The sequence below is a fragment of the Gammaproteobacteria bacterium genome (genome assembly GCA_013003425.1).
In the GTDB taxonomy this organism is placed as follows: Bacteria; Pseudomonadota; Gammaproteobacteria; order Steroidobacterales; family JABDKV01; genus JABDJB01.
This window is the reverse complement of record JABDJB010000045.1, coordinates 1-57,671: the sequence shown is the minus strand read 5'-3', so window position 1 is coordinate 57,671 and position 57,671 is coordinate 1. Positions and strand designations below refer to the sequence as shown.

Genomic DNA, 57,671 nt, shown 5'->3' with positions numbered 1-57,671 from the left:
CTGGTTGCTGCCAGAACGGTTCCGACGTGACTGATTTCCACCGACTCTTCGGCGAAGTCAGAGAGAATCTCGCCGTAGAAAACCGGTATGCCGGCAAGGCGGGCATTGCGCAGCTTGTGCCAGGAGCTGTCGGCAACAAGCACCTGCACGCCGATCTCGTTGAGCTTGGTCGCGAGCGCGATAGACCACGGCGAGGCGCCGACAATCAGCATGGTGGCCTCGTCACCGGTGGCCAGCTCGAGCCGCCGTGCCAGCCAGCGGATGCTGATGCCGTGAAAAAAGACCGTGGCAAAGATAACCGCAAACACCAGCGGCAGCAGTGACTGGGCATCGGCAGCGAGCAAAGCGCCTTCGGGGCCAAGCTCCGCGGCACGCTTGGCCAGCGCGGTTCCCATCACACCAGCGGTTGCCGCGGCCACGATACCGCGCGGCGCTATCCACGACAGCAGCAGACGGTCGCGCATATCCATTCCCGCGCCCACCGTTGCAAGCATGATTGTTGCCGGCCGTGTCAGCAGCAGCACCGAGGCAACCAGCGCAGCACCACGCCAGTCAATACGCCCCAGCACTTCGCGATCGAGGTCCGCCGTCAGGATCACAAAAACCACCGCAACCAGCATCACGGTGATGTACTCCTTGAAACGCTTCATGTCCTGGATTCCCGCCAGGCGCATGTTGCCGACCGTGATGCCCATAATCGTTACTGCCAGCAGCCCGGCCTCGCTCTGCAGCTGGTTCGACAACACATAAACGACCAGCACCAGACCCAGCATCACCGGCGACTTCAGGTATTCAGGCACCATGCCTTTTTTGAAGGCGATACCGGTCAGCCACCCGCCTACACCACCAAGCAGGCCACCCGACAGCAGGGCCCAGCCCAGGCCCTGTACAACACCGGCTATACCCAGATCCTGGAATGAGATGAACTGGAACACGAGCACCGCCAGCAACGCGCCAATCGGGTCGTTGACGATGCCTTCCCACTTAAAATATGAGGCGGTGCGCCGGTTCAGCCTGGCCTGACGCAGCATCGGCATGATGACTGTCGGCCCGGTCACGACCATGATGGCGCCAAACACCGATGCCACCGGCCAGCCGATGCCGCCGATATAGTGCGCAGCCGCGGTAGAAAATCCCCACGCCAGCGGCGCTCCGGCATAAACCAGTCGTCGCACGCCAGCAGCGGCAACTTTCAGTTCGTGCAGCTGCAGGTTGAGTCCGCCCTCGAACAGGATAATGGCGACACACAGGCTGATAACTGAGGGAAGTTTTGAGCCGAACTCTGCTGATGGATCGATTACGCCGAAAACCGGACCAGCCAGCAGCCCGGCGACAGCCAGCAGGATGATTGCAGGCAGATGGGTGCGCCAGGCAATCCACTGGGCGCCAACGCCCAGGGCCACAATGGCGACGATAATTACGGTTAAATGGTGTTCCAAGTCGTGCTCCGACCCGTGTCGAACGCTAACGGTAGCAGCAAGCGTGCCGCAGCAACAACATTGCGGGCGGTTTGCGCGAGGCCGGGCCGCCGTTAGAATGGCGAATCCTCCGCAGCAGCCGGCCCCCGAGTGACTACAGACGCTCTCTCTCGACTAACGATTATTGGCGCCGGCACCCTGGCGGTAGTCGTATTTGGTGGCTTGTGCATTCGTCACAATGTGCCTGCCATCGAGGCAGACCTTGCGATGCGTGCCGAAGCCGAGCTGCGTGACCAGCGGATGGGCTGGGCCAAAGTGGAGGTGGATGGCCGTGACATATTGCTTGCCGGGGTCGCTCCGGACGAACAGGCTCGCGCGGCGGCGCAGCAGGTTGCTGCAGTGTGGGGCGCAAGAAAGGTCAGCAGTTCGCTCGACACCGTCGAGGCTTTTGTCACGGAAGGTTCGTCACAAGCCGCAACGACCGCGTCGGTGCCAACCCGGTCCCGCCCGCCGCCGCCCGGTGAAACTTTCCGTACCCGCATGACGGTTGTCGACCAGCGACTGGTGCTCGACGGCGCGGTACCGGGTGTGCGCCAGCACAGCGAGCTGGTTGAGTTGGCACAGGCCCGGTTTGGTATCGCTGCCGTTGAAGCACAACTTACTGAAGCGGCCAACGCACCGGACGGCTGGCTGCAGGCTGCCGCCGTGGCGCTGGAGATCGCCGACGAACTCGTGTTCGGCGAAATCAATCTTGTCGAACAGGCGTTACACGTGACCGGAATAACAGCAACGCGCGAAGGCGACCAGATAGTGCGCGAACTGGTTGCCAACGAATTGCCGGACGGCTACTCCGGGACCGTGCAAACGGGGCCACGTAAGGAACTCGAATCAGTGCTGCGTACATCTCCCGAACTGGCTCGGCGCGTCAATCTCAATCGCACGACCGCCACACCCGATGAACTGACCGCACCGCGAACGCTTTCGGCGGGCGGTTGCCAGACAGCCTTCAGCGCGGCTCTTGGCGCGCGGAAAATACTGTTTGATACCGCATCTGCAACGCTCACCGGGGCGAGCCGGCAATTGCTGGACGAGCTCGCGGCCGTGCTGAAGCGCTGCTCCGGCGCCCGTGTCGTCATCGAAGGACATACCGACGACCAGGGGCTGGAAGAAAACAACCTCGCGCTGAGCCAGCGTCGCGCCGAGGCAGTAATGGAGCACCTGGTGACGCGCGGGATCAGCCTGGGCAGGCTGTCAGCGCGGGGTTATGGTGAGGAACGACCGCTGGTGGCGAACGAGACCGCTGCAGACCGGGCCATCAACAGGCGAATTGAATTCGTCTTCGAGAGCAACTAGATGCTGTACCTGATCGGACAAATAATACTCTGCCTGCTGTTCACATTCGTTGTCGGCGCCAGTGTCGGCTGGCTGCTGCGCGGGTTGGGAACCTCGGCACAAACCGAAACCGTAGAAGCGCGCTGGCGCGCAAGGCTGGCGCAGCTGCAACAGGCGCAACCTCTGGCGGTAGCCACAGCCGACAGTGGCAACGAAGCCGCCGCCCGAAACGAAATTGCCACACTGAGGCAGCAGGTGCAGCAGCGCGATGCCGCAATCAGGGAATTGCGCCAGCAATCAAAGACGCCAGCTTCGCGCCAGACTGACGCTCAGTCCAGCCGGACAGAACACACCGCGCAACTGAATACCCGCCTGCAGGGCCATCTTGCCGAGCAGAAGGCAACAGCAAAGCAGCTGCAGGCCCAGCTCGATCGCCTGGCCAACGAAAAAGAAATGCTGATCCAGCGACTGCGTGACCGCGAAAGCGAAATCGGCCGGATGGGGCAGGAACGCCAGCACGCTATTAACACCATTGCATCACTGCAAAAGGAAATGCGCGGGCTGCGCGGCCAGGCACTGCGTGAGGCAGAAGCCGGCGCTGTTGCCGCTGCAGACAGGTCTGGCGACAAGACTGCGCGCGCATACCAGGCCCGTCCTGCAGACCAGCCGGCAGCCACAACAGCGGCCGGATCCGGTGACAAAGCAGCCCCCACAGCCACTCGTCCTGCGGACCCGGCAGCTACCGTCACTCCGGTCACGCCTGAAAAACAGCGCCAGCAGGACCTGCCGATCAGCGACGCCGGCCGGCCACAACCCGAGACTTATGAGCCCGACTGGACCCTGACAGCCCCGCAGGGGCAGAAAGACAACCTGCAGGCGATCTACGGCATCGGCCCGAAACTGGAGATGCAGCTGAACAAGATCGGCGTTTTCCACTTTCGGCAAATTGCCGGCTTTTCGGACAAGGACATCCTGTGGGTCGCACGCCACCTGAAAAGCTTTCCGGGGCGCATCGTGCGTGACCAGTGGATTCAGCAGGCGCGCACCCTGGCAGAACGCCAGTCGGGTTAGCGCTCCGGCGGCGGCTCTGCCCGCTCAGGCAACGGGGCTGCGGCCGGTGGCTGTGGCAGCCTGCGACGATGCTCGATACCGAGCAGTCGGGCGGCCTCTTCCGGAGTGAGCAACTCCACTTCGAAGGCATCGATCGCAGGTGCTGCCACCGCATTCCCGCGATAGAAAAACTTCAGCCCGACCAGCAACAGCGCCAGCACAACTACTGTGCCGCCAATAAATGAGACTGTCAGGCGCGTCCAGCTCAACTCAGCGATTCACGTAGACTTTGCCGTCCTTCATCACGAAGCGTACGTCACGCAACACGCTGACGTCCGCCAGAGGATCTCCGACTACAGCAATAAGGTCAGCGAGCTTGCCGGCTTCGACGCTGCCGAGTTCGTCGTCGACGTCCAACAGCTGTGCTGCCGTCAGCGTCGCCGAGCGAACAGCCTCTGCCGGGCTCATGCCGCCGGCCACCATATAACCGAACTCCAGCGCATTGTCGCCGTGCGCCGAGACGCCGCTGTCAGTGCCGAATGCGATCTTGACGCCGGCTTCGAAAGCCGCGCTGAAGGTATCCTGAATTTGTGGACCGATAGCGGCCGCCTTTGGGCGGACGAGCTCCGGAAAGAAGCCGTCGAGTTTCGCCTTTTCGCCAACCCATTTCCCGGCCGCAATGGTAGGCACATAGAAAGTGCCATTGCGTTTCATCAGGCGTATCACTTCGGCATCCATATAGGTGCCGTGCTCAATAGAGCGGACACCTGCACGGATCGCGCGCTTCATCCCTTCGGCTCCATGTGCATGCGCGGCAACGTGGAAGCCGTAATCAGCTGCGGTTGCCACCACGGCTTCGATCTCAGCCGTGGTGAACTGCGGGTTCTGTCCACTCTTGGCTACGCTCAGCACGCCACCTGTTGCGGTGATCTTGATCAGGTCGGCACCGTCCTTGTAACGCTGCCGCACCGCCTTGCGCACATCGTCGACACCGTTTACCACTCCCTGCTTCGGTCCGGGGTCGCCACGCAAATCCATACGCCAGCCGTTGGTCGGGTCGGCATGGCCGCCGGTGGTCCCGAGTGACTTGGCTGCGGTATAAATGCGCGGGCCGTCGACATAGCCCTTCCCGATAGCGTCACGCAACGCTACGGTAACGTTGAAGCTGTCACCAAGATCACGCACGGTAGTGAAGCCAGCGCGTAGCGTCTTGCCGGCCGCTGCCGCGGCGCGTAACGCCAGATCAGCAGCATCGAGCTGGAATTTCTCAAGGTAAGAATTACGGCTGTACACCGAGCTGAGGTGCACGTGCATATCCATCAGGCCGGGCATAACGGTCAGATTGCTCAGATCGATTAATACATCGCCGTCCCGTGCCGGCACAAACCCCGGCTCGACTGCAGCAATGCGCTGCCCGGCGACTACCACAGTCACCTGCTGCTGTGACCGGCCCTCCGGATGCAGCAGCGTGCCGGCATGAATCAGCGTACGGGCGGGCGCGGGCGCGGCCAGCAGCGCGCCCAGCAGTGTCACTGCAAAGCGGTTCAAGACTGTTCTCCGGTATCGGGATCGAAGTTCAGTGCGGCAGAGTTGATGCAGAACCGCTTGCCGTCCTCTCCCGGCCCGTCATCGAAAACGTGGCCCAGGTGTGCAGAACAGTTGGCGCAACTGACCTCCAGCCGGCGCATGCCGTGGCTGGTGTCGAGCCGAGTGCTGACAGCCTGATTCCCCTCGGGAGCGGTGAAACTGGGCCAACCGCTACCCGAGTCATATTTTGTGGCAGAGTTGAACAACACGCTGTCGCAACAGACGCAGCGATAGGTGCCGTCATCCTTGTTGTACACGTGATCGCCACTGAAGGCCGGCTCGGTCGCCGCCTCCCGGGTAACGGCATACTGCAGCGGCGTCAGGCGGCTGCGCTCATCATCGTCTTTTTCAGTGCCCATCGGCACAGAATAAATCCTGGAACGCGGTGTGCCAAGCGGATGCAGATCAACGCGTCGCCAGCGCCTCCAGACCCATAAAACTGGCAAACGGTATTGGCACGCCACCGAATTTCCACTGCGGCAGCGCGCATTGTTGTGACACCTGGCCGAACCGCCGGATCAGGTCGTCTTTGTCTTTCACCTGTAACAAGGTCTGGATGCCGGGAAACTCGCGTTTTGACTGGGCCGAAATAAACAGATCAAACCCGGTGCCCTCGTAGCGCTCTGCATACACCAGCGTACGCGGAAACCAGCGGGTCAGCGCCTGCGGATGATGCAACAGGCCGCGGATACAAAGGACAAAGTCTGCCTGCATCATCTCGTCAAATGTCAGGAAATTCAGGTCGGCACGTTCTTTTAACAGATCGGCTCCGACCGACAGCCGGTTCAGTCGCAATCGGCGGTTACGAAATTCGTCCAGTGATTTGATATACGAGTCGAACAGCAGAAAATTTGCCCGCTGCGGACCGCGATCAGTCTCGAAGCGATATTCTGCGTTCAGGTACTGATTTGCCTGATCGAAATCGCGGTTCGCCAGCAGCAGGGCGATCACCGAAATGAACACCTCGCGAATTGCAAACCGGTAGTGATCGCACCACAGGTGATTGAAATGAATCACGTCGCGCGGTGCATGCTTGTAACTGAGCAGACGGCCCAGAAATGCCCGGTTGGCCTCGTGAATTGCCGCGCTGCGTTCACTGGTGATTGCCAGCTCGACGAACCGGAGATAGTGATCCCGCCACGGCTTGATCAGCGCCAGTTGTTGCAGCACGCGCTCGTCCAGCGGCTGATCATCCGGCCCTTCAACCTGCGCCGCATCCAGCATGTGCAACAGGGCCTGGAAGAACTGTCCGATTGCCTCGTCGCAATGCGGTTTTTCATTGATGATGGCATCGCGTGCCATCGAAGACCGCGTGTCCACCCGCGCCAGCATTTCGGCCGTCGGGTCGACTGCAACCGTTTCCTCGTTTTCGACGAGCATGGACATAGGCAAACCTGGCACCGCGCGCAACTGCGGCGGTTTCGAGCTTACGAGATTAGCAACGCGCAGGAGGCGGTAGTGTGTGCCAGATCACATACCGACGCGTTTTTATTCGCCGCAGGCGGCAGCTGCCGCCTTGTCGAGACTGCCGCGGCCACGCAGCGTGCCGCTGCCCGCCGGGCCCTCGAAAGAAAAGCGCCCATCGGAGTGCTCGGTGATCTTGATCAGCTGGCCGCTGTCACAGGCGCCGTAGTACTCGATAGATTTGTTCTCGCCTGAATAGCTGTGCTTGATGCTGTAGGCCTGAGCCCCGGCGGCTACAGCCATCAGGGCGGCGATCACGACCAGTCTTTTCATTCCCGCTCTCCGGTAGATAACAGAACCGGAATTCTAGCGAGGCGCCAAAGTGCGGATCAAGTTGAAATTTACATTCCTTATAATTTCAAAAAACAGCGTTGCTATTTGGTTGCCGTTGCGGTTGCCGCACGCGCCCACAGACGCTTGCCATACTTCCAGTAGCCGCGCACGTTATTCAGCCGCGTATCAGTCCCCGGCTCGACCGGAATTATCTCGCCCTTGAGATGCTTGGCCAGGAAGGGTGCCAGAACAGCTCCACCGCCACCGGTGATCATGACCCGGTCGATATCCCAGTCATTTGCCCACAGTCGGTTGGCATCTGTGGCAATCGCCGATGCCAGCTGCGAAAACGCATGCTCTTTGACCAGCTTGAGGTCATAGCGCTTGCCATGAATCTTTATCGAGCCGCGATCGACCGCATCGTACAGGCGGTAAAGCTCGACGCTGATACCGCTCGATTCCTGCAGTTTGGCGGCAACTGTCGCGTAAGCCCGTGAAATGCCGGTGTCGGTAGTTTTACTGCCACGTTCGGAATAGCGCGTACGGTCGGCAATAGTGTAATCGGTGGTGCGAAAACCCACATCGATGACACCGATTTTCTCACTCAGGAATCGACGGTCACGCACCTCGCCCAGGTCGCTCAGCATCAGGTTCATGACAGTACCAAAAGGCTGCGGCACGACGCGTACCTCGGAAATACGCACCACGGTATCTTCGCGGTCACCGTTCTTGTCAGTGACTACGACCGGGTGCTGGCCTTTCAGAATGTTAATCAGCTCGGAACGATGGCGACGGTAATGGCTGATCGGCAGACCTGCCACCAGCTTGATTGGCTCCTGCCTCTCCACCATCTGCGAGAGCGGTGTTAATGCCAGCACCTTGGTAAATTCAGCGACAAACTGGCTCTGGTCCAGGGTGAAATAACGCTCGACGCTCTGCCGTTCAGCCAGCTCACCGACGAAATAATTGTGATCGTCGAGCTCTATGTGCAGATACTCTTCTTCGTCCGGATCGCTTAGCAGCTGCTCACGGAACTGCAGCTCCGAGGCTTCACCGTATACCGATTTAAAGACGATGAATCGTTGACCGTTTGTGGCCTTGGTGTAACCAAAACCGATATCCAGCCCGATCACTTCCATCTTTTTCCCCCGGACGTTTATAGCGAGCGACGCTGTATAACATGCCCCTGAATGGGGGTCAAAGACAGGCTTTTCCCTGCCTCTTGGCCGGGCAAATCAGCCGCTGGCAACACCCTCGTCTGTTCGTCTGGGTCGCAGCACCAGTTCGCCGCCGCAGTTCGGGCACTCGTGCCCCATATGATCGCCGCAGCTACAGCAGAATGTACACTCGTGACTGCAGATCAGCGCCTTGCCAGCAGGCTCCAGAGTGCAGCCACAGCGCTCACAGCTGCCTTTCATCAGCAAAGCCACAAACAGCACCTCTCAGTGATGGAGCGTCGCAGCCCCAATGGCGGCGCCGCTCACCGCCAGGGAAACTAACAGCCCGGTCGGACCCAGCACAAGCGTCGCCAGGACTACGAGAACCACGCTTAGAACTATTATCAACAGGTAGGCGTGTGACGAAGCCGCGCCAGCGATTGCGAGTACGTCATCGAGATCATCCATCATGCGCGCCAGTCGTTGCAAAGCCGTTCTCCGAGGTGGAGCACGGAGCATAGAAATGCAAGGCGAACAGTTCCGTGAACGCCATCACACTGGCATGACTTCAGTCGTCGTCGGGAGCGGTCTTGCCAGTTGGCGGGCTTGTTTTCTTGTCGCGCATCGCAGCGGCGGCCACCGCCCGCACAATCCACTCGTTGCGGTCGATTCCCTGGCCGGGAGAAGCACCACGGGCAGCTGGTGTCGCTTGGTCTTTTTGTTTTTTCACAGAATATGCCTGGGTACGTATCAATTGAAGCGTGACTATAGACGTTCCCGGCTGCGAATGCAGCGGCACCGGTCACAACCGCAGCCGGTTTACATAGTTACAGGTCCTGCTGGAAAGATGCTATCGCTGCAGCAACGCCTGCGACAGTTGCCGCTTCAAGGTGCAGATGGTGCTCGCCTTCAACCTCCACAATCTGCAGGCTGCGACATGCCCGGGCCCGGCGCTGGTAGACCTGTTGCGGAAAATCCAGGCCCCCGGCCGCGCGGACCAGCAGGACCGGCGTCTCGATTCGCGCGATAAAAGCGCAGACCTGCTCCTCGGTAAGACGTAGCGGCGAGTCGTAGCGCAGACGCGGATCAGCGCTCCAGACGATGTCGCCATCCAGGTCCCGCGTGCCGCGTTGCGCCAGCAGTCGGGCAGCATCGCTTCCCAGACCCGTTGCATCGGTCCGCGCCTGCGCTGCTGCCTCCACCGACGCATAGCGCGATGGCGGCGACGTCGGCTGCAGGTAGCGCTGCAGGGATCTTTCCAGCTGCCCCGGCGCCTGTTCCGCCGGCGTCGTCAATGCGCCAAACCCCTCCAGGCATATGACGCTGGAAATCCGCTGCGGGACCGTCCCGGCCACCAGGGTTGCCACGGAAGCACCGAGCGAATGGCCCAGCAGGCCGAACTTCTCCAGCCCCAGCGCATCAGCGACAGCGATGACATCTGCCACGTTGTCGATAAAATGATAGGGCACCGAGGCAGGCCGATGATCGGAACGACCATGCCCGGCCAGGTCGAGGGCATACACGTCCATCTCATCGAGCAGCGGCAGCAATTTCGACCAGGTCGCCGCATTGTCCAGCCAACCGTGTAACGCGATGACAGGAAAACCGCCGGCGCACGGCCAGTGCACACCGGCGATCACGCGACCGGCGATTTCCAGACGTATTTCCTGCTGGTTCTTCAGCCCGCGGCTACCTCGACAGCCGCCTCCTGCTGCGCCGATTCCCACGCCAGTATGGCGCGCTTGCGAGTTTCGCCCCAGCGATACTGACCGCTGGCGCCATTACTGCGAATAACCCGGTGACACGGTATGTACCAGGCAATGTGATTGGCGCCAACCGCCGATCCGGTCGCGCGGGCGCTGCCCGGGTGACCGGCCAGTTCTGCCAGCCTGCCGTAGGTGCAAACGACTCCCTGCGGGATCGCCAGCAATGCCTGCCAGACCTTGAGCTGGAAATTGGTACCGGTCACCAGCAATGAAACCGGGTGCTGCGCATCCGGCGGGGTTGCCAGACGACCTGCAAGCGACTCCGTATCGGCCTGCGAGCGGCGCAGCTGCGCCCCCGGCCACAGCTGCTGCAGCCGCTCGATTTCGGCAGTGACGCCGTCCTTTTCACAAAACGCGAGTCCGCAGATGCCACGATCGGTCAGTGCAAGCAGCACATCACCGAAAGCACTGTCATGATGGCCGTAGCGAATTACAAGGTCTTTGCCGCGTTGCTGGTATTCGCCGGGGCTGACTGCCTCTACCGAAACAAACTGGTCATGCAGACGCGACGGCCCGGACAGACCGATCTGGACAGATGCATCCAGGACACTCGCTGATTGATCCAGCAGGACCTTGGCATGCTGGACCGTGAGATATTCCAGGAACCGCTTCGGGCTCACGCCAGCCCAGCGACGAAACAACCGCTGGCAGTGTGATTTGCTGACACCGGCGGCCCGGGCAATATCCTCTGCCGACGGCTGCCCGGTCACTGATTCCTGTATGTAACGAATGGCGCTGGCAACGCGCTGGTAATCATCCATCTCGGCGTTTCCTCAGGCTTGTTGCAGGCAGCCTAGCGTGTCGCCAAGGGTGGCGGCCACCCGTTTTCGACCATGTCATAACACGCCAGCCTCATGTCGGCATTTCTTACAGCGCACAAGCTTCGCCCGCAGCATTTTTTTTTAACTTTTACATAACCTTAGCAACAATCGGTGTAGGCACATGATTCTATTGCTACAGCGCCCGTCTGGCACAGAACGTGCTTGCTGACAGTGTACGCACGCGCAAGCCGACGCAAGAACGGCGCGCTGGCGACATAAGCAAAAGGTGGACTGATATCGAGAACATTCATGCCGGTCATCGCTGACTCCAACGCCTGGCATGCTCGCTTCGAAGACGGAAAGTAAACAATCCCAGATAACGAAACGCTTTGAAACCGCGAGAGATAACTACAACAAGAAAATAATAACAACAACACCACCGCCGGACCTGTAGCCCCGCCTCGCGCGGGGTTTTTTTTGACGCGCTCGGTCACACTTTTGAAGAGCATGAGGCGCGCCTGCGGCGAGCAACCTTAGATTATGCTGAGTGTATTCGCTTTAGCCGCAGGTTCTCGTGGGAGCGGCATCCTGCCGCCACTACCTGCGAAGATGGTGCTGGAAAAGGTGCCGGGCGTAATCGCCTCCGCAATGAAGAACCTGGAGGGTCAGAACGACCACTTCCCGTCGTCATTACGCCGCATGCCAAATGACTCGCGTGACACACCAGGCAGCGTGTCATACGGGTCGTAACCGCGGTTTTCGCGCGAAATACTCAGCTCACCAGTCTGCTGGCGTGAACTGTCCTTGTTGGTAACCGTCTTGCGGTTGCGGCGTGACTTGCGAAAGAAAAAACGCACGGCTCTTCCTGTGAACTTCGACGCCCTTATTATCGGCGCAACGATCCGGCAACTCGATAGCTTGTTGCAGTGTTTAAAACAATTCCCCAAAAAGTAACGGGTGCCACAGAATGTAAAAAGCCGGGGCAAGCCCCGGCTTTTTACGCGTAATAACCGCTAACTCAGTAACTTACTGCGCGCTTGAGCTTCTTGGCCTGAGCCACCCACTCGGTTACCTGGTTTTCGGTTGGCAGCTTGCGAACGAGTTTCTTCTTCTCGTTAACCTCGGCCATCTTGGCGTGAAGGTTTTTTGCACTGCGGCCCTTCAGCTCGGGAACGGTGTCGACACCAGCACATTCGAGCAGGTCGGCATATTCGCTGCCGACACCCTTGATGCGAGTCAGGTCGGCCCGGTTTACCCAGCCGAGGATCAGCTTTTCGGTCACCCCGGACTTGGTGGCGATTTCCTTGCGTCCCTTCGGGGTACCACCCATCTCCAGCAGCTTATCTGTAGTCTTGATGCCGGCACCAGCCAGCTTCTCGGCGTATGAGGGTCCGATTCCCTCGATGTCTGCAATTCTTGCCATTGTTGTTCCTCCAGAAATTTAATCGCCCGACAAAGATGAGGGGATTGTAATTGCTACTCCGTCAGATCGACAGCTGCAGAGGCTGCCGACGCAACAATTTACAATCGCTTCAGGGGTTGCCGAGCTCCTGCCGCAATGCGGCAACATCGTGTACACCGGTCACTTTATGGTGATAGCTCCATTCGCGCCCGGCGATGTACTCACGCATGGTTTCCGACTCTGATTCCAGGTCATAGATGCGCGCCTTGACCACGTCGCCAATGCTGATGATGCCCACCAGTTCGCCGCCTTCCAGGACCGGCAGGTGGCGCACACGGCGGTCAGTCATGCAGGCCATGACAAAGCCCATATCATGGTGTGGCTCGCACACCACCAGCTTGCGCGCCATGACATCGCCTATAGGGTGCTGCAGCGCCTCGGGACCGTGATCGCCCAGGGCCGACGTGATATCGCGCTCAGAGGCCAGGCCGGCAAGCTGGCCCGACTCATCCCGGATCAGCACCGCACCGATGCGATTTTGCCGCAGGATTCTCGCCACCTCGATAATGCTGTCACTGACGTTGGCCGTAACCACATCGTGACCTTTGCTCTGCAGGATCGTTGCTACCGTTACCGTGTAGGCCCACTCGCGGTCGCGAATTTTGGCGACCCAGTTATTCATTAACTCGCGGTACAGGTTGCGGCGCTTGCGGTGCAGGAACAAGGCGTCCATCAGGCGACCGGCAAGGCCATATTTGGGCTGGTACTTGTAATGCATCCTGAGCACGACACCATCGTCCTGCTCTTCAACTTCGAATCGCCGCGTCATGCTGCGAAACGGATACACGCCGTCGCTGGAGTCGACCTCCATCGTGTAAGAGCGGCCCTCGTCCCATTGGGTGCAGTGCTCGGTCCAGGTATAGCCGCGGATACTGTATAGACGCCTGCGGGCGGTGCCGTTCGCACCATCCAGCATCTCTACCTTGCTGATATGCGGCGACGCGTCCGCAAAACTCTGCAGATCGCTGATGACACGCCACACCACGTCAGCATGGGCTTTTATCTTGCGTTGTAAATGGATAACCGGCATACCCGCTCGTCGCGGCCCGAACTCAGTGACTGCTGTGCCAGCTTGCCCGCTTTTCCGGCGCTATACGCTCGACTTCCCAGCGCGACAGCATGGGAAAAGCGTCGAATGCCAGCAGCAGCAAAAGCAGAAAGCCGCTTACCAGGGCGATTGTACCAGCCGCACCACCGACCGTGCTGAAGGGCACGTGCGCCTCCCACTGCGCCGGCAGCACCATCAGGTAACGATTGAGCCATACGCCGGTACATATCAGCAGCGCGACCATGCTGGCCAGCACCAGGCTGCGTTTGACCCTGGCAAATATCAGGAACGCCAGCGGCAACATGAACAGGCAGGCGACGGACGTCCAGAAAACCGGGCCGTAGTGACCCTCCATCTGCGCATTCAATGGCCGCAATTCGTTCGGCAGATTGCCAAACCACGTAACAAAAAACTGCGCCCAGAAAAAGTACAGCCACAGACACATAAAGCCCGTAAAAATGATGCCGAGGTTTTTGATCTGACGCGTACTGAACACGGTATCGATATTGATGTAGCGGCGCTGCAGGCCGGCCAGCAGCAGCAACAGCGCGGTCCCGCCAAACATGCAGCCGATCATGTAGTACATGGTAAATACTGTGCTGTGATAGTGCGGCCACAGCATCATGGCGAAATCCAGCGAGATCAAGGTGTTGGCGAGGCCGGCAATGATCAGTACAGGCACCGACCAGAAGTACAGCCGATGCGTCAGCGCTTCCGGATCCGCGGTGCCACCGGCACCGCCAAACAGCGCTAACACCATCCGGCGCAGTCCGGTTGCCTCGGCGACGGCCCGCTGGTCGATATCGGGACGAAGGCTGATGCGCACGTACAGAAACGCCACGACATAGAACACCACCTGTGACGCGAGCGCACGGAACAGCAGCTTTCCTTCACCCAGCCAGGCGCTGAGGTGTTCGCCCGGCGCGGGGTCGATCCAGAAAAACAACTGGTGACGCGCCCCGAAATAAACCAGCAATATGCCGACAAATGAGATCGGCATGAAAACCAGCGTTGTCACTTCAGCCAGCCGGAACAAGGGTCGCGCCCAGAACCCGCCGGACAACCGCATGATGGCGGTAAAGGCTACGCCAAACTGGGTAATACCCTGCAGGAACAGCAGCGTAGTCAGAAACATGCCCCAGCCGCCGGCTGTGTCGCCGGGCAGCGTCATTGCCGCAACCAGTGCGCTGATTACAAAGATCGCCGCCATGACCAGGCGCATGGTGTTGTAACGGGACCGCTGGTCAACACCGACGGCCCGGGGTATTTCAACTGATACTGCGGCGTCTTCGTTCATTGCGCCTTCAGCTCACTCTTGATGTAGTTGATGATGTGCCAGCGATCGATTTTGTCGATGGCATCACGGTAAAACGGCATGGCAACCCCGCCGTGCGTAATCGTGTAGAAGATCTGGCCGTCACCCTGCAGCTGTACATAGTCGGTTGAAAGGTCCATCGGCGGCGGCACGAATTTTTTTCCGACCGGCCCGTCACCCTTGCCGCTGGCGCCGTGGCATACCGAGCAATGAATGTCGTAGACCTCCTTGCCGCGCGCGACCGACGCCTCATCCACTGCCACCGGGTTGCTCAGGGTCCGGGTCGCCAGCAGTCGGGAACGCACAACCTCGGCAACGTCCTGCGGCACCGGCATCGCCTCTTTGCCTTTGACGGGAACCGAACCCTGTGGCTCGCGTACCGCCGTCTCCTGGGGTTTGACCGACGGCTGGTCCACCATGTCCTTGGACCACGGCAGCCCTTGCGCCGCGGCGGCGGACAGGACTCCGATGACAAGCAACACCAGGCGCATATCAGTACTCCACCCGCTTGATCTCGACCGCACCGCCCTCACGCATCACGCCCTCGACCGCAGCCAGGTCAGAGGTATCTGCCGGCACGGACACCACAAAGCGGTCAATATTGGCCTCCGGTGTATAAGGGGCGTCTTTCCATGCCGGCAACCCCGAGACCACATGAAATCCAAGCAACGTGGCCAGCACGCCGAACAGGATCGTCATCTCGTACATGATCACCAGGTAGGGCGGTATCGGGATTATCGGCCGACCGCCAGTTGGCAGCAGGAACACCAGCGCGGTGCCGGCGGCAAGCGCAAAACCGGACACCCCACCGAGTATTGCGCCGGTCAACGAGAAAAACCGCACCTTGCTCTTGCCTATCCCCAGCACTTTTTCGACGTCATGCATCGGGATCGGTGTCATCACGCTGAGCGGCACGTCCATGGCCTTCAGCTTGCCGGCAACTTCGAGGAAATCCTCCTCGTATTCATACAATGCCATTACGCTTTCTGCCATCTGGCGTCCCTCCGCAGCGGCGTGAGCGTTTCCTTGGTCTCATAAATCGAGATACATGGCACCCACTTGACGAATATCAGAAACAGCGTCGCGAAGATTGCGAATGACCCGATGGTGATTGACACCTCTACCAGGCTTGGCAGGTAAAAACCGAATGAATCCGGCAGGAATTTGCGCGGCAATGCTGTCGCCACAATGATAAAGCGCTCGGTGATCATGCCGATGTTGATCAGGATCGACAGCACGAGCATTTTGTTCCACGAGCAGCGGATCTTGTTGGAAAACATCAACAGCGGCGCGAAGGCGCAAAATGTAATCATTTCCCAGTACAGAATTGCATACGGTCCGGCCATACGGAATTTCAACCACTCGCGCTCGAACGATGTTCCGCCGTACCAGGCGTTGAACACCTCCATGACGTTGATATAGGTCCATATCAGCGACAGCACAAGGAGCAGTTTGCCGAGGTTGTCGACATGTATCTTGCGTATGTACTTCTCGTAGCCGAAGGCCTTTCGCAGCAACCACATCACCGTAACAATTCCGGCGGTACCCGAATAGATTGCCCCGCAGACGAAATACGGCGCAAAAATCGTGTGATGCAGGCCGGGCACTATCGACAAGGCAAAATCCCACGACACAATACTGTGAACCGAGACAGCCAGCGGGATCACAAACACCGCGAAGAAGGTATAGGCCCAGTTGAGTGTGTGCCACTCGTGCTCGGTGCCACGCCAGCCAAAGGAAAAGATCGTGTAGAGGCGACGCCGCATGCCGGTGCTGTTATCGCGTACCGCGGCAAAATCCGGCACCGAGCCCATGTAGATAAATATCGAGCTGGCGGTCAGGTAGGTGGTGATCGCCATCACGTCGAACATCAGCGGCGAGCGGAAATTCGGCCACAGACCCATCTCGTTTGGCAGCGGGAAGCTCCAGTGCACGTACCAGACCCGCCCGACATGCACCATTACAAACATCGCGGCAGTCATCAGCGAGAACAACGTCATTGCCTCGGCGCTGCGGTATATCGTCTTGCGCCAGGAACTCTGCGTGATGTGCAGCACTGCCGACAGCAGCGTGCCCGAATGGCTCAGGCCAATCCAGAAAATGAAATTGGAAAGATACGTGCCCCACACCGCATTGCGGTTCATTCCGGCGGCACCGACACCAACGTGCCACTGGTAAAGCCAGGGCAGGAAAAAGCAGACCACCGCGATAGTGATGGTCGTGCCGAGCAGCCACCAGTATTTCGGCGTGGTGACCAGCATCGAACGCAGGACATCCTTGTTGACGTCAGCCCATGCCGGTTCCTGGTAGTCAGCCATGAGCTTCCGCCTTCCTCAGATACACAACCGACGGCGTTGTGTTGAGTTTTTCCAGAACCCGGTAGTTGCGTTCGTCGGTGGCGGCTTTCGATACTGCACTGTCAGGGTCATTGAAATCGCCAAACACCATGGCCTCGGTCGGGCAGGCCTGCACACAGGCCGGCGTAACCTCGCCATCTTTGACGCGCTTGTCGCCACCGCGATCCTTGGCCTGGTCTTTGGCGTCGCGAATGCGCTGGATGCAGAACGTGCATTTTTCCATCACGCCCTTTTCCCGCACAGAAACATCCGGATTCAGCTGCTGCTCCAGCGGCTCGTCCCACTGGTAGGAGTACCAGTTGAAATAGCGCACCTCGTACGGACAGTACACCGCGCAGGTGCGGGTACCGATGCAGCGGTTATAGACCTGCGTGTTGAGGCCATCCTGGTTGTGATACGTGGCGAACACCGGGCACGCTGTCTCGCACGGCGCCTGGTCGCACTGCTGGCACAGCATCGGCAGAAAAGTCACCCTGGCGTCAGGGTATTCACCCTCCCAGTAGCGCTCGACCCTGATCCACTTGATCTCGCGTGCCCTGGCGAACTGCTTCTCGCCGACGATGGGCAGGTTGTTCTCCGCCGTACAAGCGACGACGCAGGCTTCACAGCCGCTGCAACGGTCCAGGTCGATCACCATGCCCCAGTGATAATCGAACTTGCCGAAGTAGCCCGGCTCGCGGAGTTTTTTCCATTTGTCGAGTATTTCTGGCACCGGTTACTCCGTCAGCTAACCGTGGTTTTCATCTTTTGCATGCGGATCGGGTTTCCCGCCTTCGCCATACGGTCCGAGTATGGACCGGCCCAGTTCACGCGGCGTACCGGACGTGCGGATGAGTTTCACCCGTTCGCCGGTGGGTTCAAGACTGACCATGGTTGCGCCCCATGCCAGCGCACCGCTGTCACGGTCGGTGGCCACATCAACTATGGCCAGCGGATTTGCACCACGGTTACTCGCATAACGGCCGAATGTGCGGTGCCCCTGGCCGATCGGCATGGCAACGACATCCGGACGAATGGCGGGATAGGTAATGACCGGCGCACGCAGGCTGCCGGACCCGGACCGCACTTCGACCACGTCGCCATCACGCAGCTTCATCGCCGCGGCGGTTTGTGGATTGAGCTCGATCCAGCTGTTGTAAACCACGCTGGTCAGCGGATCAGGCAGCTCCTGCTGCCACGGCAGATTGGCGCCGCGACCGTCGAACCAGGCATGGCTGAGATAAGGCTGGAAGTAGTAGCTGTTGCTACCGGCCGGTTTTGCCACTTCCGCCGGATCCAGAACCTGTGCCGGCGGCGGCAACGCCGGCCCCTTGCGATCTTCCGCCCACACGCCTGCCTGCAGCACGCTGTTCCAGAAGTCGTCGAAGCTCATGCCATCGAGCGCTGCCTTGCGCTGCTCGTACACGCTTTGCCAGCGCGATCGCAGGAAACTGTAGCTGTCATTCCACGGCAGTTTTTCGGCCATGTCGCTGCCCAGACGCCGGCCCAGTTCGATCAGGATATCGCCGCGCGGACGGGTGTCATGCACGGGCGCGACTACCGGCTGCATGATCGATGCCATCGCCAGCCCGACACCGGGTTGCGGCGTGTCATCACCCCAGTCCTCAAGCGTGGAGTGCGGCGCAAGGATCACGTCGGCCATCGCCGAGGTTTCATCGACAAACGGCGAGATTGCCGCGATAAATGGCACCGCCTCCATTGCCGCCTGCAAGCCGACGGATTCCGGCAGCGAGAACACCGGATTCGTGCCAACAATCACCAGGGCCTCGATGCCCCCGGCGTTCATGTCGTCAGCCAGCCTGGCGATATCAGCAAAACCGGCAACACGGTCCGCAGCAGCGGTACCAATTGCCGGGTCGGGGTTCGCGGTAACTGCACTTCCGGCAACGGCGTTCAGCACATTGACTGCCGCCGCGTTGGCGGTGCCGTTTACTGCGTTTGTAGCGCCGCCGCCGGCGATAGCCAGCGGCTGTTCAGCCGCTGCGAATTTGTCGGCAAGACGGCTGATGGTGGCGACATCAAGACCGCTTGCTGCTGCAGCGCGCTCGATGGTGTAAGCCGCCAGGCCACTGCCACCCATGCGGTTGGCAATCGCCAGCGCAACAAGCCCTTCGCTGCCTGGCCGGGCCGGCAACCACTGATCGGCGTTGGCGCCGCTCAGCGACATGCGCGCCTCGACCTGGACCACGTGCCCGCGGTGCTCACCGCCCTGCCGCAGCTGGCCGTAACCGAGGCTGTGATGAACCGGCGACAGCCAGTGGGAAAGATAGTCAGCACCAAATGACAGCAGGAAGTCGCTGTTAGCGATATCGTAGTACGGCAGCTCGGCGCGACCATAACTGGCAACGTTGGCTGCCAGCATTGCCTCCGGCACGGTGAAGTCGTATTGCAGGTAGCGATCCGAACCCAGTCCGGCCATGAATATTTCCTGCAGGTCGTGCAGGTGGCCCCGCGTTGCACCAGCCAGCAACGCAATGCGGTCGGCACGACCGGCGCGGCGTATAGCCGACAAACGCTCAGCAACCGTAGTAAAGGCCTGTTCCCAGCCCATTGGCGCGAACCTGCCGGTCCCCCGATCGCCGCGACGCTGCTGCGGCTGCCGCAACCGGTCGGGGTTGTAAAGCACATTCAGGCCAGACTGCCCGAGAGCACAACTGCGGCCCTGGCTGACCGGGTGCAGCGGGTTGCCTTCGATCTTCTTGGCGCGACCCTCGCGTACCCGCACCTCGATACCGCAACCCGCGCTGCACTGACCGCACACGGTCTTGTAATAAGTCGCAATACCAGGCGTGAAATCTTCCGGCGTCGCCACGTAGGGTATGTACTGCTCGCGGCGGTACTTTCTGCTTTCCTTAACCAGGAAACCAGCGCCGGCACCGGCACCGGCGGCGCCGACTATCTTGAGGAAGTCTCTCCGGTCTATTGCCGACATATGACGTTCCAGTCCATTCCTACTTGTGACAGGTCCAGCAGTCGCGCCCGTGTTCAACCTGGCGCTCGTTGTGACAGTCGAGGCACCACTGCATTTTCAGCGGCTCCACCTGCGCGACCCTGTCCATATTCGCCACGTCACCATGGCAGTTGCTGCAATCAACACCCGCCTGGATGTGGCGTTTATGAGGAAAGTAGGCAAAGTCCGGCAAGTCGTGAACCTTTACCCAGGGAATTGGCTCCTGCCGCTCCCAGTAACCGCGCAGCTTGATGATTTCAGGGCTTTCCCACACGGTCGGCATGGCGCGGTGGCAATTCATGCACTTGTTAACACTCGGCACCGTAGCGTTGATTGACCTTGCGACATGCACATGACAATGCATGCAGGGGATTTCGTTTTCCTGGGCGTGAATACGATGACTGAACTCGATGGGCTGGGCCGGTGCGTTTTCGCTATAGAAGGCCGCGTTGACCGCGTAGCCAACCGTGAAACCGACAATAACGGCAAGGGCGATTAAGGCGTGCTTCTTAAAGGTCCGCAGCGCGGTGTAAACCGATACAGACATCCCCCATTCCCTTTCGAATTTTGATGCGTCGCAACCTTTGGGGATGTTGCCTTTTTTAACGCTTTGCTGTCATGTTGCGACGCAGCTAGAAAGAGCTTGCGTCGGTGAGATAGATGTCCGGTCCGAAGCAGTCAGAGCCGCCAATGCAAAACCGCGTTCGATAACGGCCGGCGCTCGGGAACACCACGTTTTTCAGTGGCAGAAGCAGGTGGCTGCGTGCCGGCGGGCGTCCGCGACTGACCGCGTTAACCTCCGTATGACCTTCCACGGTGTAAACAGAGTGGCCGTCAGGGTCGAGCAAATCGACGGTGAAATCCTGCCTGCCGGAATCGGTTTCGCGCCACTCGATGACGCCGCACAGCAGCAGGCGCTCCTGGCGAGCCGGAAATCCTTCCGCCAGGAGCTCGTTGTACACGCCGAGGATGTGCAGCTTGCCGTCCTGATCGGCGGCGTCGTCGCAAAAGAACGCTTGCAGCAACTCAGTCGAGCGTTGCGATGTAGGCTGCGACGTCGCGCACGGCCTGATCGTCGGCCAGCATCATCGCCATGGGCCTCATCTGCATACCAAAGGCATCCTTTGGATCGGTGCCGCGGATGCCGCTCTTGTACGCCAGCAGCTGTCGCTCGATATACCAGTCAGCAAGACCAGCGAGCGGCGGTGCGTTGAGCGCTTCCATACCTTCGCCACCCGCGCCATGGCAGGCGGCACACGTCGCGTACAACTTCTTGCCGTTTTCGACATCACCCTTGACGGACGCTGCCGCTTTGGTGGCCGGCAGTGTTTCGATAAACGCCGCAACGTTTGCAACTGCGGCATCATCGGCAAGCGTCATCGCCATCGGCCGCATTTGTGTGCCGTACATATCTTTGGGATCAGTGCCACGTGCACCAGCTTTGAAGTTTTGCAGCTGGCGTGCGGTATACCAGGCAGGCATGCCGGCGATGTTCGGCGCATTAAGGGCTTTGCTGCCTTCGCCATCGGCGCCGTGACAGGCGGCACAGACCTTGTAGCTGGCTTTGCCCTGCCCGGCATCAGCCGCCAGCACGGGGCCGGACAGACCCAGCGCGATCAGGCTCACTACAACTGCTGTTTTATTCACGGAATATCTCCAAAATATAAATACAGGGCCGGTCGGCGGGGCTGTTCAGAGGTCGCCTGGCCAGTCGATCGTATCGTACCGGTGCGCTTCCTCACCACGCGCCAGCATCTTTATACCATCGACGATCTTGCGCGCGTACCACTCAACTATATGATCTGACATTTGTTTTATCTTGTCAGGAACGTCGTCCGGGCCAAACGGCTCCACAGCCAGCAGCGGTTTTCCATGTCGTTTGGCTATGGTCATCTGCAGGTCAACCAGCTCCGGGTTCTGCAGGTACTGCGTGCAAAGCACGATGACCACCTCCGCTGCCTCGATCTGGCGGGTTAGTTCATCGCGCCCGGCCAATACTTCGTCGCCTTCCGGCTCGTGCTCGGGATCCGCATGATTGACATAATAGAAAGTGTCGATATCGCCGAGATAGTCGAACAACCGCAGGTAATCGTCGTCGAGCTCCCACAGGTGGGTAGCAAAAAGGTGGATCGCGTCTTCGTCGGGCACGGCATTTCTCCCAGCAAGCGGCCTATTTTAGCTCAACTGCGAGCATTTCCGTGGACCCGGTCGGTGGAGGCGTGCCATACAACTCATCTATACTGAGCGGCTTGCTACACGAGGCCAGGCAAATGCTGCAGAACAGGTCCGCTGAACACCCCGGGAGCCACTATCTGGCTATCCTCGAAAACCTGCGCGAGACAGCGGGCGAGAGCCGCACCGTCGGACTGCCCGATGCCGTTGTGCAGGTCTTTGTCGACTCTGACGCCAGCCTGCAACAGGCGATCGCTGATGCAGGCGATGCGCATAGCGCACTTGGCAGTGAAGCGGCTGATTTACTGGCCACGGCAGAACAAGACCTTACCGCCCGGCTACAGGATGGCCTGGTGAATTTCTATCCCGACGACGTGGTTAATCCGTATGTGGCGCTGGCCGCCTGCGGGCCCTGGATCATTACCACCTGCGGCGCTGTCATTCATGATTCCGGCGGCTACGGCATGCTCGGGCTCGGTCACAGCCCGCAGTTTGTGCTCGAAGCCATGAACCGTCGCCAGGTGATGGCAAACGTCATGACGCCCAGCCTTTCGCAACATCGCTTTGTCTCCGCGCTGCGGCAGGAACTCGGCCGAACTCGCGGCTCGTGTCCGTATAAGGGCTTCGTCTGCCTCAATAGCGGCTCCGAAGCAATGACTGTCGCGCTGCGGCTGGCAGACATCAACGCCAAAGTGCATACCGATCCTGACGGCCGCCATCGCGGCAAACCCATTCGCCGGGTCGCGCTCGAGCAGGGCTTCCACGGCCGCACAGACGGGCCGGCCCGCTATTCCGACTCCACACTGGCCAGCTATTCCGAACACCTCGCCAGCTTCCGCGACGGCGGCGGGCCGTTGACCGTCGAGCCCAACAACATCGCACAACTCGAAGAGGTTTTCGCGATGGCCGACCAGCAAGGCTTTTTTATCGAAGCGGTTTGCATGGAACCGGTAATGGGAGAAGGCAACCCGGGCATGCCGGTATCGCGCGAGTTCTACGATGCCGCGCGGCGCCTGACGCTGGAACACGGCTCATTCCTGGTAATCGACTCTATCCAGGCCGGGCTGCGGGCTCACGGCTGTCTTTCCGTGGTGGACTATCCGGGGTTCACCGACTGCATACCGCCCGACCTGGAAACCTATTCCAAGGCGCTCAATGCCGGACAGTACCCGCTATCGGTACTGGCTATCGGCGAGCGGGCAAAGGCAGTGTTTCGCGCCGGCATCTACGGCAACACAATGACGGCCAATCCGAGAGCGCTGGACGTCGCATGCGCGGTGCTCGATTCGCTGACCGACAAGCTGCGGGCGAACATTCGCCAGCGCGGCGCCGAATTTGCGCAACGACTGCAGTCCCTGGCCGACGAGATGGGCGACGCCATTACTGCGGTTCAGGGGACCGGCCTGCTGATCAGTTGTGAACTGAATCCGGATCGCTACAAATGCTACGGCGCCGGCAGCATCGAGGAATATTTGCGCCTGCATGGCATCGGCGTAGTACACGGTGGCAAGCACTCGCTGCGCTTCACTCCGCCGTTTTCGATCAGCTCGGCCGAGATTGCCATGATCGTCAATGCGGTGCGTGACGCCCTCACCAATGGCCCGCGCCGCGCAGCCTGATCGGCCGCGCCATGACCATTATGTGAAATCTGTGACAAGCGCCCCCAAATAATCAATCACCTACGAGCTTCGGATAATTTAACATTTGCGACGTCGGGCGCCTCAGCCTAGACTCTTTATCCACAACCGGGCGTGTGATCCGGCAAGAAGCGCGTATACAGCGCTCCGCGTTAATAACAACGGCTTTGCCGACCAATTGATAGGGATAAGAAAATGAGAATCTTCTTCGTACGTGCTGCAGCTGCTGCTCTGCTTTCACTGGTGGCAGTGAATGCCGGTGCCGCGACTCTGATCGGGACCTTTCTCGACGACGCCGCCTGGACACTGATTCATCCGGGTTCCGGACCTGGCGATTCAGAAAACAACCCTAACAACTGGCTGCGCTGGGATCCCGGCCAGCAGGTGATCTGGGACCTTACCGGCAACACGCTGAGCGCTGTTGGGCCGCAGGAATTTACCCTTAGCAATGCCAAGGGATCGGTTGGCACTTTTACGCTGGTTTCTGCCTCTTTTGACCTCAGTGGCGCCAACGGCTTTGCCGGCGGCACGCTGACTTACGACCTGAGCGTCGCCGGCGGCGCCGGACCGTTCGGCACCGTCGACATCACGGGCGGCACCTTTACGTTTGCCGAAGCAAGCTACGGCAGCACGCCGTTCAACTCTTCGACGTTCGACGGCACCACGCTGGAAATGTTCGCCTGGGGTGGTGATGTGGACAACGGCATCGGCATCGATATCGGCACCGGCGCAGTTGTTCCGCTGCCGGCTCCCCTGCTGCTGTTCGCCTCGGGCCTGCTGGGTCTGGGCGCACTACGCCGCCGCAGCTGATTTAGTCAAATCTCGCGAGAAAAGCCGCACCCTCACGGGTGCGGCTTTTTTCTTTTGTGATTGCCATCACCGCAATTCAATGAGAGCCGGGGTATAAATTAAGCATCAAACGTGTCCGCAGGACACGCGTGACCAGGGCAAACCCGCCGAAAGGCGGGGACGCAAAGCCACCGGTCCTTCGGCAGCCGCGCTGCCCGGACAGCGGAGCTGCCACGAACCGAGCCGCATCCCGCTCGAATTGAGATGCATGTCCCGCTTTGTGCGGCTCGTCACAGGCACGTCCCCCCCGCCTGAGGTGAAATCAGCTCTGGATACAGACCGGCAAAGGCCCGGCGATTGTCGCCGGGCCCGGTCAGGCAGGAGTGTGATGTTAGGTTTTCTGAAGAAGTTGCGGAAGAAGGAACAGGTTGAGCAGGTAGAGGGCACCGAGACTTCGGGCCTCGACCAGCTCGAGAACGCAAACACCATCGCGCGAGTACTGCCCGGCGTGCGGCATCTGGCGATCAACCTGTCCATCCGCGCCCCCGACCATGAGATCGAGCCGAGCCTGAACAACCGCAGCTTCGGACCGAAATCGCGGGCATTTTTTAATTTCCGCTGCAAAAACGTCGATTGCGTAGACGGTGGCTTTGACCTGCAGCAGGATGTGCTCGAAGCGGTGCGGGAAAACCGTAATGAGCTGACCGGTCGCCGTGTCTGTGACGGCTGGCGCAGTGCGAGGCTGGTTGGCCAGCAGAAATGCTTCTACGAGCTGAACTTCAAGGCTCATATCAGCTACCTCGATAACGCCTGAAGCTTACGGCCGGGTGCTGCACGCGGCACCATGCTTTATCATCAGCGATCCAGTTGGCGGGGATCGCAGATGAAAGACCAGATTGGCAGCCTCTATTCAGAGCATCACCAGGCTCTGTCAACGCGCCACGCCGAGGCACTTGCCGCAACCGGCTACGACACACTGGTCATCTATGCCGGCAAATCGCATGCACAATTCCTCGACGATAGTGAATGCCCGTTTCGCGCCAATCCGCACTTCAAGACCTGGGTGCCGCTGCCGCAGCTTCAGGGCTCCGCAATAGTCTTCAGGCCCGGGCACCAGCCGACACTGGTCTACCTGCAACCGCGCGACTACTGGCACACCCCGCCGGCCGATCCGGACGGCTACTGGACAGACAGCTTTGATGTGCAGATTGTCCGGGATGACATCGAGGTCGCAGCCTTGCTGACAGATGCTGTCGCAGGGAAGGTTGCCGTTGTTGGTGACCACACCAAGCCACCCGCCATACTCGGGCTGGGCGAGCGCAACCCGGAAAAATTGCTGGCCCGCCTGCATTTTGATCGTGCGATCAAGACCGGCTTTGAGATCGAATGCATGCGTCGCGCCAACCGGTTTGCGGTTCGCGGTCATCGCGCGGCAGAAGCAGCTTTTCGCGCAGGTGCTTCCGAGTTTGAAATACACATGGCGTATTGCTCGGCCTGTGGCCAGGCGCCTGATCAACTGCCGTACGACAACATCATCGCCCTGAACGGCAATGGCGCGGTGCTGCACTATCACAATTACCAGCAGCAGAAGCAGCCACCACAGGCATTCCTGATCGATGCCGGTGCATCGTATTGTGGCTACGCCGCTGACATCACCCGCACGTATTCTGCCGCCGATGATGAATTTGCCGCATTGGTTAATGCGGTCGACGCCGCACAGCTCTCGTTGTGCGAGCTGGCCCGGCCAGGACTGGACTATGTCGACCTGCACCTGGAGGCCTGCACCCGCCTGGCGCAGGTGCTGGTCGAGCACGGCGTCCTGCGCTGCACCGCTGCCAGTGCAGTAGACCAGGGCATCATGAGCACGTTTTTCCCGCACGGGCTGGGACACCTGATCGGCGTGCAGGTACATGACATTGGTGGCCACCAGGCCAGCCCGGCCGGCGACCAGCGACCTCCTCCGTCAGAGCATCCGTTCCTGCGTCTGACACGCACGCTGGAGCCAGGGCTGGTCTGCACGATAGAACCGGGCATCTATTTCATCGATATGCTGCTGGCCGAGCTGCGCCAGGAAACTGCCGCCGCCGAAGTTGACTGGGAGCGAGTCGAGCAGTTTCTGCCGTTTGGCGGCGTGCGGGTGGAGGACGATATCTGCATCACCTCATCCGGGCACGAGAACCTCAGCCGCGATGCTTTCGCGCAGGCACCGGCAGATTGAGTTAAATCGCTGAATTGTCACGCGCTGTGCCTCCGTGATCCAGCGCACAGTCGACGTACCGTAATAGCTCTAGGCTGGTAGCTGAACCAATAGCAGCGCCTGACGCCGTGCCGTAATGCCGGAAGTAAACCACAGCCCATACCTCAACCAGCTCAAGCGTTGGGCCGTGATATTGCTGGTGGTGCTACAGGCAGCCACGGTGATCTCGATCCTGTTTTTCTCGGGGCTGGCCAGCGAGGCTGCGCTGTTGCGCCAGGCCAAGAAGATCCTCAACGGCGCCACGCTGGAGACTGTAGGTCACGCAGAAGCATTTTTGGGGCGCGCCTACGGCCAGGCTGTAATCACCGCGGAATTGCTCGGCAGTGGCGTGCTGGAGGCCGGCGACACCGAACAACTGGAAAGCTATTTCGTCAGTCAGCTGGATGCTAACCCGTCTTTCGCGGGCATCTATCTCGGCACCGAATCAGGTGAGTTTGTTTATCTGTCACGTGCAGTAGACGAAGCCGCCGGAAAGTATCGCCTCAAGCATGTCAGGCGAGTGAACGGCGGTACGGAAACCACGCTATGGTGGCGCAACACCGCCGCCGGCAAACTCGGCGGAATCTCTGACCCGCAGGATGACTTCGACCCGCGCAGCCGGCCCTGGTATCGCGATGCAAAGGCCAGCGCCGCGTTTTCCTGGACCGATCCCTACATTTTTTTCACTGCCCAGCAGCTCGGTATTACCGCAGCCAACCCGGTTTACGATACTAACGGCAGCTTTATTGGCGTTATCGGCGTCGATGTCGAGCTGCAGGCGCTGGCGGGCTTTCTTGCCGAACTGGATATCAGCGATGCCGGCTCTGCTTTTATTGCCAGCACCGACGGTCTGCTGATTGCCGCACCGCACCTGCGTAACCAGGCGGTGCGTGACCTGGAGGCTTTGTCACTGGACGCCATGTCCGATCCGATCGCCCGCAACGTGCTCGATGCCATCCGCGATGCCAGCCTGGTATCCAGCATGAGCCACAGCACCAGCTTTACCGCCGGCAAGATCCGCTATATCGCCGACTCCATGCCGCTGACATTGACCGATGGTGACCGGTGGCTGATTGCGACATATGCGCCACGCGCCGATTTTCTTGGCGACATCCGCGCCAGCGAGCGCCGCAGTATGTACCTGGCGATCGGCATCATGTGCCTCGCCGTGCTCATTGGCGTACTGCTTACATCGACGGCATGGACACCGCTGGAGATGCTGCATTTCCAGGCCAATCGCGACCAGCTGACGCAAATTCACAACCGCCACTTCCTGATGAAACACGGCAAGCGTCTGTTCGCCGAAGCGCGGCTGCAGAACGAGCCTCTCTCCGCTGCAATTATTGACCTCGACCACTTCAAACAGATCAACGACGGCCGCGGTCACGCCGCCGGGGACGCCGTTATCAAGGCTATGGCGCAACGCCTGACCGAGGTCTCCCGCGCGCACGATCTGGTTGCCCGTTACGGCGGCGAGGAGTTCGTGATGCTGTTACCGACCGCCGATGCCCAGACCGCCAAAGGGGTGCTGGAACGCGCGCGCGCAAGTCTCGAAGAACGACCGATCGAACACAACGGCCAGGTAATTCCCGTTACCTTCAGCGCCGGGGTGTGCCAGATCAACGAACACATCAACACCATGGAGCCGGTGCTGAACGCGGCAGACAAGGCACTGTACCGCGCCAAGTCCAACGGCCGCGACCAGATCATAGTAGCACCACCGCCCGCCGTCGAGCAGAACCCGAACGACAGCGGCGCCATCGCCGCTATCTGCCCCTAGCAAGGATCAAGTCTGCCCCCCGTTTTTTCCGGCCAGGGCGGCGGCCCGCAACTTCCACCTTATTGCCATCGCTTCCGGTTCACGAAGCGTCTCCGCGGAAACAACGATAGGGACGCCCATGCAGCCGGGCAATACTGCGTCGCAGCATCGCCCGGTAGGCCGTTCGATACCGGGTATCAATAACTGTCGATTCTGACAACGGGCCCTGACACAATTAATCGTTATTCCGTTTTGGCATGGCTCATCTATGAATACGCACGCTGCCGCCGACAAGCGGTGGACCGATGAGGAACTGGACGGTCTCACGGTCGAAAGACAATTTCGGCTGAGAGGGCTGGAAGTAACGCGTCTGGACACTTTTGTTGATGCGGCTTTCGCCTTTGTACTTACGCTGCTCGTAATATCGTTCGACGATATTCCGTCAGATATTCCTGAGATGCTGGCAGCCGTAAAACGGATTCCCGGGTTTGCCGCCAGTTTTGCGGTCCTGATGCTGTTCTGGCTTCAACACCGAATGTGGAGTCGTCGCTATGGCCTGGAGAACTCCAGTACGGTTCTGCACAGCCTGTTATTTATATTTGTGATGCTGGTTTATGTGTATCCACTGAGAATGGTGTTCGAGGGAATGTTCTCCAACCTCACTGGCGGTTACCTGGCCACGAGTTATCAGATCGAGACCTACCTGGACCTGCGCCTGATATTCGTATTCTACTCCGCCGGTTTTCTCGCCATGTCACTGCTCGTTAGCCAGTTATATCGTCTGGCCCTGCGCAGCTCCACTTCGCTGGCGCTGAATTCAATTGAACAGCGAAAGACCAGAGTTGAGATGCACGCATGGGCGCTTTCCGCGAGCTTCGGCTGCTTGTCAATTCTTCTGGCCCTTACCCTGCCCGACGCCTGGGTTGTAGCTGCCGGCTACATGTATTTTGGGTTAATCCCTGCAATGCGACTCCCTGCGTTTCTCGACCGGCGTCGAGCAGAACCCTGATGGCTAACGCAGGTGGTATCCGAACTTCTGGTCACCGAAGCGAACGCGATGATCCACGGCGGACAATACAATCACAGACCTTTGCTTCTGGCGCGTCCAGCTCGTAGACCGCAAGGAGCCCTGGCAGGAGCAAGCCGGCGGGGGGCGGCTCGCTGATTGAGATGGCCCGCCCGATCTTTACCAAACCTGTTAATCCAGTGGTAACAGATATGTCACTGGAAGAGCCGCCGCAATCGAAAAAGAATGTCTCTCCACAAGAGATGGACTCCTGACGCCATGGTAAAGACCTGTTCTTCGCCATCGTCAGAATCAGCTTATGGGTATTCCCACAAGCGAGTAGTCACTGCGTCAGCCACACTTGCTGTCGCCGCACGAAAGGCAGGTGCGACAGCCGTCGAGCATGACCACGGCGGCAGTGTTGCAGCGGGCACAGAGCTGGGCACCGGCCGGATAGACCGTTTCGGCGAAGGCATCGGTCTGGCGGTTGGCTTCCTCGAACTCGGCGCGTTTCTCGGCGATCAGCTTCTTGTGATGCTCGTCGAGCTCTGTCGGCGCCAGCAGGCCGATCTTGCGCAGGTGCGTTTCCACCACGTGACCGAGCTCGGCAATGATCGACGGCATATAGGTGCCGCCTGATTTCCAGTAGCCGCCGCGCGGATCGAAAACAGCCTTCAGTTCATCGACCAGGAAGGTGACATCACCACCTTTGCGGAACACCGCTGAAATAATGCGGGTCAGCGCGACGATCCACTGGTAGTGGTCGAGGTTTTTCGAGTTGATGAAAATCTCGAACGGCCGGCGCTGCTCGTGTTCGGTGCCGGCATTGAGAATGATGTCATTGATCGTTACGTACATGGCGTGATCCGACACCGGCGTCTTCACCTTGTAGGTCGATCCCTCCAGCTCCTCCGGCCGGCCGACCTTCTCGTGCATGTGAATGACGTTGCTGGTCGACTCGCTGGCCGCCGCCAGCTCTAAAACCTGGGCCTGCGCGGCTTTTTCAGCAGCCGTTTCTTCTGTCAATACGTTGTATTCGACTATCTTGCGTTCAATCTTGATCGGGTTCATGGCTCTTTCTAAATCTGCAAATTGGTAAAAAAACGGCTCAGAACTTGCCGTAATAGCCCTCCTTGAGGGCATCGAACAGGTTGGCTGCAGTGTGCGTTTCGCCGTCGTACTCAACTTCTTCGTCGCCCCGCAGCTCCACCACATCGCCATCATCGAGGGTGAAGCGATACCGGGTGTTTTTCAGGTCGCCTTCCTTCACCAGCACGCCCTGGAATGCCTCAGGGTTGAAGCGGAAAGTCGTGCAGCCCTTCAACCCTTTCTTGTACGCGTACAGGTAGATGTCTTTGAAATCTTCGTACGGGTAGTCGGTGGGCACGTTGGCCGTTTTCGAGATGGACGAATCAACCCAGCGTTGTGCAGCCGCCTGAATGTCGACATGCGCTTTCGGCGTGATGTCTTCGGTCGTAATAAAGTAGTCCGGCAGGGCGTCGGCGCCTTCGCCATCCGGACCCGCCTGCGGGTTTACCAGCTCGCGATAGGCCAGCAGCTCGAAGGAATACACGCCGACCTTTTCCTTGGTTTTGCGGCCCGCTCGTATCACGTTGCGGAAATAATGGTGGGCAAAACTCGGCTCTATACCGTTACTTGCGTTATTGGCCAGCGACAGGGAAATTGTGCCGGTCGGGGCGATAGAGCTGTGATGAGTGAACCGTGCCCCGACCTCGGCCAGCTCGTCTACCAGCTCGGGCGCCACCTCGCCGATACGCTCCATGTAGCGGCTGTAGCGCGCGTGCAGCACCCGGCCCGGTATTTTCGCACCGACCCGCCAGCCGTCCCGCACCATCTTCGGCCGCTGCCGCAGCATTTCTTCGGTTACGGTGAACTCTTCCAGCATGATTGGCGCCGGCCCCTTCTCCTTGGCCAGCTCCAGCCCGGTCTGCCAGCCGGTCAGGGCCAGCTCGCGTGCTACCCGCTCGGTGAATTCGACGGACTTCTCGTCACCGTATTTCATCCGCAGCATCGCTATCGTCGAGCCCAGGCCGAGAAAGCCCATGCCGTGGCGCCGCTTGCCGGTAATCTCGTCGCGCTGCCGTGACAAAGGCAGCCCGTTGATTTCGACAACGTTGTCGAGCATGCGGGTAAAAATACGGACGACCTTGTTGAACTCCTGCCAGTCGAAGCAGGCTTCGTCGGTGAACGGGTCGCGCACGAAACGCGTGAGATTGACCGATCCCAGCAGGCAACTGCCGTACGGCGGCAGCGGCTGCTCGCCGCACGGATTTGTCGCACGTATATCTTCGGCAAACCAGTTGTTGTTCATCTCGTTGACACGGTCGATGAGCACAAAACCCGGTTCGGCGAAATCGTAGGTGGAACTCATGATCATGTCCCACATGCGCTGTGCCGGCATTTTCTTGTATATCTTGCAGGCAACCAGGCCGGCTTCGTTTCTTATGTAGTTCTCGTCATTCGGCCAGTGCCGCCAGATGACTTTGTCTGCATCGTCCAGGTCGAGTTGTTCGGCGTCCTGTTCTTCGTGCGAAATCGGGAACGCCAGCGACCAGTCGGTATTGTCCATGACCGCCTGCATGAATTCGTCGGTTACCAGCAGTGACAGGTTGAACTGGCGCAGACGACCGTCTTCACGCTTGGCGCGGATGAAGTCCACGACGTCCGGATGCCCCACATCGAAAGTCGCCATTTGTGCGCCGCGGCGACCGCCGGCCGACGACACCGTGAAACACATGCGGTCGTAGATATCCATAAACGACAGCGGCCCGGAAGTGTGTGCGCCGGCGCCACTGACATAGGCGCCGCGCGGGCGCAGCGTGGAGAACTCGTAGCCGACGCCGCACCCGGCCTTCAGGGTCAGCCCGGCCTCGTGCACCTTGCCGAGAATATCGTTCATCGAATCACGAACGGTGCCTGACACGGTGCAGTTAATAGTCGATGTGGCGGGCTTGTGTGCGTGCGCGCCCGCATTGGAGACGATACGGCCTGCCGGGATTGCGCCATGACGCAGTGCCCAGACAAAACGGTCGTACCAGCGCTCGCGGCAATCCGCGGTCTCGACGTCTGCGAGTGCGCGAGCGACCCGTTCGTAGGTAGCCTCGATCGTTTGGTCCACCGGCTCGCCACCGCGTGAGGACAGACGGTATTTCTGTTCCCAGATATCGAGTGATGCCGGTTGGAAAGGTATTTCTGTCGCCGTCGGTGCCAACTTGAGGGCTGTGGTCATAGCCGCGTCCGCTCCCCATAGAGAATAGAATTGTTGATCTGCCCGGCCCCTGCCCGACCGGTCCCTCCACTGCTGCAGGTGTTGTTATGTAAGTTGCCCGGCGGCAATACAACATCTTGTGCAGCGGGCCACTAGACTAGGGCTCGCCCCGGTCAGTGTCAAGACCCGGCACCGCCGGAAACAGGGTCATTTTTTTCAACAAAATCAACGTAGTGTGGATAACTTGTGGAAAAGTTGTTGAATTGACTGGGGGAAATTTTAACAAGTCCGCAAGGGCTGTGGACACAAGATATTGTGTTTTGCCCGAACGCAGAATCCGCCCCTTATGTCAAGCCTGACGAACGCGCTTGAATTGCGCAAAAGTGCCCCCAGATCACCTGTCACAAGGCATTTTGACCCCCCAGATCCACGAGGAGATTGATCATGAACCTGATGCGTTATGAGCCCTGGGACACCGCCCGCTCGCTGCACCGCGAGATTGACCGGTTGTTCCGCGATATTGGCAGTCGAGACCGCGAAACTGTGGCCGACTGGGTCCCGGCCGTAGACCTGCAGGAACAGGAAGACTGTTTCCTTTTGCATGTGGACGTCCCCGGTGTCGACCCGCAGAACATTGATATAGCGGTCGAAGGCGGCGTCCTGACGCTGTCAGGACAGCGTGAATCGACCTCCAGCGATGACCACAAAGGCTTCCGCCGGGTCGAGCGCATCAGCGGTCGTTTCCTGCGCCGATTCACTCTGCCGGATGGCGTTGACACCGAGGCCGTAAGCGCGCGCAGCGAGAATGGCGTGCTGGAAATCAGCATTCCGAAGGCCGCCCGGACCCAGCGCAAACGGATCGAGATCAGGGCAAGCTGAACGGCTTCCGGCCTGAGGACCAGGGCGATGATGGAACCATCGCCCCTGTCCTGCTGTCTTTTTCTACCACGGCGCGCCTGATTTGCTGCCCCCCGGCGTCGTGCTTACCATTGCCGTTCATTTTTCGGGAGACAGATGCCCATGAAAACCCGGCTCGCCATTGCCGCCGTATTGCTGCTCACCAGCGCGTGGTCACTGCACGCCGCACTACCGCTGGAAGTCGGCGGGAAACAAGTGCCCTCGCTGGCGCCGATGATCAAGGAAGTCGCGCCATCCGTGGTGAATATCGCGGTGCGCGGCAGCGTCGAGGTCGCAAACAACCCGTTTTTTGACGATCCGTTTTTTCGCCGCTTCTTCGACGTCCCGGAGCAGTCGCGCCGGCGCCAGTTCCAGAGCGCAGGCTCAGGTGTCATTGTCGATGCGAGCAAGGGTTACATACTCACCAATGCACATGTGGTGAATAACGCCGAAGAAATCGAAGTGACGTTGCTCGACGACCGCACCGTTGAAGCAAAAGTCATCGGCGCTGATGCCGGCTCCGATATTGCGGTTATCCAGGTTGAATCCGGCGAGCTGAAACAGATTGCGCTGGGGAATTCCGACGAGCTCGAAGTGGGCGACTTTGTCGTTGCGATCGGCAATCCGTTCGGTTTCACCAACACCGTTACTTCCGGCATTGTCAGCGCACTTGGCCGTTCCGGTCTCAATCGCGATGCTTACGAAGATTTTATCCAGACTGACGCCCCGATCAATCCGGGCAATTCGGGTGGCGCATTGATTGACCTGAACGGCGAACTCGTCGGCATAAATTCCGCCATTATTTCCAACAGCGGCGGCAATCTCGGTATCGGCTTTGCAATACCGATCAATATGGCGCGTTCGATCATGGACCAGATCGTAGAGTTCGGCGAAGTCCGCCGCGGACTGCTGGGCGTGAATATCTACACACTGACCGACGAGCTGGCTGAGGCTTACGGCCTCGATACGACCGAAGGCGCCCTCGTAGCGCAGGTCATGCCCGGCTCGGCTGCGGAAAAAGCCGGCATCGAGGCCGGCGACGTGATTGTCGATATCGACGGCACGACGGTCGACGACGCCGGTGAGCTGCGCAATACCATCGGGCTGATGCGCATCGGCGATGAAGTGAAGGTCACTGTTATCCGCGACGGCAAACGACGCCGGCTGACCGCTGAACTGGGCGGCGCGCAGGACCAGCAGATTGCGGCAGCCGAGTTGCCGGCCGGGTTGCGTGGCGCCGAGCTGTCGGAGTTACCGGACAACCGCGAGTACCGTGGCGTCGAGGGTGTGCTGGTTGCCAGCGTCGAAGCCGGCAGCGCCGCGGCGCGGCGCGGGCTGCAGGCCGGCGATGTCATTACCAAGGTAAACCGCAGCCGCATCGACAGCCTGGCGGGGTTTCGCGAGGCGATCGAGGAGGCCCAGTCGCTGGTGTTGACCATCCGCCGTGGCAGTGCCCAGCTGTTGCTGATCCTGTAATGCCTGAGCCGGATAAAAAAAGGTCGCCCGGCCGAGGGGGACCGGACGACTAGGGAGAGTGGCTGAAGTTTAACATAATCTTCCAAAAGTGCTAACGCTTTGGAATAAATACGAAAATGTGAACAACAGCCCTTGTGCCCGCGGCCCAAACGCTTAAGCTGGATCATTATGTATCGCTTAGCTCCGGCCACCGTGCTCATTCTTGCCGGCCTGACGGCACTGGCCGCACCGCTGGCGGCCAACTGGTCGCAGCGCCTCGAGCAGCAGCGCGACGCCTTTCGCCAGGCCTGGCCGGAAGCGCTCGATGGCGATGCCAGCTCGATCCGGCAGCACCAGCTGCTGCTATCGGACTACCCTCTTTACCCGGACCTGCAGGCAGCCTGGTTGCGTTCCCAGCTCGGCCGCATCGACGATGCTGAAATCGCGGACTTCGTCAGCCGCCACCGCGGCTCGTCGGCCATCCGTGACCTGCGTTATCGCTGGGCAAAATCGCTCGCCAGCCGGGGCCAGTGGCGCAGCTACCTCGACATCTACGATGTCGACTATTCGTCGAGCGGCGACGAAACGCTGACTTGCCTGTCATTGAACGCCCGCCTGAAGCTGGGTCCGGATGAGCAGTTTGCACGCGACGCCCTGGCTTTCTGGATGAATGGCGAGAGCCGCGCCGGAGAATGCGACCCGGCTTTCGCCTGGCTCGAGCAACAGGATGTCATCGGTGACGACGATCGACGCCGTCGTATTCAGCTGGCGCTGGACAAACGCAAGTTCGAACTGGCGGCATGGCTGGCACGGCCGATGCCCGAAGCTGACCGCGAATATGTGCAGATGTGGCGGCGCATGCGACATCGTCCCGCCGACGTGCTGGTCAACTGGCGCCAGATATCCGACAGCGAGCAACACCGCGACCTGATCATTTACGGCGTCAAGCGTCTCGCTCGCAGTGACGTCGAAGCCGCTGCGCGGGTTTGGGCTGAAGTGGTCAATGCCTATGATTTCGATACCCGGCAGAATCGCTCGGTGCTGCGTTCACTGGCGCTGACCTCAGCTCGCAATCACCAGCCACACGCCCCGGAGATGATATTCGGGCTTGAACGCCACATGGTCGACGATACCTTGCTGGAGTGGGGTGCGCGGGCATCACTGAAGCACGGCGACTGGGCCAGCGTGCTGCAGGCGATCGGTGCAATGAGCGAAAAAAACCGCGGCGAGGCGAAGTGGCAATACTGGCGCGCGCGAGCTCTCGAAGCCAACGGCCGCAGCGATGAGGCGGCCGGTGTCTATGCCAGGCTGGCGCAGGAGCGCGGCTTTTACGAATTTCTAGCCGCCGATCGCATCGCTGCTCCGTATCAGTACAACTACATTCCCGCTGATCCCGATGAGCAACTACTTACCCGGCTGGAAAACAATCACGGACTTGTACGCGCCCGCGAACTGTTTTTTGTCGACCTGCACGGCAAAGGCCGCTCCGAGTGGGATCGCAGTGTCGCCGACCTGACTCGTGCCGAAAAAGCGCAGTCGGCAATCCTGGCAAATCGCTGGGGCTGGCATTCGCGGGCTATTTCGACAGCCGCACGGGCCGGAATTTTCGACGACCTGGCAATCACCTACCCGATGGCGTTTCGCGAACTGTTCGAGCAGCACAGCGAATCCCTTGGCCTGCCGGCCACCTGGGCTTTCGGCATCGCACGTAGCGAAAGCCTGTTCATGCCCGATGTGACCTCCTCGGCCGGCGCGCTGGGTGTCATGCAGGTCACGCCCGAAACCGGCCGGCTGACGGCGCGCCAGGCCCGCATGCGTTATCGCGGGCGCTATACGCTGCTTAATCCCGAGGACAATATCGCGCTCGGCACCTTCTATCTCGATCGCATGCTGGCGCGTTTTGATGACCACCAGGTGCTGGCCACCGCGGCGTACAACGCCGGGCCACACCGCGTCGATCGCTGGCTGCCGGAGGACGAAGCCGTCGCTGCTGACATCTGGGTCGAGACCGTTCCGTACACCGAAACCCGTGGCTACCTGCGCCGCGTGCTGACCGCCGACGCAATCTTCCACTGGCGTCTCACCGGCAATACCCGGCGGCTGGCCGCCATCATGCCGCCGGTGCCGATCGCCGACTAGCTTCCCGGTCGCCACGGCGCCCGGTAACCTGTTCCGCCTGATACCGGTTAAACTGCCCGCATGTCTGATCGAACTATATGTGTACTCGGCGGTACCGGCTTTGTCGGCGGCCACCTCGTTACCCGACTGGCCAATGCTGGCTGGCGGGTGCGGCTGTTAACCCGCAGTGCGGCACGCCATCGCGCGCTGAAAGTTTTGCCGACGGTCACCATCGTTCAGGGCGATGTGTACAACCCCGAGTTCCTGCGCCGCCAGGTTGCCGAATGCACGGCGGTCATCAACCTGGTTGGCATTCTCAATGAAAGTGCCGGTCATCGTGACGGTAAAGGTTTCGAGCGGGCCCACGTTGAGCTGACCGGCAAGCTGATCGCTGCCTGCCAGGAAAGCGGCGTGCGCCGCGTATTACAAATGAGCTCGCTCAAGGCCAATGCGGCCGACGGCCCCAGCCACTACCTGCGCACAAAGGGTGAGGCCGAAGCTATCGTTAACCGCGCCCGCGACATAGACGGCACAATATTCCAGCCATCGGTAGTCTTTGGTGCCGACGACTCTTTTATAAACGTTTTTGCCGCGCTCCTGCGCGTGCCATCGCCGCTGTTCCTGCTGCCACGCGCCAATGCCCGCCTGCAGCCGGTTTATATCGGCGACGTTGTGACTGCATTCGCACAGGCCATCGACAACCCGGCGACTTTCGGCAAGACCTACCAGCTGGGCGGCCCGGAAGTCTATTCCCTGCGTGAGCTCATCGAGCTTATCGCCAGCTCCCTTGGCGTGCGTCGTAAAGTCATCGGCATGCCGGACGCGCTGGCGCGCCTCCAGGCGTTCATTATGGATTTCGTTCCGGGCAAACCATTTTCCACCGATAATTACCTGTCACTGACGGTCAACAGTATTTGTGACAGTAACGGGCTGGAACGACTCGGTATACAGCCCACTTCCAGCGCGCGTCTGATACCTCAGCTACTGGGCGGCCGGCTGGGACGCGGTCGCCTTGATAATTACCGCCGCCGCAATCAGTCCGCCTGACCAGGCAACGACTCCGCCAGTTCGCTCATACGCCGGTCACGCTCTTCACGCGGCAACTCGCCAATCTCGCGGGCACGCTGGTAGAACAGCCGCAGGTCCCCGTCTGCCTCTGACAGCAGCGCGCGAAACGCCGGCACCTGTGCCTGGTAAGTGGCGACCGAACTCAGCTGGGCATTGTTGAGTGGCCCGGAAAACCAGCGCTCGTAGCCGGAGTAACCGCCCCACTGCTGCCGCAGGCGATCGTGCGCGGCGCGCATGCCGGCAATAATCTCCGCTTTGGCAGAACGCATGTGCGCAGAATCCAGATCGGACCGGTAAAGCGCGGCCAGCCTGTCACGGGTTTCGACAATCAACGTAGTGAACTGCGCAGCGCGACGCTCCTGACGCTGCCAGCGCAGCCAGGCATCCTCGTCGTCGCGGCGCGCAAGCCAGCGGCGCACGCCCTCTTCTTCGACCATCGTCGCAAAACTTTCGTTGAACGTGGTCGCGTCCTTGATATACAGCTGCTGGTGCGACAGCTCATGAAATATCAGGCCGGCCAGGTACAGGTCATCGCCGGCCAGCATGGTGTTCAGAACCGGATCGGCAAAACGCCCCAGGGTGCTGTAGGCAGCTATTCCCGCAACATAGACATCCATTCCCTGCGCTGCCAGACCGGCGGCATACTCCTGCGCCTTCTGTTCGCTGAAATAGCCGCGATAGGAAATACAGCCGACGAAAAGAAAACACCAGGTTTGCGGTTCGACAGCAAACTCCGGCGCGGCAAAAACGTTCCAAACCACGTAGGGGCGCTCGAGATCGGCATAGCTGCGATAGCTCGGGTTATCCGGCAAACCCAGCTCCGCCGAGGCAAACTGACGCATCTCTGTGATGCTCAGCAGGCGGCTGCGCAGGTGTGCCGGTGTGTCCGGGTCCGCAAGCAGCTCCTCAATATCCACGCGGCGCGACATAAGGTCGAGCTGCCCGCGCACCGACTGCAGGTAGTAGCCGGCTCGAACGCAACCGGCCGCAGGCAGCAACAGCGAGATGACCAGGACTGACAGCAGGGCGCGCATCGGTTTGAAGATATCACGTTGACCGGCCGCGCCGTTGCTAGAATGGCGCAATGAAAATCTATCGGGTAGGCGGAGCGGTGCGTGACCGGCTGCTGGGGGAACCGGGCGGCGACGACGACTATGTCGTGGTTGGCGCCACGCCACAGCAAATGCTCGATCGCGGCTTCCGCCAGGTCGGCGCGGATTTTCCGGTGTTCCTGCATCCCGAAACTGGCGAGGAATACGCGTTGGCACGCACTGAACGCAAAACCGGCCGCGGTTATCACGGCTTTGACTGCTACGCGGCAGAAGATGTAACCCTGGAACAGGACCTGGAACGTCGCGACCTTACAATAAACGCGATTGCCGAAGACGAGGACGGCAGACTTATCGATCCATACGGCGGTGCCCGCGATATCGAGGCGCGCGTCTTGCGTCACGTGTCACCGGCTTTTGTCGAAGACCCGCTCCGGGTCCTGCGCGCCGCCCGCTTCGCCGCACGCTTTCATCACCTGGGATTTGAGCCCGCGCCTGAAACTCTGCAGCTTATGAGCGAAATGACTGGCAGTGGCGAGCTGGATGCGCTGGTCGCCGAACGGGTGTGGCAGGAAATACTCAAGGCGCTCAACACCCGTCGTCCTGATGTCTTTGTCTCGACCCTGCGTGAATGCGGCGCACTCGCCGTGGTATTGCCCGAAATTGATGCGTTGTTTGGAATTCCGCAGCCGGTGCGCTGGCACCCGGAAGTCGATACCGGCCGGCACCTGCTGCTGGTGCTGGTGCAGGCGGCGCAGCTCAGTGATGACGCGCGCGTACGCTTTGCTGCACTGACTCACGACCTGGGCAAGGCCACAACGCCCGCCGAGCAGCTGCCCGGCCACCGCGGTCACGAGCAACGATCAGTAGAGCTGCTGCACCCGCTGTGCGACCGGCTGCGCGTACCCAATGACTTTCGTGAACTGGCCCGGATTGTTGCGCGCAATCATATTCGCTGTCATCGCGCCCTGGAGATGCGCGCCAACACGGTGATCAACCTGCTTGAAGAATGTGACGCATTCCGCCGGCCCGAACGCTTCGAGCTGTTCCTGATTGCCTGCGAAGCCGACGCGCGAGGACGCCTCGGCATGGAACAGCGCGACTATCCACAGGCGCGCCTGCTGCGGCGGGCATTGCAGGTCGCATCGGCGGTTTCGGTGGCCGACATCGATACGGCCGGTCTGGATGGGGCCGCCATCGGTGCGCGTTTGCACCAGGCCCGGGTGGCAGCGATTCGTACCACGGCGACCGCCGACGACTGACCCGGCGGCGACCGGTTGCCAAAACTGTGCCGGCGTTATTCGAAGCGACGGGGATCCTCAGGTACCATCCGCGCCGATGGATTGGCTCGAACCCCTCATTCTCGGCATCGTCCAGGGCCTTACCGAGTTTTTTCCGGTTTCCAGCTCCGGTCACCTGGTAATGATGCAGGAGCTGCTCGATTTTCAGCCGGGCGGCGGACTTGTATTCGAAGTGGCTGTTCACGTCGCCACGCTGGTCGCCATCCTTATTTTCTATCGCCGGCCCGTAGCGCAAATTGCAGCTGGCGCGATCACTGGCAAGGCCTATGCGCTGCGCTACGTAGGCAAGCTGGTCGTCGGCACCTTGCCGACGGTTGCCACCGCACTGCTGGCACGCTCGCTGATCGAATCGACCTTCGACATGCCGATCGTGACCGGCTACATGCTGCTGATCACCGGCGCAATAGTCTGGAGTACCCGCTACACCACTAATCGTGGCCGCAACCTGGAACCGACCTGGACCGGCGCGCTTCTCATCGGCTGCGCCCAGGCGCTGGCCATCCTGCCCGGTATATCGCGCAGTGGCTCCACGGTCGCCGCAGCAATGGCGTTGGGCATGGCACCCGCCGCTGCCGCAGAGTTCTCTTTCCTGCTCGGGGTGATTGCAATGGCCGGAGCCGCGGTTCTGCTTTTACCGGAAATCTCGCAGGCCGACACCGCACTGGCCAGCAGCATAGCTATAGGCAGCATCGGAGCGTTGTTGAGCGGACTGGCTGCTTTGTCCGCCTTCGTCTGGATGCTAAAGACGCAGCGGTTTTATATCTTTGCAGGCTACGCGTGGCTGGCCGGCATGACGTTCATTGCCTGGCTGCTCTGGCTATAACGAAGCAGACAGGTCGCGAAAAGAAAAACCTGCCGGTTTTCTGTCCATGCCGCGGGTCAGCGCCATTACCCGAAACCTTTCACCCATTTCTCCCGGCATCATCAACCGCCGCAGCTGACCGTTCAGTGTGGCGAGATGCTGCTCGTCGGTGCCGGAGCGACGCAGCTCGTCGTACCGTTGCTCGATACCGCTCGCCATCAGGAAGTGGGCCTGTGTTGCATAACCGCCGACAGCCAGTCCCGCAGCAACACCTGCCTCGGCGACCGCGGTGAAATCAACCCAGGCGGTGATGTCCTGCAATCCGGGATAGACAAAAGGATCGCTGTGAGCGCGGTGACGGTAGTGACACAACAGCGTGCCCATGTGACGCTCGGGGGCGTAGAGTTCGGCCCGTGAACAGCCGTAGTCGATAAAAATCATCGCGCCGCTTTGCAACTTTTGTGCCCACGCCGAAATAAAGTGCGCCAGCTGCGGCCGAATTTCTGCGGTATAGCCATCCGGCAGCGCACGGCCGATAACCTCCTCGACGCGGCGCACCGCTGCCGTCAGCCCGGCCCCGGCTTCACGCGTGGCAGCAACAAACCGGCCATCGCGCATTCGAACTCCTTTGGCCAGGACAACGCCATCGCTGATTACGAACAACTCTACCGGCAGCGCGTCGATTACTTCGTTGGCCAGGAGGACACCGGAAAATGACTCCAGGTCGTCTGGCCCGTCCACCCAGCGAACATTGCTCTGCCGTACACCCTGCCCGCTGATTGTTTCCGCCTGGCGCTGGCGCAACTCGGCAGACACATCTGCCATCACGTAATCGACCTGCGGTAGTTCGCCGAGGATTGTTGCCGCCAGCCTGCCGCTGCCGCCACCCGCTTCGACGATAGTGTTGCCGTCGACCTGCTGGAAAATATCCTGGCACTGACTGGCCAGGCACAGTCCAAACAACGGAGATATTTCCGGGGCAGTGACAAAATCACCGGCCGCACCAAATTTCGCAGCGCCGGCGCTGTAGTAACCCAGCCCCGGCGCATACAGCACCTCGCGCATGTAGTCGGCAAAACTGATCCAGCCACCGGCCGCGTCAATAGCCGCGCCGATGTGTTCGATCAGCTTTTTGCTGTGCGCACGCGCCACCGCGTCGGGTTGTGGCCATGTTGATTCGACGATACCGCTCCGCTTGGGCAGAATGAATGATGGAATTATTGCCTGAGAGCAGCAGCTGACGCTAACCATGGATAATAAGGTCGTCCTGATCACTGGCGCGGCGCGCCGCATTGGCGCGGCGATAGCTGCGTGCCTGCATGATGCTGGCGCCCGGGTGGTCGTGCACTACAACCAGTCAGCCGATGACGCAGAAAGCCTGGTTGCCGGATTCAACGCAAAGCGCGACAACTCTGCGCTTGCGCTGCAGGCCGATATCCGTGATTTCGCCAGGCTGCCGGACCTGGTGGAAAAGACCGTCAACCGATTCGGTCAGCTTGATGCCCTGGTCAACAATGCCTCGACGTTTTATCCCACGCCGGTCGGTAATATCGATACCGGCGACTGGGAGGACCTGCTCGGCACGAACCTGGGCGCGCCCCTGTTTCTGTCGCAGGCCGCGGCGCCACGACTGCGCGAAAGTCGCGGCGCTATCGTCAATCTCGTCGATATTCATGCAAAGCGGCCGCTGCACGAACACCCGGTCTACTGCGCAGCAAAAGCCGGCCTGGACATGCTGACCCGCTCACTGGCACGCGAGCTTGGACCCGACATTCGCGTCAATGGTGTCGCGCCCGGTCCCATCCTGTGGCCCGAACAGGGCGTCGACGATGATGCGCAGGAAAAAATTATTGCCGCCACAGCGCTGAAACGTACCGGTGATCCCGATGATATCGCCGCCACGGTGCTGTTCCTGCTGCGTGATGCCGGATTTATTACAGGCCAGATCATCGCCGTCGACGGCGGCCGCAGCATCTAGCCTTTTCTACTCAGCCCTGCGAGCCCGCGGAGGAAGTTCTGCGCCATCTTCTCAACGCTCAGCCTATCTCGCACCAGCTGCTGCGCGCGTGCACCCATCGCGTCTAGCTGCTCAGGATTACTCAGCACTCGCTTGATGGTCGCAGCCAGAGACTGCGGGTTTCGGCTCTCAAACAATGCACCATGCTCACCATCTCTGAACAACAATGCTTCCGGCATATGACTGCTCAGCGGTGATGAGATTACGGCGGGGAGCCCATAACTGAATGCATGCAGTAGAGAAAGCCCGACTGCTCCGCCGTAGACAAAAAGCTGTGATGCACGCATCCACCTGCCTATTTCGTTTTCATCGAAAATCTTCCCGACAAACAGGATTTCTTCGGTCAACCCGACCTCCCTCACTCGATCCCTTAAGTATGGCTGCAACTCGCCACCACCGAGTATCGCGAGTTGTAGATTGAAATTGTCATCTTTGAGCAATCGCATAGCGTCTAATAATATGTCGATGCGGGCTTTGGCGGTAAGCCGCCCAATGGTCAGGATCAGGGGCGCCGTTAAGCTGGCTGCCGTGCGAAACACTTCGATGTCATGCCGGCTGAGCGAGTCACTTACCGCCAGGCTGGCACTGGTATCAAACGAGTTATCCAGACCGACAGCCCGCTGCTTCAAATTATCCGGTAGCCGCGCAATCTCTTCCGGGTAGTAAACAAAGATTCGGGTGGACATCCGCATCAATCGGTATCGCCATGCGGCACGGCGCGGTACTGAGGTGGCGGACACGGCATGCCCCCACCAAACCACCGGAACGCGCCGCAGACGGGCTACGAACATAGCAATCATGCTGGAGATATAACGCGGATTACCGTTTATCACGAGTATCTCCGGCGGATCCCGCAGCACCTTACTTACAAGCCCAGGTTGCCATGCGGCCCGCCGCCCAATGCAATACTGCGGAACGATTTCATATCGGCAATTAACGCCGGCAAGATCGCTGCCGGCACCATCCAACGACGACTCTGAACACAGCAATTCCACATCGGCCTCGGCGGCCAGGCATTCAAAGAACCGGCGCCTATAGGCGGGCGCTGATGGCTGGACTATCAGGATGCGCGGCATCAGTCGGAAGCCATCAGCCAGGAGAGCACTGGAGCTGTAAAGTTTTCGACCGTGTGTACGGCGAAATGCTCTTTGCCGTTGGCACCCAGCTGTTGACGCAATGACGGGCTGGCAACCAGCTGTCCCAGCGCCGTTGCGACGACCCTGGCATCGGCTACGTCGACGGCCAGGCCGCACTGGTAGTTCTGCGTCATCCAGCCAATCAGGCCTCGATCGCACGACAGCACGGGCCGTCCTGCAGCTCCCGCAAGCACAATGACGCCGCTCATCGTGTCGTGTCCCTGGTAGCCAAGCCAGACGATATCGGCCGCGGCAAAGGCCGCACCCTGCTCCTGTTCATCAAGAAAGTGATCCGCCTCGTGCAGGCGGCCCTGCCGCCGGAGTTCTACAGCGGAGCTCATTTGCAGCACCTGCTTCGCAGCATCTGTCTGCGCGCCTGCTAATAACACATGAAAATTACCGAGGCGCACAGCGGCCTCCAGCAGCGGCGCAATTCCTTTGCGCGGACCGATACTCCCATACAGCAGCACCAGGCAAACCCCTTCCGGGATACCAAATCTGCCGCGCGCGGCGGAGATCATCGAATCGGCTGGACTCAGGTCAGCCGGATCCGGCAGATAAGAGGTCCTGACGGCCAGCGGACCAACAACCTGTTCGCACCATCGCGGTAGCGTCGGGTCGATGGTAAACAGTTTTGCCAGGGAGTTGTTGCGCAGCATGCGCAGAAACATCTTCTTTTTTATTGCGTCGAGAGGAGCAGCTGCGGTGGGAACCCCGCTGGCAGCATGGTGAAAACGCTGCCGCATAACTATGCCCGACCATGGTGTGCGGCCAAAAGGCGAACCCTTTATTGCAATAGCGTTGACGCAACTATCCAGATAACAAACCAGCACCGCATCCGGCTGCGCCTCAGCGGCAGCCTGCCGATACATGCGCCGCAGCAGATCGTGATAAGCAAACTCTGCGCGCATCAGGCTGAATACTCCGTCGCCCTTTCGCGGGAGCGCGGTATTGAGAAGGACCATCCTGACGCCAGCGGTTTTCCCCACGGCGGCATACACCGGATGAGCGGCTGACGAATCCAGTGTTGACAGCGTGACGGTGTGTCCGGCGCCTGCTGCCGCCCTCGCCAGGTGTGCCGCGTAGACTGGCTGATGCCCGCTACTTTTTGGCTCGATTAGGAGCAGGTTTGCCAAGGCGTCTTATTGCAGGCCGTCGAACAGGTTGTAGCTGCGCGGTGGCGTGTAGCGGGATTTTTCTCGCGACCGCGCGCTCAACGAACAGGCGTTGTTGTCGATAACGTACAGCGCCTCGGCCAGCGACGCTTCGAGCGGGTCACCCAGCGCGCGCTCCAGCTCATCAGCGGCCGGGCAATCCACGGCAAAACCGGCGAAAAAATCCGTGTTGCCGACTGCGTTTTCGTTTGCAAATGAAATTGGCCGCAGCACCTTGTCGCAAAAAGAAAACCCATAAGAACCGACTGGCTTGCCGACAGTATCGTCCCCAACCAGCCAGACATCGATAAAAGGATCGAGCCCGTTGATGATCAGCTCGCTGGCCGACGCGGTCGAACCGCTGGTGATAATGACAACCCGGTTCAGGTCCAAAGCGTCGGCTTCGTCAACAAAGTTCGTGGTCAGGTTACGGTCTGCGTTCTGCATGTTATGTACCCGGCGGGTGAAGACTTCTCCTGCTGTAACCTGCCCACCCAACAAACCGGCCAGGTAATTCGCAACGGAAATAAGCCCACCACTGTTGTAACGCAGGTCCAGCACCAGCTCGGTCACGCCCTGCTGCTGCAGGTCGGCAAAAGTCGACGCCAGTGCGTCAAACGAAGGTTCGACAAAATTACGGAACTTGAGATAACCGGTGGTCCTGCCATCAACGTCGAACACAGCCTGCGCCGATACCGTGTCGATAGTCACAATCGCCTTGAACAGGGTTGCCTGCATTTCCGTGCCCGCAAGGTCGGTGTAGCGCAAATTGACCTGCGCCCCCTCCCGGTCCGGACCGAATGCCGCCGACACGCCATCGCCAGCGACGGCCTCGGCTATGGTCTGGCCGTTGATCTCCAGGATGCTGAAACCCCGATCGATACCGGCCGCCCGTGCCGGCCCGTCACTGAAGGTCTGCGTCACCTGCAAGGTATCCCCGCCAGTCAGCAAGATACCCATGCCAATACCAATGAACTGGCTGTTGGAAAAAAACGCGTCTTCTGCCGCAGCATCCGCAATAACGCTGAACCGGTCCAGTTCAGAAAACAGCAGCGCATTGAGCAGCTCCTGCGGAGACGCAAACAGGTCCGGATCGAGTTCCGGCATTTCGTCGACCCAGTAATAGATGTCTTTCATTACGTCGCTGACGAAGCGGTTTTGTGCGATCACCGAGCAGTCATCGGGCAACACGGCATTAATCGGTGCGCCACCGCCACCACCACCGTTGCCGCCCCCGCAAGCCGACAGCAGCACGGCCACAATTACCGGCCATGCCAACCGGCTTACCATCGCAGGTCCACTGGCTGCATCGCGTGATCCTGCAATGCGCTGTCGCGCCACAGGTCGGCCAGGCTGCGTTTCTCGACCGGGTGCACCACGTTGCCGGCGAGCTCCGCAAGCGGGCGCAGGATAAAAGCGTGTTGCAGTATTTCCGCTCGCGGTAATCTGAAGTCCGGGTCGTTGAATACCCGGCTGCCGTACATCAGCAGGTCGCAGTCCATCGTGCGCGGAGCAAAACGAATGCCACTGCGTTCGCGACCACACTGCTGCTCGATGCGAGCCAGTGTTGCCGATACCGATTGCACGTCTTCGCTGGTATCAAATGCGATAACCAGGTTGAGAAAATCGTCGCCGTCAAAACCCACAGCGGCATTGCGATAGGCGGTCGAACGGCGCAACGGGCCATAGTGTTGTTCCAGTGCGCGTAACGCCATCGCAATGTAGTGCTCCGGCTGCACGTTGCTGCCGATGCCTACAAAAACCTCGTTGGTCGCTGCTGCGGCGCCCGGCACGGCCTCACCGCGGGTAATCGTGATGCCGACATCTTTCGCTCCACGCACCGCACCGGGCTTGTGCACGCTGACACGCACCCATGGCAACCCGTGTTCATTGATTACGATCCCGGCGATGCGCTCCGCCAGCGTTTCGACCAGCTGGAATTCCGACTCGGATACAAACGCAATCAGTCTCTTGGCCACAGACTTGTAGTTGACCGTATCGCTGATGTCGTCGCTGCGTGCAGCGCGTCCTGCGTCGGCCGGCATCACCAGGTCGATTGCCACCGTCTGTCGTACCCGGCGTTCCCAGTCGTTGATTCCGATAATCGCACGCACCCGCAGGTCGGTAAGAAAGATGGTGTCGCCGTCATCAGTCATGTGCATCGTTCTGTTTTCCCTGCGGCCTTCAGTTCATCCAGCGGCCAGCGCGGCCGCGCGCCAAAAACTGCCGGCTCTTTCTCACCCGCGGCCAGTCGCAGCAGCCCGGCGTAGGCAATCATCGCCCCATTGTCGGTGCAGAATTCACCGCGCGGATAGCACACCCTGACAGCGGCCGCTGCGCAATCTGCCCGCAGCCTGGCGCACAGCCTGGCATTGGCGCCGACGCCACCAGCCACAACCAGTGTGCCATGCCCGGTCTGCTCCAGCGCCCGGCGACACTTGATGGCCAGCGTGTCGACCACGGCATCCTCAAAGCCGCGCGCGATGTCGGCCGGCGCGGCAGCATCATTTTCAGTTGCCCTGAGCACGGCAGTCTTGAGCCCGCTGAAACTGAAGTCCAGCCCCGGGCGGGCCGTCATCGGCCGGGGAAAATCTACCGCCCCGGCGCGGCCCTCGAGCGCCAGCCGGGCAACTTCCGGCCCGCCCGGATAACCCAGGCCAAGCATCTTCGCGGTCTTGTCGAAAGCCTCGCCGACGGCATCATCACGGGTTTCGCCCAGGATCCGGTATCGGCCGAGACCGCTGACATCAACCAGCATCGTGTGGCCGCCCGAGACCAGCAGGGCCAGGAAGGGAAATTCCGGCGGCTCATCCTCCAGCATCGGGGCCAGCAGGTGACCCTCCATGTGATGGATACCCACTGCCGGCACCTGCCAGGTCCAGGCCAGGCTGCGGGCAAACGCCGCCCCGGTCAGCAATGCGCCAGCCAGACCGGGTCCGGCGGTATAGGCCACGCCGTCGACCGGCGGCCCGCCCTTGCGGTCCCGCAGAACCTGCCCGAGCAGCGGTATCAGCCTGATCACATGGTCGCGCGAGGCCAGTTCCGGCACCACCCCGCCCCACTGCGCATGCAAATCGGCCTGGCTATGCAGCACATGCGCCAGCAGGCCATCCTGCTCATCGTAGACAGCCAGGCCGGTCTCATCGCAGGAAGTTTCTACACCAAGTACCCGCATTCCCTTTACACCCGGAGAACCCGCCACTAGAATACCGCGTTCGGCCGAATGCGGCCTTTTTTTAACTGTATTTTGAGGTTTTGGTATGCCCAGCGTCCGGGTCAAGGAAAACGAGTATTTCGATGCCGCCATGCGGCGCTTCAAGCGCGCCTGCGAGAAGGCCGGCATCCTGACTGAACTGCGCCGGCGTGAGTATTACGAAAAGCCCACCCAGGAAAGAAAGCGGCGCAAGGCCGCTGCGGTGAAGCGTCATGCCAAGCGGATTTCCCGCGAGACTGGCCGACGCAAGCGTCTGTACTGAATTCACTCCATTGTCAGCTCTGAAGACCAGGCTCGGCGACGACGTCAAGGCGGCGATGCGTGCTGGTGAAAAGACGCGCCTGACAACACTGCGCATGGTCATGGCGGCCATCAAGCAACGTGAAGTAGATGAGCGCATCGAACTCGACGATGCCGCCGTCACCACTGTGCTCGAAAAAATGGTCAAGCAACGCAAGGAGTCTGTGCAGCAGTTTGCAGCCGCCGGACGCCAGGAGCTGGCCGACAAGGAACAGGCCGAGATTGAGCTGCTCCGCTCGTACCTGCCTGAACCATTGGACGACGCGGCACTTGCGGCAATAATCGACGAAGTCATGGCCGCAACGGGCGCCAGCAGCATGCAAGATATGGGCCGTGTAATGGGTGCTGTGAAAAAAGCCGCTGCCGGTCGGGCGGACATGGGCAAAGTCAGCGCGCTGGTCAAACAGCGGCTGGCTGGCTGATTTACACAGCGTCACCTTTCGGGGCTACGCGGCCCGGACTTTTCAACTAAGCTTCGGACTCTGATCGATAACACGACCCAGCGAGATGAGCGGGCGCATTCCACAACAATTTATCGATGAGCTGATTGCTCGCACCGACATTGCCGAAGTCATCGGTGCCCGCGTGCGGCTGAAGAAAGCCGGTCGCGAGTTCAAGGCATGCTGCCCCTTTCACGAGGAAAAGACACCGTCTTTCACCGTCAGCCCGACCAAGCAGTTCTATCACTGCTTTGGCTGCGGCGTGCATGGCACGGCACTGGGTTTCATCATGGAATATGAGGGCCGGGGGTTTATCGAAGCCATCGAGGACCTGGCGGCGCAGGCCGGTATGGAAGTACCGCGCAGCAGCGGCGGGGACGCGCCGGTGCGGCCACGCACCGAGATTTACGCGACGCTGGGCGAAGCGGCAGCGTACTACTGCGAACAACTGAAGAAAAACGGGCCGGCGGTCGACTATTTGAAGGAACGCGGGTTGAGCGGCGAGATCGCCCGGGAGTTTGCTATTGGCCACGCCCCGGACAGCTGGGACGCGCTGGTCGGTTCGATCGGTGCCGATACCGACGCGCGCAAGCACCTGACCGATACCGGGATGATAAAGCCGCGCCAGGGCGGCAACGGCTTTTATGACATGTTCCGCAACCGGATCATGTTTCCCATTCGCGACACCCGCGGCCGCGTTATCGCTTTTGGCGGCAGGGCGCTCGGTGACGGTGAGCCCAAGTACCTGAACTCTCCGGAGTCGCCGCTGTTCCATAAGGGCCGCGAACTATACGGCCTGCACGAAGCGCGCCAGGCGTTGCGGGATATTTCCACGCTGCTGGTGGTCGAAGGCTATATGGACGTTGTGGGCCTGGCGCAGCACGGTATTCGCAACGTTGTGGCGACGCTCGGGACAGCTTGCACGGAAGCGCACCTGGATCGCCTGTTTCGTATCGCCGAAAACGTCGTGTTTTGTTTTGACGGCGACCGCGCCGGTCGCAAGGCCGCATGGCGGGCGCTGGAAAACGCGCTCGGCAGCGTGCGTGAAGGCCGGCGCATCGATTTTCTGTTCCTGCCAGACGGGCATGATCCGGACTCGCTGGTGCGAGCCGAGGGTGCCGAACGGTTTCGGCAACGCATCGACGCAGCATTGCCGTTATCGGAATACATGGTGCAGCAGCTGGCTGAGCAGACTGACCTCGATCACGTCGATGGCCGCGCCCGCTTTGTCGAACTGGCCCGGCCGCTGGTAGAAGGGCTGCCTGACGGGGTCTACCGCGAAATGCTGGTCGACCGCATTGGCCAGACAGTGCGGATGGAGCCGGCGCGCTTGCGTTCGCTGCTGGGCAGCACACCACAGGCGGCACGCAAACCCCGGCGTCGCGCGCGGCATCGAATCAGCACGGGTCGTGGCAACCTGGTGCGCCAGGCAATTACGCTGCTGCTGCATTACCCGGGCATCGCAGCACAGGTGGATGCTCCGCAGCAGCTGCCGCAGGTAGACCGGCCCGGAGTCGATGTGCTGGCACGATTGCTGGCCGAGCTGCAGGCGCAGCCCGAGCTGTCCACCGCGATGGTGCTGGAACGCTGGCGCGAGGATGCGGTCGGATCACACCTGGCAACGCTGGCGGCGACCGAGCCGCTGGTCGAGGAGGAAGAGGCCGTCGCGGAATTGCGTAACAGTCTTTTACATTTGGTCGCGCGGGACGTATCCCGGCGGCGGGCCGATGAGCTGATGACCAAAGCGCGTCAAAAACAGCTCTCCGCGGAAGAAAAGCTGGAATTACAGCAACTTCTGCGGGATCGCGGCCGGCCACAGGCGACCGGGGACGAGGGTCGCCTACTGTAGCGGGGGCACGGTCTCCGATATACTGGTTTGTTTGTTTGCACAGTTTTTGAGGCACATGTTTTGAGCGGGAAGAAAGCAGCACCTGAACAGTTGAAGCCCGGCGTCGCGGAAGACCGCGCGTCGCAGCTGAAACTGCTGATCGCGCGCGGTAAAGAGCAGGGTTACCTGACCTACTCCGAGGTGAACGATCACCTGCCCAACGAAATCGTCGATCCGGAACAGATCGAAGATGTCGTCAACATGATTAACGACATGGGCATCACCGTGCATGAGAAAGCACCGGATGACGATTCCGTGTTGTTGTCCGACGCGCCCGTGGCCGACAACGATGACGACGCTGCCGAGGCCGCCGCTGCGCTGGCCACCGTCGACAGCGAGTTTGGCCGCACCACCGACCCGGTACGTATGTACATGCGCGAAATGGGTACGGTAGAGCTGCTCACTCGCGAGGGCGAAATCCGCATTGCAAAGCGCATCGAGCAGGGGCTCAACCAGGTACGCCGCGCCACGGCCATGCTGCCGCGCACCCCGGACATACTCATCGAAACCTGGGACGAAGTGCACCGTGGTGACAAGCGTCTCAACGAACTGCTGACCGGGTTCATCGATCCCAATGCACCCGATGAAATTGCCAAGCCGGTCAATACGGCAAACGGCGAAAAGAAATCGACCGATGACGATGAGAAGAAGAAGGATGACGGGCCCGATCCGGAAGAGGCCAAGCGTCGGTTCGCCACCATGAAACGCGCCTACAACCGGATGATCAGCGGCATTGAAACCTCCGGCTCCAGCGATCCCAAGGTGTATAAGGCACGGGAACGCATCGCCGACCAGATCATGGAGCTGAAGCTGGCGCCAAAAACTTTCGAGGTTCTCGTCGGCAGCGTGCGCGAGACCATCGCCATGATCCGCGCCCAGGAGCGGCAGATCATGCAGTACTGCGTACGCGAAGCTGGTATGCCGCGCAAGGATTTCATTGCCAGCTTCCCGGCGAATGAAACCGACCTGAACTGGGTCGAAAAACATATACGCGCCAAGCGCAAGCATTCATCGACGCTGGCCAAGCTGCGGCCGGACATTACCCGCGCCCAGCGCAAGCTGATACTGATGGAGAAGATCAATCACATGTCCATCTCCGAAATGAAGGAGATTAACCGGCAGATGTCCATCGGCGAGGCCAAGGCGCGCCGTGCCAAGAAGGAAATGGTCGAAGCCAACCTGCGCCTCGTGATTTCTATCGCCAAGAAATACACCAATCGCGGGCTGCAGTTCCTCGACCTCATTCAGGAAGGCAACATCGGCCTGATGAAAGCGGTAGACAAGTTTGAGTACCGCCGCGGCTACAAGTTTTCGACTTACGCCACCTGGTGGATTCGTCAGGCAATCACCCGGTCGATTGCCGACCAGGCCCGCACGATACGTATCCCCGTGCACATGATCGAAACCATCAACAAGCTCAACCGCATCAGCCGGCAAATGCTGCAGGAGATGGGCCGCGAACCGACACCGGACGAACTGGCCATCCGCATGGAAATGCCGGAAGACAAAGTGCGCAAGGTGCTGAAGATCGCCAAGGAACCGATCTCGATGGAAACGCCAATCGGTGACGACGAGGATTCACACCTCGGCGATTTCATCGAGGACACCAACGTCGATTCACCGGTTGATTCAGCCACCAACGAAGGCCTGCGCGAAACCACGCACGGCGTGCTGGCCGGCCTGACGCCGCGCGAAGCAAAAGTGCTGCGCATGCGTTTCGGCATTGATATGAATACCGACCACACGCTGGAAGAGGTCGGCAAGCAGTTCGACGTCACCCGCGAACGTATTCACCAGATCGAAGCCAAGGCGTTGCGCAAGCTGCGTCATCCCAGCCGCTCCGAGCAGCTGCGCAGCTTCCTGCTCGAAGACTGAACTCACGGCAACAGCAGGGGACAGTACAGGTACTGTCCCCGTGACAATGGTGGGCCCGGTAGGACTCGAACCTACGACCAAGGGATTCACTGTGCCCCACTGTTTCCGGTGGGAGTGGACTATCTCACCACCCACGACGCAAATCGTTAGGGTGCGGGACGCTCTAGCCTGTCATTAAGAACACTGTAGTTCTCAGGTAGTCTCTGCACCTTCCGGCGGTGCACCGCCGGCTTGGCTCAGGGTTGCCGCCGACACGGATCGGTACGGTTCCCCTGAATTCATCCCGTTCATTTCATGCCTTTCAGCATGAACGCACCTTCTCGATGAGTCCCCTGCTCTAACCAACTGAGCTACAGGCCCACTCAGGCGCGAGATTCTAACAGGCCGGCTGCCAACGGCAATGGCAGCGACCGAATCCTGTCCCGCAGTTTGCAGGCGCTACAGCGCCTGTGCCGAAGAAATTCGATGCAGGCAGTTTTTGCGCCCGCCCCGTAGCGCCGCGCAGATTGAACAGTTTTTAGTCAACTTTCTATTTCTTATAGCTTTTTCCGCAATTTCGTGACGTGAGTCAAAGCGGAAATGTGACGCCGCGCAACGTTGAAAATCAGCTACTTGGATAGCATGGTCCAGATCGATCGAGCCGGCTTCAAGTGACTGAATTAAATTATAAAACAAGCTGTTTCAGCGTCGCACGTTGCGCCGCCCTGGCAATGAGCGTGGTGCTGGCGTCGTGCAGCGGCGGCGGTGGCTCGGCTCTGGACCCGCTATCCGGCCCTGCCGGCACCAACAACCCACCGCGCGCGTTCAACGTGCAGACCCAGGCGCAGCCCGGTAATGACCTGATCCTGCGCGTGCTCGATACCAGCCTCGATCGCGACGGCGATTCACTGAAAATTGTCTACGTAACCCAGCCCGCGCACGGCACGGTGACCATCGAGGACAACGGCACACCGGGTGATTTTTCCGACGACTACCTGCGCTACGTATGCGACGACGTCTTCGTCGGCGTGGTCAGTTTCCAGTACACCATCAGTGATGGCAAGAACGGGCGTGCCACCGGCGTTATCCAGATCACCGTCGGTAACCCGCTCAATAACCTGCCGCTGACTGTGGACGACGCCGTAACGACAGCCATGAACACACCTGTGGCAATCGAGGTGCTGGCAAACGATTCGGATCCTGACGGTGACTCACTGACAATCGGCAGCTTCACAACGGCCATCAATGGCGCGGTTGCACATGACGATCGCAGCACTGCCGATCCCGGCGACGACTGGCTGGTCTACACACCGGCGCCCGGCTTCACCGGTATCGATACTTTCTCCTACAGCGCCAGCGACGGCACTGACTCAGCGCCTGGCATTGTCACCGTAACGGTCGGCGTCCCGGTGGCAACGGAAACGGTTTGCGGTATCGTCATGAAAGGCGCGCTGCGCGGCGCGTTGGTCAGCCTGCTTCCCGTTGACGCAACCGGCAACCCGGCCGGCGCCGCGGTAGCGCAAGCTATCACCGACAGCACCGGCCGCTGGTGCGCTGATGTACCGCTGCCACGCGGTAACTTGCTGGTGCGTTCATCGGGAGGCGGGTTCGACGACGAGACCGACACCGCCGGTAATCGCAGCATCGTGCTGAACGCTGGCGAAGGCCTGGAAACCTACCTGCCGGGCAACGAATCTTTTGTCTCGCTCAACGTTTTCACCAACGCGATCCTCGAAAAAAGCCGCAACACCGCCGGCAGCGGCAGCTTTGCCGGCATTTTTGCCGCTGACCGTGTCTTCTACCGCACCGCCTTCGGCTGGCCGGCTGACCTGCTGGCGACCACCCCTTCCGATGCGGCGGCACTCGATCCGGCTGACCCCGAAACTGCGCGCATCTATGGCATGGCCCTGGGCGGCGTGGCCAATGTCATCAACGACGTGGCCGTTCGTTTTGCCCGCTCACAGATGACCTTCGAGATGATCCGCGCCGTCATTGTCGACCTGTCCGACTGCGTGCTCGACGGTTATCACTTTGTTGGCGCGACCAGGACCCCGGTGGTCTTTTCTCTGAGCGGCACACCTACGAACCTGCCAACAGACCTGGATTTGAATCTGTCGATATTGCGTTTCCGCAACAATAACCTCAGCGAGTTTGGCGGTACACCACTGGCGCAGATCGAAGGCTCCGTGTGCCTGGGCGCGGCCGACGACGATGACACCGTCGCGCCGGTCTTTATCCCGGACCCGCTGGCTGATCTGAGCATCCGCGCCACCGGGCCGCTTACCGACCTGCTGGCTGTGACGCCGGTGCCGCTGGCGTCGGACAACATCGACCCCAGCCCTGACGTACAGGCCATTGCCATTACGACCGCGTCGGGAACACCCGTGCCGCTGGGTTCTCCGAACGTGCCGCCGGGCAGCTATGACATCACCTGGCAGGCCAGCGACTCGGCATCAACACCAAACACCACCGTGACGGTGCAACGCGTGACGATACTGGCCAATGACACCGGCACCGTGGTCCTCGAGCCGGCCAGCTTCGTTCCCGGTACCGCGCTGTCTGTTACCGTCAGCGACGCCGATCACGATGTCGACGGCGCTACAGCCGACACCGTATCGGTTGTGATCAGTAACCTCGCCACGCTCGAGACCGAGACCGTGGTGCTTACTGAGACCGGCCCGGCAACTGCCGTTTTCAACGCTACACTCGATACGCTGTTTGGTACCTCGCCAGGCCTCGATAACGATGCTCTCCTGGTGGTGGAGGCAGGTCAAACCGTCGAGGCACGCTACGACGACGCCCTCGATATCAGCGGCAACCCGGCGGTCGCAACCGACCAGTCCGATGTGGACGGCGGCTTTGACGGCAGCATCACGATGTCGCCGGCCAGTATCGTTCCCGGTGACACGCTGACGATCACGGTCACCGACACCGACCTGGATACCGACCCGGGGCTGGCCGAGACTCTCGACATTACCGTTACCGAAGGCGCCGAGTCCGAAACCGTCACGCTGACCGAGACCACGCCGAACAGCGGTATCTTCTCGGCCAGCCTGCCGACCCAGTTTGGCACTGCTGGCAACAGCGAAGACGGCATCGTCGACGTGCAGGCAGGTAACACCATCGTCGCCAGCTATGACGATGTGCTGCTTGGCAATGGCGGCAGCGCCACGGTCAGCGACAGCAGCGCGGTCGGTGGCGGCACCGACGGCAGCGCAACACTGGCACCTGATCCGGTGGTGGTCGGTGACCTGCTTATGCTGTCTGTCACCGATCCTGACCTGAACACCAACCCGGCGGTGGCCGAAACGGTTAATGTCAGCGTCAGCGATGGCGTGGAAACCGAGACGGTGCTGCTGACAGAGACGGCAGCCAACACCGGCGTCTTCAGCGGCAGCCTGCCAACGCAGTTCGGCACCGCCGGACCTGACGAGGATGGCATCCTTGACGTGCAGGATAGCCAGACCATCACCCTGACCTACCTCGATGCCCTGACACTGATCGGCAACAGCGTCACCCGCACCGATGCTTCAGCGGTGAACGGCGGCACCAGCGGCACCATCGTGTTAGATCCTGATCCGGTGGTGCTCGGCGACAGCCTGTTAATCACTGTCTCGGACATCGACCTGGACACCAATCCGGGACTGGCTGAAAACGCCACTGCGACGGTTATCAATACAGTGACGGGCGAAGCAGAATCCGTTCTGCTGACCGAAACCGGAATCAATACCGGCGTGTTCACCGGCTCACTGCCAACGCAGCTGGGTGCCGGGCCTGGCCCGGACAACAATGGCGTCCTCGATGCGCAGGTAAACCAGCAGCTTGAGGCACGCTACGATGATGCCTTCACTGACACCGGCGGCACGGCAACGGTGACCGATGCCGTGATGACGACCGGCGGTATCGACGGCACCATCACGATTACCCCGGCCAACATCGTCCCCGGCGACACCCTGACCATCACAGTCGATGATGCTGATCTCGACACCAACCCGGGTGTGGCCGAGACGGTCGATATCACCGTCACTGAAGGCGCCGAGACCGAAACCGTTACGCTGACCGAGACTACGCCGAACAGCGGCGTCTTCTCGGCCAGCCTGCCGACACAGTTCGGCACGGCCGGTAACAACGAAGACGGCATTGTCGACGTGCAGAATGGCAGCACTGTCGTTGCCAGCTATGACGATGCACTGACCGGTATCGGCGGCAC

General features: G+C 60.2%; 53 protein-coding genes, 2 pseudogenes and 1 riboswitch (1 of these 56 running past the window's edge). Of the genes and pseudogenes, 20 read left to right on the top strand and 35 right to left on the bottom strand.

Annotated features, from left to right (window positions below; translation table 11 throughout):
- On the bottom strand, positions 1-1,439 hold the 5' portion of the coding sequence (locus HKN06_06720; protein ID NNF61008.1) for a sodium:proton antiporter. Its footprint begins 439 nt before the window's first position; the window shows 1,439 of its 1,878 coding nt (coding positions 1-1,439); its start codon is at positions 1,437-1,439; its stop codon lies beyond the left edge, outside the window.
- 129 nt (positions 1,440-1,568) lie between these two features.
- Here HKN06_06720 and HKN06_06715 point away from each other — a divergent pair, with 129 nt between their 5' ends.
- Together HKN06_06715 and HKN06_06710 are read left to right on the top strand one after the other, a co-directional pair.
- Positions 1,569-2,771: an OmpA family protein gene (locus HKN06_06715; protein ID NNF61007.1), complete on the top strand. Its 1,203-nt coding sequence runs from the start codon at positions 1,569-1,571 to the stop codon at positions 2,769-2,771.
- Entirely contained in the window at positions 2,772-3,821 is a 1,050-nt protein-coding gene (locus tag HKN06_06710; GenBank protein ID NNF61006.1) for a hypothetical protein, read from the top strand.
- On the opposite strand, the gene HKN06_06705 is transcribed toward HKN06_06710, so the two are convergent.
- The 24 genes and pseudogenes from HKN06_06705 to HKN06_06590 all read right to left on the bottom strand — a co-directional run bounded on the left by HKN06_06705 (position 3,818) and on the right by HKN06_06590 (position 22,088).
- On the bottom strand, positions 3,818-4,069 hold the full coding sequence (locus HKN06_06705) for a hypothetical protein (protein ID NNF61005.1): 252 nt from the start codon (positions 4,067-4,069) through the stop codon (positions 3,818-3,820). The two genes, HKN06_06710 and HKN06_06705, sit on opposite strands and share 4 nt — an antisense overlap.
- Position 4,070: 1 nt before the next feature.
- Positions 4,071-5,348: an amidohydrolase family protein gene (locus HKN06_06700; protein NNF61004.1), complete on the bottom strand. Its 1,278-nt coding sequence runs from the start codon at positions 5,346-5,348 to the stop codon at positions 4,071-4,073.
- On the bottom strand, positions 5,345-5,746 hold the full coding sequence (msrB, locus tag HKN06_06695) for a peptide-methionine (R)-S-oxide reductase MsrB (GenBank protein NNF61003.1): 402 nt from the start codon (positions 5,744-5,746) through the stop codon (positions 5,345-5,347). The genes HKN06_06700 and msrB overlap by 4 nt, the downstream gene beginning before the upstream one ends.
- Positions 5,747-5,792: 46 nt before the next feature.
- Entirely contained in the window at positions 5,793-6,773 is a 981-nt protein-coding gene (locus HKN06_06690; protein ID NNF61002.1) for a hypothetical protein, read from the bottom strand.
- A 102-nt stretch (positions 6,774-6,875) separates the two neighbouring features.
- The gene (locus HKN06_06685) at positions 6,876-7,124 is read right to left on the bottom strand and encodes a hypothetical protein (GenBank protein ID NNF61001.1); all 249 of its coding nucleotides are present in this window, start codon (positions 7,122-7,124) and stop codon (positions 6,876-6,878) included.
- 101 nt (positions 7,125-7,225) lie between these two features.
- Positions 7,226-8,263, bottom strand: coding sequence for a ParM/StbA family protein (locus HKN06_06680; GenBank protein ID NNF61000.1), 1,038 nt, complete (start codon positions 8,261-8,263; stop codon positions 7,226-7,228).
- Between the two features lie 96 nt (positions 8,264-8,359).
- Positions 8,360-8,542, bottom strand: coding sequence for a DUF1272 domain-containing protein (locus tag HKN06_06675; protein ID NNF60999.1), 183 nt, complete (start codon positions 8,540-8,542; stop codon positions 8,360-8,362).
- 24 nt (positions 8,543-8,566) lie between these two features.
- The gene (locus tag HKN06_06670; GenBank protein ID NNF60998.1) at positions 8,567-8,770 is read right to left on the bottom strand and encodes a hypothetical protein; all 204 of its coding nucleotides are present in this window, start codon (positions 8,768-8,770) and stop codon (positions 8,567-8,569) included.
- Positions 8,771-8,849: 79 nt separating this feature from the next.
- Positions 8,850-9,011 (bottom strand): hypothetical protein, encoded by a 162-nt coding sequence (locus tag HKN06_06665; protein NNF60997.1) that lies wholly within the window; start codon positions 9,009-9,011, stop codon positions 8,850-8,852.
- Positions 9,012-9,108: 97 nt separating this feature from the next.
- On the bottom strand, positions 9,109-10,008 hold the full coding sequence (locus HKN06_06660; protein ID NNF60996.1) for an alpha/beta hydrolase: 900 nt from the start codon (positions 10,006-10,008) through the stop codon (positions 9,109-9,111).
- Positions 9,960-10,808 (bottom strand): methylated-DNA--[protein]-cysteine S-methyltransferase, encoded by an 849-nt coding sequence (locus tag HKN06_06655; GenBank protein NNF60995.1) that lies wholly within the window; start codon positions 10,806-10,808, stop codon positions 9,960-9,962. Before HKN06_06655 ends, HKN06_06660 begins: the two co-directional genes overlap by 49 nt.
- Before the next feature lie 665 nt (positions 10,809-11,473).
- Positions 11,474-11,665, bottom strand: a complete 192-nt coding sequence (locus HKN06_06650) for a hypothetical protein (GenBank protein ID NNF60994.1) — start codon at positions 11,663-11,665, stop codon at positions 11,474-11,476.
- Between the two features lie 161 nt (positions 11,666-11,826).
- Complete coding sequence (locus HKN06_06645; GenBank protein ID NNF60993.1) at positions 11,827-12,231, bottom strand: DUF4332 domain-containing protein; 405 nt, start codon at positions 12,229-12,231, stop codon at positions 11,827-11,829.
- 109 nt (positions 12,232-12,340) lie between these two features.
- Entirely contained in the window at positions 12,341-13,300 is a 960-nt protein-coding gene (locus tag HKN06_06640; protein NNF60992.1) for a CBS domain-containing protein, read from the bottom strand.
- 22 nt (positions 13,301-13,322) lie between these two features.
- The gene (locus HKN06_06635; protein ID NNF60991.1) at positions 13,323-14,615 is read right to left on the bottom strand and encodes a hypothetical protein; all 1,293 of its coding nucleotides are present in this window, start codon (positions 14,613-14,615) and stop codon (positions 13,323-13,325) included.
- Positions 14,612-15,124 (bottom strand): c-type cytochrome, encoded by a 513-nt coding sequence (locus HKN06_06630; GenBank protein NNF60990.1) that lies wholly within the window; start codon positions 15,122-15,124, stop codon positions 14,612-14,614. Before HKN06_06630 ends, HKN06_06635 begins: the two co-directional genes overlap by 4 nt.
- Before the next feature lies 1 nt (position 15,125).
- On the bottom strand, positions 15,126-15,626 hold the full coding sequence (locus HKN06_06625; protein NNF60989.1) for a DUF3341 domain-containing protein: 501 nt from the start codon (positions 15,624-15,626) through the stop codon (positions 15,126-15,128).
- Positions 15,611-16,951, bottom strand: a complete 1,341-nt coding sequence (gene nrfD / locus HKN06_06620) for a polysulfide reductase NrfD (protein ID NNF60988.1) — start codon at positions 16,949-16,951, stop codon at positions 15,611-15,613. Before nrfD ends, HKN06_06625 begins: the two co-directional genes overlap by 16 nt.
- A complete protein-coding gene (locus HKN06_06615) occupies positions 16,944-17,627 on the bottom strand; it encodes a 4Fe-4S dicluster domain-containing protein (protein NNF60987.1) in 684 nt (227 codons plus the stop codon). Before HKN06_06615 ends, nrfD begins: the two co-directional genes overlap by 8 nt.
- 90 nt (positions 17,628-17,717) lie before the next feature.
- Positions 17,718-19,922, bottom strand: a complete 2,205-nt coding sequence (locus tag HKN06_06610) for a molybdopterin-dependent oxidoreductase (GenBank protein ID NNF60986.1) — start codon at positions 19,920-19,922, stop codon at positions 17,718-17,720.
- Positions 19,923-19,941: 19 nt separating this feature from the next.
- Positions 19,942-20,487: a cytochrome c3 family protein gene (locus HKN06_06605; protein ID NNF60985.1), complete on the bottom strand. Its 546-nt coding sequence runs from the start codon at positions 20,485-20,487 to the stop codon at positions 19,942-19,944.
- An 85-nt stretch (positions 20,488-20,572) separates the two neighbouring features.
- Positions 20,573-20,965 carry a hypothetical protein gene (locus tag HKN06_06600; GenBank protein NNF60984.1) on the bottom strand — a complete coding sequence of 131 codons (393 nt, stop codon included), beginning with the start codon at positions 20,963-20,965 and terminating at the stop codon, positions 20,573-20,575.
- Between the two features lies 1 nt (position 20,966).
- Positions 20,967-21,509, bottom strand: a pseudogene (locus HKN06_06595) (c-type cytochrome).
- Positions 21,510-21,632: 123 nt separating this feature from the next.
- A complete protein-coding gene (locus HKN06_06590) occupies positions 21,633-22,088 on the bottom strand; it encodes a hypothetical protein (protein ID NNF60983.1) in 456 nt (151 codons plus the stop codon).
- Between the two features lie 122 nt (positions 22,089-22,210).
- Here HKN06_06590 and HKN06_06585 point away from each other — a divergent pair, with 122 nt between their 5' ends.
- From HKN06_06585 to HKN06_06560, 6 genes are all read left to right on the top strand, one after another.
- A complete protein-coding gene (locus HKN06_06585) occupies positions 22,211-23,731 on the top strand; it encodes an aminotransferase class III-fold pyridoxal phosphate-dependent enzyme (protein NNF60982.1) in 1,521 nt (506 codons plus the stop codon).
- Positions 23,732-23,944: 213 nt separating this feature from the next.
- Positions 23,945-24,559, top strand: coding sequence for a hypothetical protein (locus HKN06_06580; protein ID NNF60981.1), 615 nt, complete (start codon positions 23,945-23,947; stop codon positions 24,557-24,559).
- Between the two features lie 126 nt (positions 24,560-24,685).
- A riboswitch (cyclic di-GMP riboswitch) is annotated at positions 24,686-24,774 on the top strand.
- A gap of 152 nt (positions 24,775-24,926) precedes the next feature.
- Complete coding sequence (locus tag HKN06_06575) at positions 24,927-25,352, top strand: hypothetical protein (GenBank protein ID NNF60980.1); 426 nt, start codon at positions 24,927-24,929, stop codon at positions 25,350-25,352.
- 69 nt (positions 25,353-25,421) lie between these two features.
- A complete protein-coding gene (pepQ, locus tag HKN06_06570; GenBank protein ID NNF60979.1) occupies positions 25,422-26,756 on the top strand; it encodes a Xaa-Pro dipeptidase in 1,335 nt (444 codons plus the stop codon).
- 115 nt (positions 26,757-26,871) lie between these two features.
- The gene (locus HKN06_06565) at positions 26,872-28,554 is read left to right on the top strand and encodes a diguanylate cyclase (protein ID NNF60978.1); all 1,683 of its coding nucleotides are present in this window, start codon (positions 26,872-26,874) and stop codon (positions 28,552-28,554) included.
- A gap of 247 nt (positions 28,555-28,801) precedes the next feature.
- On the top strand, positions 28,802-29,542 hold the full coding sequence (locus HKN06_06560; protein NNF60977.1) for a DUF1211 domain-containing protein: 741 nt from the start codon (positions 28,802-28,804) through the stop codon (positions 29,540-29,542).
- Between the two features lie 348 nt (positions 29,543-29,890).
- On the opposite strand, the gene HKN06_06555 is transcribed toward HKN06_06560, so the two are convergent.
- Together HKN06_06555 and HKN06_06550 are read right to left on the bottom strand one after the other, a co-directional pair.
- Positions 29,891-30,610, bottom strand: coding sequence for an NrdJb (locus HKN06_06555; protein ID NNF60976.1), 720 nt, complete (start codon positions 30,608-30,610; stop codon positions 29,891-29,893).
- A 37-nt stretch (positions 30,611-30,647) separates the two neighbouring features.
- Complete coding sequence (locus tag HKN06_06550) at positions 30,648-32,789, bottom strand: adenosylcobalamin-dependent ribonucleoside-diphosphate reductase (protein NNF60975.1); 2,142 nt, start codon at positions 32,787-32,789, stop codon at positions 30,648-30,650.
- A gap of 423 nt (positions 32,790-33,212) precedes the next feature.
- Here HKN06_06550 and HKN06_06545 point away from each other — a divergent pair, with 423 nt between their 5' ends.
- The 4 genes from HKN06_06545 (at position 33,213) to HKN06_06530 (ending at position 38,285) form a co-directional block, all read left to right on the top strand.
- Positions 33,213-33,647 carry an Hsp20/alpha crystallin family protein gene (locus tag HKN06_06545; protein NNF60974.1) on the top strand — a complete coding sequence of 145 codons (435 nt, stop codon included), beginning with the start codon at positions 33,213-33,215 and terminating at the stop codon, positions 33,645-33,647.
- 141 nt (positions 33,648-33,788) lie between these two features.
- Positions 33,789-35,141 (top strand): DegQ family serine endoprotease, encoded by a 1,353-nt coding sequence (locus HKN06_06540; GenBank protein ID NNF60973.1) that lies wholly within the window; start codon positions 33,789-33,791, stop codon positions 35,139-35,141.
- 168 nt (positions 35,142-35,309) lie between these two features.
- A complete protein-coding gene (locus tag HKN06_06535; protein ID NNF60972.1) occupies positions 35,310-37,259 on the top strand; it encodes a transglycosylase SLT domain-containing protein in 1,950 nt (649 codons plus the stop codon).
- Between the two features lie 60 nt (positions 37,260-37,319).
- A complete protein-coding gene (locus tag HKN06_06530; protein NNF60971.1) occupies positions 37,320-38,285 on the top strand; it encodes a complex I NDUFA9 subunit family protein in 966 nt (321 codons plus the stop codon).
- On the opposite strand, the gene HKN06_06525 is transcribed toward HKN06_06530, so the two are convergent.
- Positions 38,273-39,340 (bottom strand): aminopeptidase, encoded by a 1,068-nt coding sequence (locus HKN06_06525; GenBank protein ID NNF60970.1) that lies wholly within the window; start codon positions 39,338-39,340, stop codon positions 38,273-38,275. The genes HKN06_06530 and HKN06_06525 overlap by 13 nt on opposite strands.
- 50 nt (positions 39,341-39,390) lie before the next feature.
- On the opposite strand from HKN06_06525, the gene HKN06_06520 reads away from it, so the two are divergent.
- Complete coding sequence (locus tag HKN06_06520; protein ID NNF60969.1) at positions 39,391-40,617, top strand: multifunctional CCA addition/repair protein; 1,227 nt, start codon at positions 39,391-39,393, stop codon at positions 40,615-40,617.
- Positions 40,618-40,693: 76 nt separating this feature from the next.
- Positions 40,694-41,479, top strand: coding sequence for an undecaprenyl-diphosphate phosphatase (locus HKN06_06515; GenBank protein NNF60968.1), 786 nt, complete (start codon positions 40,694-40,696; stop codon positions 41,477-41,479).
- Here HKN06_06515 and HKN06_06510 read toward each other — a convergent pair.
- Entirely contained in the window at positions 41,474-42,610 is a 1,137-nt protein-coding gene (locus HKN06_06510) for an SAM-dependent methyltransferase (protein NNF60967.1), read from the bottom strand. The two genes, HKN06_06515 and HKN06_06510, sit on opposite strands and share 6 nt — an antisense overlap.
- A 97-nt stretch (positions 42,611-42,707) precedes the next feature.
- On the opposite strand from HKN06_06510, the gene HKN06_06505 reads away from it, so the two are divergent.
- Complete coding sequence (locus tag HKN06_06505) at positions 42,708-43,436, top strand: pteridine reductase (protein ID NNF60966.1); 729 nt, start codon at positions 42,708-42,710, stop codon at positions 43,434-43,436.
- On the opposite strand, the gene HKN06_06500 is transcribed toward HKN06_06505, so the two are convergent.
- The 6 genes and pseudogenes from HKN06_06500 to tsaD form a co-directional block, all read right to left on the bottom strand.
- Entirely contained in the window at positions 43,433-44,551 is a 1,119-nt protein-coding gene (locus HKN06_06500; GenBank protein ID NNF60965.1) for a glycosyltransferase family 4 protein, read from the bottom strand. The genes HKN06_06505 and HKN06_06500 overlap by 4 nt on opposite strands.
- A complete protein-coding gene (locus HKN06_06495; GenBank protein NNF60964.1) occupies positions 44,551-45,747 on the bottom strand; it encodes a glycosyltransferase family 4 protein in 1,197 nt (398 codons plus the stop codon). Before HKN06_06495 ends, HKN06_06500 begins: the two co-directional genes overlap by 1 nt.
- 6 nt (positions 45,748-45,753) lie before the next feature.
- Complete coding sequence (locus HKN06_06490; protein NNF60963.1) at positions 45,754-47,043, bottom strand: hypothetical protein; 1,290 nt, start codon at positions 47,041-47,043, stop codon at positions 45,754-45,756.
- Between the two features lie 5 nt (positions 47,044-47,048).
- The gene (folK, locus tag HKN06_06485; GenBank protein NNF60962.1) at positions 47,049-47,516 is read right to left on the bottom strand and encodes a 2-amino-4-hydroxy-6-hydroxymethyldihydropteridine diphosphokinase; all 468 of its coding nucleotides are present in this window, start codon (positions 47,514-47,516) and stop codon (positions 47,049-47,051) included.
- Between the two features lie 33 nt (positions 47,517-47,549).
- A pseudogene (gene folB, locus HKN06_06480) lies at positions 47,550-47,921 on the bottom strand (dihydroneopterin aldolase).
- Positions 47,918-48,940 carry a tRNA (adenosine(37)-N6)-threonylcarbamoyltransferase complex transferase subunit TsaD gene (tsaD, locus tag HKN06_06475; protein NNF60961.1) on the bottom strand — a complete coding sequence of 341 codons (1,023 nt, stop codon included), beginning with the start codon at positions 48,938-48,940 and terminating at the stop codon, positions 47,918-47,920. Before tsaD ends, folB begins: the two are co-directional and overlap by 4 nt.
- Before the next feature lie 85 nt (positions 48,941-49,025).
- Between tsaD and rpsU the strand changes: the two genes are divergently transcribed.
- The 5 genes from rpsU to HKN06_06450 form a co-directional block, all read left to right on the top strand.
- On the top strand, positions 49,026-49,241 hold the full coding sequence (gene rpsU, locus HKN06_06470) for a 30S ribosomal protein S21 (GenBank protein ID NNF60960.1): 216 nt from the start codon (positions 49,026-49,028) through the stop codon (positions 49,239-49,241).
- A complete protein-coding gene (locus HKN06_06465) occupies positions 49,192-49,701 on the top strand; it encodes a GatB/YqeY domain-containing protein (GenBank protein ID NNF60959.1) in 510 nt (169 codons plus the stop codon). The genes rpsU and HKN06_06465 overlap by 50 nt, the downstream gene beginning before the upstream one ends.
- 85 nt (positions 49,702-49,786) lie before the next feature.
- Positions 49,787-51,568 carry a DNA primase gene (locus tag HKN06_06460; protein NNF60958.1) on the top strand — a complete coding sequence of 594 codons (1,782 nt, stop codon included), beginning with the start codon at positions 49,787-49,789 and terminating at the stop codon, positions 51,566-51,568.
- Between the two features lie 90 nt (positions 51,569-51,658).
- Positions 51,659-53,482, top strand: a complete 1,824-nt coding sequence (rpoD, locus tag HKN06_06455) for an RNA polymerase sigma factor RpoD (GenBank protein NNF60957.1) — start codon at positions 51,659-51,661, stop codon at positions 53,480-53,482.
- Between the two features lie 650 nt (positions 53,483-54,132).
- Positions 54,133-57,671: cadherin-like domain-containing protein (locus HKN06_06450; GenBank protein NNF60956.1), on the top strand; the 3,539-nt coding region annotated here is incomplete at its 3' end.

What these genes read in the sequence shown, in the direction of transcription:
- HKN06_06710 (NNF61006.1), top strand. Translation starts at nt 2,772, where the DNA reads ATGCTGTACCTGATCGGACAAATAATACTCTGCCTGCTGTTCACATTC.
- msrB (NNF61003.1), bottom strand. Translation starts at nt 5,746, where the DNA reads ATGGGCACTGAAAAAGACGATGATGAGCGCAGCCGCCTGACGCCGCTG.
- HKN06_06690 (NNF61002.1), bottom strand. Translation starts at nt 6,773, where the DNA reads ATGTCCATGCTCGTCGAAAACGAGGAAACGGTTGCAGTCGACCCGACG.
- HKN06_06685 (NNF61001.1), bottom strand. Translation starts at nt 7,124, where the DNA reads ATGAAAAGACTGGTCGTGATCGCCGCCCTGATGGCTGTAGCCGCCGGG.
- HKN06_06680 (NNF61000.1), bottom strand. Translation starts at nt 8,263, where the DNA reads ATGGAAGTGATCGGGCTGGATATCGGTTTTGGTTACACCAAGGCCACA.
- HKN06_06675 (NNF60999.1), bottom strand. Translation starts at nt 8,542, where the DNA reads ATGAAAGGCAGCTGTGAGCGCTGTGGCTGCACTCTGGAGCCTGCTGGC.
- HKN06_06655 (NNF60995.1), bottom strand. Translation starts at nt 10,808, where the DNA reads ATGGATGATTACCAGCGCGTTGCCAGCGCCATTCGTTACATACAGGAA.
- HKN06_06645 (NNF60993.1), bottom strand. Translation starts at nt 12,231, where the DNA reads ATGGCAAGAATTGCAGACATCGAGGGAATCGGACCCTCATACGCCGAG.
- HKN06_06640 (NNF60992.1), bottom strand. Translation starts at nt 13,300, where the DNA reads ATGCCGGTTATCCATTTACAACGCAAGATAAAAGCCCATGCTGACGTG.
- HKN06_06635 (NNF60991.1), bottom strand. Translation starts at nt 14,615, where the DNA reads ATGAACGAAGACGCCGCAGTATCAGTTGAAATACCCCGGGCCGTCGGT.
- HKN06_06630 (NNF60990.1), bottom strand. Translation starts at nt 15,124, where the DNA reads ATGCGCCTGGTGTTGCTTGTCATCGGAGTCCTGTCCGCCGCCGCGGCG.
- HKN06_06625 (NNF60989.1), bottom strand. Translation starts at nt 15,626, where the DNA reads ATGGCAGAAAGCGTAATGGCATTGTATGAATACGAGGAGGATTTCCTC.
- nrfD (NNF60988.1), bottom strand. Translation starts at nt 16,951, where the DNA reads ATGGCTGACTACCAGGAACCGGCATGGGCTGACGTCAACAAGGATGTC.
- HKN06_06615 (NNF60987.1), bottom strand. Translation starts at nt 17,627, where the DNA reads ATGGTGATCGACCTGGACCGTTGCAGCGGCTGTGAAGCCTGCGTCGTC.
- HKN06_06610 (NNF60986.1), bottom strand. Translation starts at nt 19,922, where the DNA reads ATGTCGGCAATAGACCGGAGAGACTTCCTCAAGATAGTCGGCGCCGCC.
- HKN06_06605 (NNF60985.1), bottom strand. Translation starts at nt 20,487, where the DNA reads ATGTCTGTATCGGTTTACACCGCGCTGCGGACCTTTAAGAAGCACGCC.
- HKN06_06585 (NNF60982.1), top strand. Translation starts at nt 22,211, where the DNA reads ATGCTGCAGAACAGGTCCGCTGAACACCCCGGGAGCCACTATCTGGCT.
- HKN06_06580 (NNF60981.1), top strand. Translation starts at nt 23,945, where the DNA reads ATGAGAATCTTCTTCGTACGTGCTGCAGCTGCTGCTCTGCTTTCACTG.
- HKN06_06575 (NNF60980.1), top strand. Translation starts at nt 24,927, where the DNA reads ATGTTAGGTTTTCTGAAGAAGTTGCGGAAGAAGGAACAGGTTGAGCAG.
- pepQ (NNF60979.1), top strand. Translation starts at nt 25,422, where the DNA reads ATGAAAGACCAGATTGGCAGCCTCTATTCAGAGCATCACCAGGCTCTG.
- HKN06_06565 (NNF60978.1), top strand. Translation starts at nt 26,872, where the DNA reads ATGCCGGAAGTAAACCACAGCCCATACCTCAACCAGCTCAAGCGTTGG.
- HKN06_06560 (NNF60977.1), top strand. Translation starts at nt 28,802, where the DNA reads ATGAATACGCACGCTGCCGCCGACAAGCGGTGGACCGATGAGGAACTG.
- HKN06_06555 (NNF60976.1), bottom strand. Translation starts at nt 30,610, where the DNA reads ATGAACCCGATCAAGATTGAACGCAAGATAGTCGAATACAACGTATTG.
- HKN06_06550 (NNF60975.1), bottom strand. Translation starts at nt 32,789, where the DNA reads ATGACCACAGCCCTCAAGTTGGCACCGACGGCGACAGAAATACCTTTC.
- HKN06_06545 (NNF60974.1), top strand. Translation starts at nt 33,213, where the DNA reads ATGAACCTGATGCGTTATGAGCCCTGGGACACCGCCCGCTCGCTGCAC.
- HKN06_06540 (NNF60973.1), top strand. Translation starts at nt 33,789, where the DNA reads ATGAAAACCCGGCTCGCCATTGCCGCCGTATTGCTGCTCACCAGCGCG.
- HKN06_06535 (NNF60972.1), top strand. Translation starts at nt 35,310, where the DNA reads ATGTATCGCTTAGCTCCGGCCACCGTGCTCATTCTTGCCGGCCTGACG.
- HKN06_06530 (NNF60971.1), top strand. Translation starts at nt 37,320, where the DNA reads ATGTCTGATCGAACTATATGTGTACTCGGCGGTACCGGCTTTGTCGGC.
- HKN06_06525 (NNF60970.1), bottom strand. Translation starts at nt 39,340, where the DNA reads ATGCGCGCCCTGCTGTCAGTCCTGGTCATCTCGCTGTTGCTGCCTGCG.
- HKN06_06520 (NNF60969.1), top strand. Translation starts at nt 39,391, where the DNA reads ATGAAAATCTATCGGGTAGGCGGAGCGGTGCGTGACCGGCTGCTGGGG.
- HKN06_06515 (NNF60968.1), top strand. Translation starts at nt 40,694, where the DNA reads ATGGATTGGCTCGAACCCCTCATTCTCGGCATCGTCCAGGGCCTTACC.
- HKN06_06505 (NNF60966.1), top strand. Translation starts at nt 42,708, where the DNA reads ATGGATAATAAGGTCGTCCTGATCACTGGCGCGGCGCGCCGCATTGGC.
- HKN06_06500 (NNF60965.1), bottom strand. Translation starts at nt 44,551, where the DNA reads ATGCCGCGCATCCTGATAGTCCAGCCATCAGCGCCCGCCTATAGGCGC.
- tsaD (NNF60961.1), bottom strand. Translation starts at nt 48,940, where the DNA reads ATGCGGGTACTTGGTGTAGAAACTTCCTGCGATGAGACCGGCCTGGCT.
- rpsU (NNF60960.1), top strand. Translation starts at nt 49,026, where the DNA reads ATGCCCAGCGTCCGGGTCAAGGAAAACGAGTATTTCGATGCCGCCATG.
- HKN06_06465 (NNF60959.1), top strand. Translation starts at nt 49,192, where the DNA reads ATGCCAAGCGGATTTCCCGCGAGACTGGCCGACGCAAGCGTCTGTACT.
- HKN06_06460 (NNF60958.1), top strand. Translation starts at nt 49,787, where the DNA reads ATGAGCGGGCGCATTCCACAACAATTTATCGATGAGCTGATTGCTCGC.